The following is a 45,038-nucleotide window of genomic DNA, read 5'->3' as shown; positions in this document are numbered from 1 at the left end:
GTGGTTCTCAAACCAGGGAAACGGGCCTGCCCACCCCTTGCAACGCCAGCCGCTGGGCCAGCCGCCTGAGGTGCGCGGCCCACCCCGGCTACGCCGGGGTGGGGGTGCCGGGGGAATTACACCACTGCCGGGGACGCCAGCTTTTCGTTAAAAGCATGACCACATTCTATTAGGGTAATACCGGTGGCATTCTTAGCGATCTTGGCTAAAACTCGATAGAGTGGCTGGGGATGCGCTTTTGAGTGGAAGCTAAGCCTGCCGACAAAAGCAACAACAAAGTTCTCGGTAGGAATTCCTAATGCATGCCGTGCTCTTGCTCTGCGCTCGCTGCGACTGAGGTCCGGCGCATATGCTTGCCGAACATCGACGGTCAGGGGAATGACAGGCAGAAGGGGCCCTGGAGGCTTGGCGAGTTTTGGTTGATTGAATCGGCGCCGAAGCAGTTCCATACGCTCTTCCATGCATCGCTCAACGACTTTCCTGCCAGCACTGGAAGTGCAGACAAGTGCATCCCATGAATAGAGGGGACTGAGTACTAGATCCTCCAACGAATTCAGAGCATGACAGCTACAGAGAGTATGAATGACACCTGTGATCGAGAAAGACCTGGGATCATCCCATGGCCTGAGCTGACACCACTTTGAGAGGTCAGGAGCTGGAACGTGAAGGCTGCCCGCTTCCCGAGCAACCTTCATAGCCAGACCGCGCTGGATCCGCAGTTTTCCACCCGGCGCTAAATGATGAATCAGGGTTTGCTGAAGTGTCCGTGCTTCACCTTCACTCAGGGTGATTGCTGTCAGCAGTTCGCCATCTCTGAGATTGGCAGCCAGGGCTTGAGCGAAATGTCGTCCAGCCACCCTACGGCCCAATATTTGATGATTCTGAGTATCAAATGTGTCCCCAGGTAAAAATAACGCCGCCGGAAAGTGACTGCTCATGGTTCATTAATTCAAGTGTGCTATCTGTCTAGCCAATCGCAAGGAGCGCCCTGCTGAGTGGTATGACTCGTGGTTAATTTCGCGAAGGATAATGCAATCTCGACCCTTGCAGGAGGAATCCTCAAAGGAGCCCTGATTGCTGATCTAGCGGCGTTTCCGCGTGGAAAACGTGGAGGCAGATTTTTCGGCTCATACCAGCCAATTCTTCCCCATTGTACCCTCGACGAAAAGGGCGCCAACCCACTGCAGCACAATCGCTATCGACCCACTCAGGAGTCCCTGTTCGCTAAAGGCATGCTTAGGCATTTTGTGATTGATGCGTCATATAAAAGGAAGTTGTGACAAGTTTCTCGGGATCTCGAAGGCTATAGCCTATTGAATTCGCGCGATATTCAAGCAGGTCGGCAATAAGGCGGCCGCCCATATCCACCCCCCACGCTGAGAAGTACTTCTTGTTGACATCTGGCTGAACATCATAACTGATCTCAATTGAATCAAGAGCCAGAAAACTGCATACTCTATTGATTTCATGCTGAGGATATGCGACAAAGTCCTCGTACCTTAAGATGTATACATCGTTCAGATGTGGCAAATCCGCCAGAAAGAGCTCATAGCCTCTAAGCGTATGCTCGATTAGCGAGGAAATCCCAGCGCCTGTCATTCTCTGAGTAGCATATGCGACAGCAATTGGATGGCGAAAAATTACCAGAAATAGGCAACCTGGGAATAGCTTCTGGAGAAATCGGGTGCGGATGAGGTTCGGAGGACTTTTCTCGATGTAGAACATTCGCGTGCTGTCATAGTACTTTGCCCATGACTTGAAAATATCCCTAGCTGATTGCGAGGTGGCCAATGGGTGGTCTTCATTCATATAGGATGCGTCATTAAAGATATACCTTCCTGGACCTCCATATGTTTTTGCTGGTTCGTAGACTGACTGCAAGTGTTGTCCTTCATTCTCAGGCACTCCAGTGCCTGAGAAACCGCTGACCTCTGGATGTTCGCTGAGAATCCTATGCAGGAGAGATGTGCCACTCCTATGATGTCCTGCAAGGAAAATAAACTTTTTGCCTGTCATGAAATGATCTCTTGCTTGTCGAAGCAATCTCAACCTAAGTCCAGTTTGATTTAGCAGCGGGATCCTTCAGCAGCCGTTTGACACCTAAGATGGGACACAAGTACCAGTCATGATTGTGATAGCCATGAATAGGATCAAGTTCCAATCTGGTCTATGTTAGACGAAGCCATGGAACGCCGCCATGCCCTGTCGGATGCACAACGTGGTGGGACTACACACCTAGATCTTCTCAAGTACCTCCTGGTAGAGCCGCTCTGTACGAATCGCCAACATCTCCCATGTAAATTGTCCAAGCACACGCTCCTTCAAGCCCAAGGGACGATCAGAGTCTCGCCCTGCCTGCAACGCTGAGATAACAGCTGTCCTGATGGAATCAGGATCGGCCGGATCGCAATACCAGGCATCGCGTTGGAGGTACTCCAGCTCATGGCCGAACGTACTACCCACGACTGGGGTACCGCTGCATGCGGCTTCAAGGCTGACAAGGCCACAGGTCTCCATCCAGCTGGGCAGCACATGGACCCCAGCAGCTGCATAGGCAGAAGCCAGCATCTCCTGGGGAATATGATCGATGATGGTCAGACGATCACCAGATATTTCCCTACAGAGCTGAGCATAGCTTGGCCAGTTAGCTGAACTACCAATCAAAACGATCTGAAGATCTGTCTGGCGCAATGCCCAACAGAGCATTGCCTGGTTTTTCCCTGGCTCAATACGGCCAGCTTGCAGCACAAAAGACTTACGTAGATCAAAATACTCAAGAAAGCGATTCGGGTCGGGAGACAAAAACATAGACGGGTCAACCCCGATATGGGCAACATCGAAAAGATTCCCGGTCCAGAAGAGATCGGTACGCACAGCCTGCAGCTCCAGCCAGCTGTTAGGAAGAAGTGCATTGGCGTTTGTCAATAACTGACCAACAGCAGCTAGCCTTTCAGCCTTGGAATAGCCATGTCCATCATAGTGAACAATGGATTCATCCCAATTAACTTTCAACGTCCTCTGCTTCATCATGAGGAGATGTGATACCACAGACTTGGAGCCCTCACGAACCGCCTTGGTCAACACACCATGCACGCCACGACTACCCCAAACGGCCCGCGCGATGGACAGCCAGATTGGAGAGACAACTACGGGAATTCCTGCTCTAGTGCAGGCTTGCATCTGAGCAGCAAATGATGACTGAAATCGGCAATTGAAAATATGAACAAGATCAAAACCCGCTACATCTGGCGCATCGGAATTCAACTCCTCAACCTGATGGCCCCTCAGCCTGAGCTGGCGTGCGGTTTCCGCGATCTGAACACCATCTCCGCCACCCCACTGGGCGGCAGCCCCATGATTCAGCAACAGAATTCGCATATGTGGCAATAAACATGGGTCACTGATTCAGATCAGACCCAAAGCGGAAGGCGGTAGCGAAGTTTTTTCAGGAGGAGTCCAGCCAGAACGACGGCAGAAAGGTTAAAAATGAGCACCATGATCTCCGTTTTCAACTGCAAATGCCCTTCTATCAGGGCATCTCGCACCGGAGCCAATGCCAGATAAAAAGGGTTAAAAGCAGCAAGAAATTGGAGTCTTCCCAAGCCTTCCCGTTTGTAAAGAATCGGCGAAACCAGAAAAAGCAGTTGCAGAATGATCGGCATCAGCTGGGAAAAATCCTTGAAACGTGCACCAAGAACTGCCATTAATACAATCACCCAGAAGGAAAAGAGCGCAAGGTTGAACAAGGGGAGCCAAAGGATGCTTACAGCGTTCAAGAGCAAGGTAGGCTGGACAAACGAAAAAGCCAATAAAACTACAATAAAAGCCTGGGCAAAGGTTTGAAGCTGAAAAGCCCACTCTTCCAAGCAATAGAAAATGCTTGGCATCGCGTTGCTCAACAACTGCTCCCTGCGCAGAATGAACAGTCCGCTGCCAGCCAATGAAGCCTGACTGATCAGCCCCCAAATCGTGATGCCAAACCCAAGATAAATTATATATACTAACGGATCGGGAACCTTCAGCACGGTACTATAAACAACACCAAGAACAGCCACGCTCAGAAGATTACTCAGACCCATCCAGAAGCTGCCCAAGGTGGTGCGGCTGAATCGTGCCAACGTCCTCAACCAAGCGCTGTACCACCAAGCCCGAGCTGTCCGGTAGCCATAGGACAACCCCTGGCCTTGCGCCGGCTTGGCTTCTCTCAGCTTCATGACCCCAGCCGATTCAATCGCCATCGTTCAAGCCACTCCCTGGCTGTAGACCTCAATAGCCTGATCCAAGCGTCCATCGAACACCAGGCATCCGTGCTTGAGCACAAGTCCGCGGGTGCAGAACTGCGAGAGCAATTCGTTGGAGTGCGACGCCAGGATCAACGTGCCCACCTCCCCCAGAAATCGCTTGAGCTGGTGTCGGGCCCTGGAGAGGAACCATTGATCGCCTGCACCGATCCCCTCATCGAGGGCCAGGGCCTCATGGCGAAAGGAGGTCAGCAGCCCGAACTGAAGCCGGGTGCGCATTCCCTCGCTATAGGTACGGATCGGGAGATGAATGAAATCAGCCAGCTCAGTGAACTCCGTTAGTTCACTGAGGAAGGGATTGAAGCCCTCGATCGTGTTGCAGTTGAGTAAATAGTGAGCTCGCGCCGCATGGCGGCCACTGAGATCGGAGTCGACCCAGAAGCCCTTGTTGATCAGCGGCACCACCTGTCCATAGCGGCGGATCTTGCCCCGTGTAGGCCGGTACACATCGGATAGAAGCCGCAGCAACGTAGATTTACCAGCCCCATTATGGCCCAACAGAGCAACACGCTCCCCTTTCTGAATGGTGAAGGAAAGATCGTTAAGAGCCGTGACAGCCACAGAACCACCTTTGCTGCGGTTCAGCAGACCGCCGGTCAGCCCTCCCACCAGAGCTGATTTCAACGAACGGCTGCCAACCCCTTCCACAGGGATATCAAGGCTGACGCCTTCCAGTTCAACCAGGGGCTGATGGAGGGAGTTGAAAGACTCGCTCATGCTCGTGGGCCATCCTCGACACCTGCAAGCATCAGCCTCAACCCGCAGCGACTGGCGGCAGTGTCGCCATCAGGCTGCCCATCTCCAGGGCCTGAAGGGCATAGCTCCAGCCCAGGTTGCTCTTGATGCCGGCCCGCTCCAGCGCCTGCTGCATGGTGTCGGTGGTGAGCACGCCGAAGATCACCGGCACACCCGTGTCGCGTGACACAGCCGCCACCCCCTTGCTCACCTCAGCGCAGACGTAGTCGAAGTGGGGGGTGTCGCCCTTGATCACCGCACCCAGGGTGATCAGCACCTGATAGCGGCCCGAGGCCGCCATACGCTGGGCCACCAGGGGAATCTCAAAACTGCCGGGCACCCAGGCCAGGTCCAGCTGCTCGCTGCTGGGGCTGGTATCGATGCCGTGGCGGGAGAGGGCATCGAGGCAGGCACTGAGCAGCTTGGCGGTGACCAGATCGTTGAAACGACCCACCACGATGCCGATGCGCAAGCCGCTGATGTCGGTGAAGCGGCCTTCAAAAACGGTCAATGGACTCAGGCCACGAAGTAGCTCATGCCCCAGTTGAGCAGCACCAGGGCCACCCAGGCCGCTCCACCCAGCAGGATCAGCCGGTTGGAGCGGCCGCTGTCGTCGGTGCTGGCGTAGAGCACCGGGACCGCCACCACAAGGGCAAACGACATCACCACCAGGGCCAGAACGGTGAGGGTGTTGAGGATCTGCATGGTTGGGAGGGCGGGGTGCGCGGTCCCTGGCGCGCGGGCCGGGGCAGGCAGTGGCTGGATTCTCCCATGGGGCTTCCGGGGTTGCCCGGCCCACGGCGGGCATCCTTCACAAGTTGTGGGCACCACCCGGCCCTCCTACGATCACGCCAGCCCTGAGCAAGCCGTGGCCACGCCGCTGGAAGAACAGCTCTCGCTGGTGGCTGACCTGGGCCTGGAGGCCAACCCCGCCCCAAAAGCCCCTGCCCCGCCAGCCTCCTCAGACTCAGGCGCACTGGCTGGCGAAAGCGACAACGAGCTGATGGCGGAGGCCGCCGCCCGCCCCCGGCGGCGCCAGGCCAGGGCGAGTGAGTTCAAAGCTGTGAGTCCCGAGCCGGCCGCGGGGTCCGTGGAGTCGGCCGAGCCCGGGGATGCCGCCGAGACGCTGCCCCCCTGGCACCACCACGGCCTGGTGGATCCCGAGGCCCTGCCGCCGGTGCTGCGCCACTACGTGGAGCTCAAGGCGGCCCACCCCGAGCGGGTGTTGCTCTACCGCCTCGGCGATTTCTACGAGTGCTTCTTCGAGGACGCCATCCGGGTGTCGCGTCTGCTGGAGCTCACCCTCACCGGCAAGGAGGGGGGTAAACGGATCGGGCGGGTGCCGATGGCCGGCATCCCCCACCACGCCGCCGAGCGCTACTGCGGCGAACTGGTGCGCCGCGGCCTCGCCGTGGCCCTCTGCGACCAGCTGGAGAGCACCCCAGCCCCGGGCGCCCTGCTCCGGCGGGGGATCACCCGCGTGCTCACCCCCGGCACCGTGCTGGAGGAGGGAATGCTGGCGGCGCGCCGCAACAACTGGCTGGCGGCCGTGGTGCTGGAGCAGGGCCAGTGGGGGCTGGCGGTGGCCGATGTGAGCACCGGCGAATTCCAGCTGATGCAGCGCCAGGGCAGCGATCAGCTGCACCAGGACCTGCTGCAGCTGCAGCCGGCCGAGCTGCTCTGGCCCACTGCGGAGTCCGGCGAGCCGGCCTGGGCACCGGAGTCGATCCACCGCACGCCGCTGCCGCTCACCCCCTTCACCCTGCCGGAGGCGCGTCGGACCCTGCTGGAGCGCTTCGGCCTGGCCAGCCTCGAGGGTCTGGGCCTGGGCGAGGCGCCCCTGGCCCTGAGGGCCGCCGGCGGTCTGGTGCGCTACCTCGATGACACCCAGCCAGCCACGGACGACCATGCTGCCGCCACCCCTGGCCGCATCCCCCTGGATCGGCCCACCCTTCAGCAGCGCGGCGATCAGCTGGTGCTCGACGCCCAGACCCGCCGCAACCTGGAGATCACCCAGACCCAGCGGGATGGCCAGTTTCAGGGGTCGCTGCTCTGGGCCCTGGATCGCACCATGACCGCCATGGGCGCCCGGGCGCTGCGCCGCTGGCTGGAGGCCCCCCTGATGGACCTGGCGGCGATCGAGCGGCGCCAGGAGGGCATCGCTGTGCTGGTGCAGCAACGGCCCCTGCGCCTGGCCCTGCGCCGGCTGCTGCGGCCCATGGGCGATCTGGAGCGCCTCTCGGGCCGGGCCGGGGCCGGCAGCGCCTCCGCCCGCGACCTGGTGTCCCTCGCCGATGGGCTGGAGCGTCTGCCCCGCCTCGCCGCCCTGCTGGAGCCTGCGGCCGCGACCGTCTTCGCTCCCCTGCAGCAGGCCGAACCAGAGCTGGCACAGCTGGCGGCCCTGGTGCGCCACACCCTGGTGGAGGCACCACCGCTCAGCCTCAGCGAGGGGGGCCTGATCCATGACGGCGTCGACGGCCGCCTCGATGGGCTGCGCAACCGGCTCGACGATCAGGACCAGTGGCTGGCGGCCCAGGAGCAGGAGGAGCGCCGCCGCAGCGGCATCCCCACCCTGCGGCTGCAGTTCCACCGCAGCTTCGGCTACTTCCTGTCGGTGAGCCGGGCGCGGGCCGAGCGGGTGCCCGAGCACTGGATCCGGCGCCAGACCCTGGCCAACGAGGAGCGCTTCGTCACCCCCGAGCTCAAGGCGCGCGAAGGCCGCATCCTGCAGCTGCGGGCCCGGGCGGCCCAGCGGGAATATGAGCTGTTCAGCCAGCTGCGTCAGCAGGTGGGGGAGCTGGCCGGACCGATCCGCCAGGCCGCCCGGCGCGTGGCCGGCCTCGATGCCCTGGCCTCACTGGCAGAGGTGGCCGCCTGCCATGGCTACTGCCGGCCGCAACTGGACCACAGCCGCTGCCTGCAGGTGGAGGCGGGACGGCACCCCGTGGTGGAGCAACTGCTGGTGGAGGAGTCGTTCAGCGCCAACGATCTGCACCTGGGGGAGCAGGGACGCCCCGACCTGGTGGTACTCACCGGGCCGAACGCCAGCGGCAAGAGCTGCTACCTGCGCCAGAACGGGTTGCTGCAGCTGATGGCGCAGATCGGCAGCTGGATCCCGGCCCGATCAGCCCGCCTCGGCCTGGCCGATCGCATCTTCACCCGGGTGGGGGCCGTCGATGATCTGGCCAGCGGGCAGTCCACCTTCATGGTGGAGATGGCCGAAACCGCCAACATCCTGCACCACGCCACCGACCGCTCCCTGGTGCTGCTCGATGAGATCGGCCGCGGCACCGCCACCTTCGATGGCCTCTCGATCGCCTGGGCGGTGGCGGAGCACCTGGCAGCCGGGCTGCGGGCCCGGGCGGTGTTCGCCACCCACTACCACGAGCTCAACGAACTGGCCTCGCTGCTGCCGGGCGTCGCCAACTATCAGGTGCTGGTGGAGGAAACGGGCGACCGCCTGCTCTTTCTGCACCAGGTGCGTCCGGGCGGCGCCAGCCGCAGTTACGGCATCGAGGCGGCCCGGCTGGCGGGCGTGCCCCCCCAGGTGGTGCAGCGGGCCCGCCAGGTGCTGGGGAGGATCGAGGCCAACAGCCATGTGGCCGTGGGGCTTCAGGCCGCGGCCTGATCCAGCCAGGCCCGGCGCAGCAGGGCGTTGCAGCAGGCCCCCACCAGGCCCGCACCACCCCTGCTCCCCTGGAGCCGGATCTGGGGCAGATCGCTGGCAGCCAGCCGCCGCTTGCTCTCCGCCACCCCCACGAAGCCCACCGGCATACCGATCACCAGGGCCGGCCGCAGCGGGCCGCCGGCCTGATCGAGCAGGCGCTCCAGGGCGGTGGGGGCACTGCCGATCAGCACCACCGCACCGGGGCAGGCCGCCAGGGCCGCCGCCATGCCCTCGGCCGTGCGGGTGCCGCCGGGCGGCGCCACATCCGGGGCCCACTCCAGGATGCTGCGCACCGGGTTGGCGAAGGTGCGCCCGGCCATGGGCGACACGGCCGCGGCCGCCATGGCCGTGTCGGTGAGGATCACCGCGCCGGAGGCCAGGGCCTCCTGTCCCAGCACGCAGGCGCCGGCGCTGAACCGGAGATCAGCGGCGATGGTGAGGTCGCCACTGCTGTGCACCAGGCGCTCCAGCACCTCCTGCTCGGCGGGATCCAGGCCGGTGGGTCCGAGCCACTGGCGGATGCGCCGCACACTTTCAGTGAAGATCGGATGATCCAGATCCACGCCGGGCCCCATGCCGATCCATCTCTACTGGGGAGACGACGAGGCCGCCAGGACCCGGGCGATCGAGCAGCTGATCAGCAAGGAGGTGGACCCGGCCTGGCACAGCATCAACCTCAGCCGCCTCGACGGCTCCGATGCCGCCCAGGCGGCGCAGGCCCTGAGTGAGGCCCGCACCCCGCCCTTCGGCAGCGGTGCCCGGCTGGTGCTGCTGCAACGCAGCCCCTTCACCAGCAGCTGCCCCGCCGAGCTGGCCCAGCAGCTGGAGGCCTGCCTGGAGCTGATTCCCGACAGCTGCCACCTGGTGCTGGTGAGCAGCGGCAAACCCGATGCCCGGCTGCGCACCACCAAGGCCCTGCGGCAGCGGGCCCTGGAGACGAGCTTTCAACTCCCCTCCGCCTGGGATGGGGCCGGCCAGGTGGCGCTGGTGACCCGCACGGCAGGGGAGCTGGGGGTGACCCTGGCGCCCGGGGCCGCCGAAGCCCTGGCAGAAGCGATCGGCAGCGACAGTGCCCGGCTGAGCAGCGAGCTGGAGAAGCTGGCCCTCTACAGCGGCCAGGCACCGGTCGAGGCGGCGGCCGTGGCGGCCCTGGTGGGCGGACACAGCACCACCAGCCTGGCGGTGGGCGATGCCCTGCTGGAGGGGAATGCCGGCGCGGCGATCGCCTTGGTCGACGAACTGCTGCAGGCGGGCGAGCCGGCCCTGCGGCTGGTGGCCTCCCTCACCAGCCAGATCCGCGGCTGGCTGTGGGTCTGCCTGCTGGAGAGCCGCGGCGAGCAGGACGTGGCCGTGATCGCCAAGGCCGCCGGCATCGGCAATCCCAAACGCATCTACGTGATGCGCCGGCAGATCCGCGGACGAACCCCGGCCCGTCTGCTGACCCTGCTGGCCAGGGTGCTGGAGGTGGAGGCCGCCCTGAAACGGGGCGCCGAGGCCGGTGAGGCCTTCCGCGACGGGATGCTGCTGGCCACCGCCCGATAATCGCGGCATCACACCGCGCCTGCCGATCGGAATGGCCCTGCTGGTTCAGAAATTCGGAGGAACCTCCGTCGGCAGTGTGGAGCGGATCCAGGCGGTGGCACAGCGGATCGCCGCCAGCCGCGAGCAGGGGCACGACCTGGTGATCGTGGTTTCGGCGATGGGCCACACCACCGATGAGCTCACGTCCCTGGCACGGGCACTCTGCCCTGAGCCCCCCCAGCGGGAGATGGACATGCTGCTGGCCACGGGCGAGCAGGTGTCGATCGCGTTGCTGGCGATGGCCCTGCACAGCCTCGGGGTGCCGGCTGTGTCGATGACGGGCCCCCAGGTGGGCATCGTGACCGAATCGGCCCACGGCCGCGCCCGCATCCTCGAGGTGCGCACCGAGCGCCTGCGCCGCCGCCTGGAGGATGGCCAGGTGGTGGTGGTGGCGGGCTTCCAGGGCACCAGCAGCGGCAGTGGCGGCACCCCCGAGATCACCACCCTCGGCCGCGGCGGCTCCGACACCTCCGCCGTGGCCCTGGCCGCCGCCCTCGCGGCCGACGCCTGCGAGATCTACACCGATGTGCCCGGGGTGCTCACCACCGACCCGCGCAAGGTGAGCGAGGCCCAGTTGATGGAGGAGGTGAGCTGCAACGAGATGCTGGAGCTGGCCAGCCTCGGCGCGGCGGTGCTGCATCCCCGCGCCGTCGAGATCGCCCGCAACTACGGCGTTCCCCTGGTGGTGCGCTCCAGCTGGAGCGAGGCCCCGGGCACCCGGCTCACCAGTGGTGAACCCCGGCCGATCGGCAGCGAGGGGCTGGAGCTCGGCCGCCCGGTGGACGGAGCGGATCTGGAGAACGGGCAGGCGGTGCTGGCCCTCACCCGCGTGCCCGACCACCCGGGGGTGGCCGCCCTGCTGTTCGAGGCCCTCTCCGCGGCGAAGCTGAATGTGGATCTGATCGTGCAGGCCACCCATGTCGGCGCCAGCAACGACATCGCCTTCACCCTCGCGGAGAGCCAGCTGGAGGGCGCTCGAGAGGTCTGCCGGGGCCTGCTCCAGGAGCTGGGGGTGGAGGAGAGCGCCCTGAGCACCCAGGCGGGGCTGGCCAAGCTCAGCATTTCCGGGGCCGGGATCATGGGGCGGCCCGGCATCGCCGCGCGCCTGTTCGACACCCTCGCCCGCTACGGCATCAACCTGCGCATGATCGCCACCAGCGAGGTGAAGGTGAGCTGCCTGGTGGAGGGCAGCCAGGGAGCACGGGCCCTGCGCGCCGCCGCCGAGGTGTTCGAACTGCAGGAGCACCAGCTGCGCCAGAACCCGCTCCCCTGCGACGTCAATGATCCGGCGGTGCGTGGGGTGGCCCTCGACCGCGACCAGGCCCAGGTGGTGGTCCGCCAGGTGCCCGATCGCCCCGGCACCGCCGCCGCCGTCTGCCGTGCCCTGGCCGATGCCGGCATCAGCCTCGACACCATCGTCCAGTCGGAGCGCACCCACGGCTCGGGCCCCCAGCTCAGCCGTGACATGAGCTTCACCCTGCGTCGCGAGGACCTCACCCGAGCCCGCGGCGCCCTGCAAGCGGTGCTGGCCCCCTGGGCGGAGGCACGCTTCGAAGAAGGCCTGGCCATCGCCCGGGTGAGCGCCGTCGGCGCCGGCATGCCCTGCACCCCGGGCACCGCCGCCCGCATGTTCCGGGCCCTGGCGGAGGCCGGTGTGAACATCGAGATGATCGCCACCAGCGAGATCCGCACCAGCTGTGTGGTGGCGGAAGCCGATGGAGTCAGGGCCCTGCAGGCAGTGCACGCCTGCTTCCAGCTGGGCGGCAGCACCGCCGGGGCGGTGGAGGCCATGGCCTAGTGCACTGGCTGCGTCACCGCCGCTGGCTGGCCCTCGCCGCGGGCCTCGACGCCCTCGGGATCTGCCTGCTGGCGGCCTGGATCGACCGGGAGCGCAATGGCTACCTGGACAATCAGCTGGGCCTGCTGGCCATGCTGGTGGTGATCTATCTCAGCCTCAGCTGGCTGTTCGGGTCGTTCACCCTGCTCAAGACCAGGCGCCTGCGCTGGAGCCAGCTTGTGGTGCGGCTGGCGATCACCAGTGCGGCCACCACGGCCGCCGGCGCCGTGGTGGGCTGGCTGCTGCGCGCCCCGCCGGAGGTGACGCTGCTGCACCGCGGCAGCCTGTTGCCGCTCTTCGCTCTGGCGGCGCTCTGGAGCGGTGGCGTGCGGCTGCTGCTGCGCCAGCTGGCCCACTCCACCCGACAGGATCCGTGGGAAATCGTCAGCCTTCCCGGCGAGCAGGAGGAGATCCGCCGTGAATGGGAGCGGATCGGGGCCGTGCGGGCTCCCGCCATCCATGCCCTGGGCCTCAGCCCTGGCCTGAACCCACTGGAGAGCAGCTCAACGGAGAACGAGAGCAGCGGCCTCGCCCTCAGCCAGGGAGTGCTCAACCTCCCAGGTGGACTCGAGTCCTGCGCCCGCGCCCTGGAGGAAGGCCGCCCCGTCACCTCCCTGGCGCTGGCGGCCGAGCAGGAGTTGCAGCGGATTCCGCCCCGTTGGGTGGTGGATCAGTGGCTGCTGTTCTCCGATCGCTCCGTGCAGCGCATTGGGAGCTTCGAGCGACAGCTCAAGCGCTATGCCGACGTGATGGTGAGTCTTCTGCTGCTGCTGCTGTGTTCACCGCTGCTGGCCATCACCGCCGCGTTGATCCGCCTGGGCGATGGCGGACCGGTGCTCTACCGGCAACGGCGCACAGGGCTGCAGGGCAAGCGCTTCGAGGTGATCAAACTGCGCACGATGGTCCCCGATGCGGAGGAAAAGGGGGAGGCGATCTGGTCGGGGCCGAACGACGGGCGGATCACCCCGGTGGGCCAGTGGCTGCGGCGCACCCGGCTCGATGAGCTGCCCCAGCTGATCAACGTGCTGCGGGGTGAGATGAGCCTGATCGGCCCGCGGCCGGAGCGGCCCGAGCTGGAGACGGACCTGGAGCAACGCATCCCCAACTACCGGCTGCGCCACTGGATCAGGCCGGGCCTGAGCGGCTGGGCCCAGGTGAACATGCCCTACACCTCCACGGTGGAGGATGCCGAACTGAAGCTGAGCTACGACCTCTTCTACCTGCGCAACAGCAGTGTCTGGCTGGATCTGCTCATCCTGTTCAAGACGATCAAGATCGTGCTCAAGGCCGCCGGGCGCTGAGCGTCAGCTACGGCCCACCAGTTTCTGGCGCAGCTTCTTGATGCGATCACGCAGATTGGCGGCCTCCTCGAAGTCCAGCTTCTTGGCCGCGGCCTTCATCTTGTCTTCCAGCTCCTGGATCAGCTCCGGCAGGGCATCGAGGGGCACCATCGCGAAGGAAGCAGGTTCGGCCTCGGGCTGCGGCGCATCCTCCTGGGCACGCCTGGAAACCTCCAGAAAGCTGAGAATGGCATTGCCGGCCCGCTTGCCGGCCGGGCTGGGGGTGATGCCGTGGCTCTCGTTGTAGGTCTGCTGGATCCCCCGGCGCCGCTCGGTTTCGGAGATGGCACGGGCCATCGAATCTGTGAGGTTGTCGGCATAGAGCAGGGCCACCCCCTCAACATGGCGGGCCGCCCGGCCAATGGTCTGAATCAAGGAGCGCTCGGCCCGCAGGAATCCCTCCTTGTCGGCATCGAGAATCGCCACCAGGGACACTTCCGGCAGATCCAGGCCTTCCCGCAGCAGATTCACCCCCACGAGGGCATCGAACTCCCCGTTGCGCAGATCCTGGATGATCTCGATCCGCTCGATCGAATGGATTTCCGAGTGCAGATAGCGCACGCGCACGCCATTCTCCGCCAGGTAATCGGTGAGGTCTTCGGCCATCCGCTTGGTGAGGGTGGTGATCAGGGTGCGCTCATCCCGCTCCGCCCGCAGCCGGATTTCTCCGAGCAGATCATCCACCTGGCCCTCCGTGGGCCGCACCTCCACCACCGGATCAAGCACGCCCGTGGGTCGGATCACCTGCTCGACCACATGGCCGTGGCTCTGCTCCAGCTCCCAGGCCCCAGGCGTGGCTGACACGAAGATGGTCTGACGGGCCTTCGACCAGAACTCCTCGGCCTTGAGCGGGCGGTTGTCGGCGGCGCTGGGCAGCCGGAAGCCATGCTCCACCAGCACCTGCTTGCGGGCCTGATCGCCGTTGTACATGGCGTGGAGCTGGGAGTTGGTGACGTGGCTCTCATCCACCACCAGCAGCCAGTCGTCCGGGAAATAGTCGATCAGGCACTCAGGCGGTGTGCCGGCCTGGCGTCCCGCCAGGTGCCGGGCGTAGTTCTCGACCCCGTTGCAGTACCCCACCTGCTGCAGCATCTCCAGGTCGTAGGTGGTGCGCTGCTCCAGCCGCTGGGCCTCCAGCAGCCTGCCCTGGCCATGGAGGTGCTCCAGGCGCTGGTGCAGCTCCTCGCGGATGGCCGTGATCGCCGCCTCGAGCCGGTCCTTGGGGGTAACGAAGTGCTTGGCGGGATAGATACTTATTTTTTCCAGGCTCTGCAGGATTTCACCTGTGAGGGGATCAACGTAGCGAATTGCCTCCACCTCATCACCGAACAGCTCGATGCGCACCAGGCGGTCTTCGTAGGCCGGACCGATCTCCAGCACATCCCCCTTGACCCGGAAGCGCCCGCGCGCGATCTCGATGTCGTTGCGGGAATACTGGTTGTTGACCAGCTCGCGCAGGGACCTGCGCAGGTTCAGCGTGTCTCCCACCTGAAAGGGCACCGCGGCCTTGAGGTATTCCGATGGAATTCCCAGGCCGTAGATGCAGCTGATCGAGGCCACCACGATCACATCCGGACGCTCGAACAGGGAGCGGGTGGCGGAGTGGCGCAGCATGTCGATCTCTTCATTGATCGACGCCGTCTTGGCGATGTAGGTATCGGAAACCGGAACATACGCTTCCGGCTGGTAGTAGTCGTAGTAGGAGATGAAGTATTCAACGGCATTGTTCGGGAAGAACTCCCGCAGCTCATTGCAGAGCTGCGCCGCCAGGGTCTTGTTGTGGGCCAGCACCAGGGCCGGACGGCCGGTGCGGGCGATCACATTGGCAATGGTGAAGGTCTTGCCGGTGCCGGTGGCCCCCAGCAGGGTCTGGTAACGATCACCGCGATCGACCCCTTGCACCAGAGCTTCGATGGCCGTGGGTTGATCGCCCTTCGGCTCATAGGGAGCCTGGAGCTCGTAGCGCGCCATGGCCGCAGGATCCAGGTGCACCCTGGACAAAGACAGCCACAATCCTAGGAATCAGCCACAGGCTGCGCCTGTCGAGATCGCGGCATTGGGCTCCGGCCGGGAATCCTCACCCCACGCCGACCGACGCCGACAGAGCGGCCGCTGCTCTGGTGAAGCTCACATCCAGGCCCAGCCAGCCCAGGATCAAGGTGCTGAGCACGCTGTAGACGATGGCGCCGAGGGCTGCACTCAGCAACCCGTTCTTCAGCCGGAAGCCCTGAATCAGCCAGGCCGCCAGAGCGAACAGAATGATCGTGATCACCCAGTTGTAGACCGCTGTGATCGGGGTGACCATGCCGCCGAGGCTGGTGATGGCCCAGGGCAAGGCCAGCACCAGCTTCAGCGGCCAGAGCAGCAGGGTGCCCAGCAGCCCGATCACCAGGGCGGAGAGAAGCGCCGTGCCGAAGCCACTGAACTCAACACCGAGGGGCAAGGCCCCCACGATCAGCAGGACCACAGCCCGGATGGGCCATTGCAGGAGCCAGATGAACGGGCCCATCACGGAAGAAGCGGCAACCGTTCAAAGTTAGTCAGAGCCGCCACCATGGCCAAGACGGGTGCCCCGAACTGTCACAGCCGTGGCGGCAGGGGCCAGGGCTTCGCGCAGGCCACGCACCACCGCCACCATGGCAAGCTCGTCGTCGAGGCGATTCACGGCGGAACCCACCCCCACGCCATGGGCACCGGCGGCGATGGCCATGGGCAGCGTGACCGCCGAGAGCCCGGAGGCGCAGAGCACCGGCAGCTCCACGGCCCGGCTGATGGCATGGGCTGCCGCCAGGGTGGGCGCCGCCTTCTCGATCAGGCCGAGGGTCCCCGCACTGAACGGGCGGGCGGCGGTGCCCCCTTCGGTCTGGATCAGGTCGGCACCGGCGGCGGCCAGATCAATAGCCAGCTGCTCCTGCTGATCGAGCGGCAGGAGATGGGGCACCGTGACCGAGAGCACCACCTCCGGCAGCAGCTCACGGGTGCGGCGGGTGAGGGCGAGCACGTCGTGGGCGGAGAAGATCCGCCCTTCGGCATAGAAGGCATCGAAATTGCCGATCTCGGCCATCGCGGCCCCGGCGGCGATGGCCTCGGGGAACAGCTCCGGATCGACTGCCGAAACACAGATCGGCAGGCCAGAGACGGCCGCCGCCAGGCGCACGATCTGCGGATCGCAGGCCACATCGAGCAGGTCGGCGCCACCGGCTCCGGCGGCACGGCAGATCCTCTCCACGCTGGCCGCCTCGAAGTTGCGCAGACCGGCGATCACCTTGAGCAACCGCCGGGATTGCAGCGCCGCTTGCAGGGGGGTGGGCAGGCTGGTGAGGCGCGACATCGGCGGGCAGGGCAGATGAAGGCGATTCTCCCATGGGGTCCCCTGCAGCACCGGTTGCACCGGCAGCTGCTGGCCGATCCCAAGCTGCTCCCACCGGGGAGGCGGCTGCTGCTGGCCGTCTCCGGTGGTCAGGACTCGATGGCCCTGGTGGCCCTGCTGCTGGAGCTGCGGCGTCTGCATGGCTGGGAGCTGCACCTCTGGCACGGCAACCATGGCTGGCGGGAGGAGGCGGGCGCCCAGGCCGCTGCCCTGGCGAGCTGGGCGGAGGCCCGGGGCCTGCCGATGCTGGTGGAGCGGGCCCCGGCAGGGTCAGCCGACCTGACCAGGGGCGCGGAAGCAACCGCTCGCCGCTGGCGCTACGAGCGGCTGAGTCGCCAGGCCCGCCGTCTGGGCAGCCTCCATGTGCTGACCGGCCACACCGGCAGTGACCGGGCCGAGACCCTGCTGTTCAACCTGGCAAGGGGGTGTGGCCTGCGGGGCCTGAGCAGCCTGCGCGCGCGGCGGCCCCTCCACGGCCCGATCGAGCTGGTGCGGCCCCTGCTGCGCTTCTCCCGGGCCGAGACCGCGGCCTTCTGTGAGCAGCACCAGCTACCCCTCTGGCTGGATCCCGGCAATGCCGACCCCCGCTTCAGCCGCAATCGCCTGCGCCAGGAGGTGCTGCCGGTGCTCGAGGACCTCCACCCCGGAGCCTGGCGGCGCATGGGCGCCCTGGCGGAGCGGCTGGAATCGACCCAGCAGCGCAGCGAGGAGCTGGCGCTGCTGGCCTTGGCGGCCCTGGAGGCACCCTTGCCAGCCGCCAGCGCAGACTCACCAGAGCAGGGGCCAGGCCTGCGGCGCCAGGGGCTGAGCCAGCTCTCGCCCGGCACCCAGGAGCTGTTGCTCGATCTCTGGCTGGAGCGCAACGCCGGAGTGCGCCTGGGGTCAGCGGGCCTTGGGGCCCTGCGGCAGCGGTTGCCTCTGGCCCGGGGGCCTGGCAGCCTGAACCTGCCCGGAGGCAGGAGCCTCCTCTGGGACCGGCAGACCCTGCGCCTGCACCGGACCCTGAGCGCACCCAACCCCTGCCAGCCATGAAACCCAGCGGCTTCGATCAGGCCTACAAGAGCGTGGAGCTGGCCTACAGCCAGGGACGCTTTGAGGAAGCCCTCCAGCAGGGGCAGGAGCTGCTTCAGCAGGCACAGCTCAAAGCAGAGGATCCCCACAGCCTGCGGCTGAAGCTGCTGCTGGGACACATCCATTTCTACGGCTTGCGCCAGCCGCGGGAAGCAGGAGACCTCTACCGCCAGGTGCTGGCCACCGCCAGCGGGGAGAGCACCTACAGCGATCTGGCCGCCGAGGGACTGGCCCTCTGCGAGCCGAGTGGGCCGGCCACCGGCCAGGGCATGGCGCCCCCGTCGCTGGCTCCGGCTCCGCCAGACGCAGGCCTGGAGGCAGAGCTCGGCCAGGATGACGACACCTCAAGCCAGTCCGTGGAGCCGGTCCGGGTGGAGGTGCTGAGCGAACCCCCAGGCACCGGGGCCACCACCGCCAGCGAGCAGATCCGCTTCAGCCCAGAGGAGGAAGCGGAGCTGGCCAAGGGTCTGCTGCGGGTGGTGCTGCGCTGAGGGCAGGGCAGCCCCCAGCCCGTAGCGCTCAGTTGGAAGCGGTGGAACGCCGACGGCGCACGCGGTTGGCGGGCATCTCGGGTTCCTCCCGCTTGGCCGCCGCGGCCTCAACGACAGGTGCCAGCGTGGGGGTCTTGACGACGGCGGGTGCGGTGGCCGTGGAGGCAGCAGCGCCGGCGGGCTGAACGCGCTGGGGAGCCGGGGCGTGGTTGCGGATCACCGGTTCGCGGCTTGAGCCTTCGCGGCTTCCCCCATCGCGGCCACCGTGGCGACCACCACGGGGGGCCGGACGGCTGTCGGGCTCGGCATCGGCACGCCCCTTGTAGGCCGGGGTGCCGGCTGGAGCGGGCTGCACCAGGCAGATGATCAGAGGCTCCACCTGCAGCTCCCGGCGCAGGCGCCGTTGCAGGCCGACCTCGATCTCCCGCTGCACGCCCACCCAGTCGACATCGGGGGCCGTGCCACCGGTGTTGCGGGCCAGCTGCTTCCAGCGGTTCTCGAGCACCCAGCCGATCTCCCTCTCAGCCCAGATCGAGAGCCGGCGCGCATCGGCCGTGGTGACCACACCGCGCAGGTTGACCCGTGGCGGAGCACCCATCACCCCGTCGGTGCTGATCACGGTCAGGAGGGTGATCACGCCGTCTTCGGCCAGCTGCTGCCGCTCCTTCAGCACCCGGGTGTCGACGATGCCGTTGCGGGAGGCATCGAGCAGCTCGATGCCGGCCTTGACGGGATCCCCCTTGTGGATGGAGCTGGGGGTGAGCTCCACCACATCCCCGTTGTCGATGATCAGCATGTTGTCGGCGGGGATCCCCATCGACTGGGCCGTGCGCGAGTGGCACACGAGCATGCGGTGCTCACCGTGCACCGGCACGAAGAACTTCGGCCTGGTGAGGGCCAGCATCAGCTTGTGGTCTTCCTGGCAGCCATGGCCCGACACGTGGATGCCTTCGCCCTTGCCATAGACCACCTTGGCCCCCATCATCATCAGCCGGTCAATGGTGTTGACCACCGAAATGGTGTTCCCGGGGATCGGGCTGGCGGAGAAGATGATCGTGTCGGTGGGTTTGACCTGCACCTGAGGATGTTCACCGCGGGAGATGCGGCTGAGCGCGGCCAGGGGTTCGCCCTGGCTGCCGGTCATCAGCAGCAGGGTTTCGCGGTCAGGGAGGTCGCGGATCTGCTTGATCGGCACGAACAGCTCATCGGGGCAGCGGATGTAGCCGAGCTCCCGGGCCTTGGCGATCACGTTGAGCATGGAGCGGCCCAGCAGGCCCACCTTGCGGCCATGCTTCATGGCCAGCTCCAGGATCATCGAAACCCGGTGCACGGAACTGGCGAAGGTGGTCACAATCACGCGGCCATCGGAATTGGCGAAATGGCGATCGAGGTTGGGGTACACCGCCCGCTCCGGCGGGGTGAAGCCAGGCACTTCGGCATTGGTGGAATCACTGAACAGGCAGAGCACGCCCTGCTCGCCGTAGTGGGCCATCCGCTGGATGTCGAAGTATTCACCATCCACAGGCGTGTGATCGAACTTGAAGTCGCCGGTGAAAATCACCACTCCCACTGGGGTGGTGATCGCCAGGCTGAAGCTGTCGGCAATGGAGTGGGTGTTGCGGATGAACTCCACCTGAAAATGCTGGCCCACCTTGACCACATCCCGTGGGCTCACCGTCTGGATCACGGTGCGGTCGGTGACGGCAGCCTCCTCCATCTTTCCCTGCAGCATCGACATGGCCAGCCTGGGGCCATAGATCACCGGGATGTTGAAGTTCTTGAGGTGGTGGGGAATGCCGCCGATGTGATCTTCATGACCGTGGGTCACGATCATGCCGCGGATGCGCTTCTGGTTTTCACGCAGGTAGCTGGTGTCGGGCAGCACCACGTTGACGCCGTGCATGCCATCACTGGGGAATGCCAGTCCGGCATCCACCAGCATCAGCTCATCGCCGTATTGGAACACGCAGGTGTTCTTGCCGATCTCATGAAGACCTCCGAGGGGAATCACCCGCAGGGTGGGCTGGTTCGTGGCGGTGGCGTTCTTGTTGTTGCTTGAGCTCATGGGGTGTGGAACGAGGGATTGAAGGAAAGTCGTACGGAATCTGGTGTTGCTGTTGCGAGAACTCCAGGCCGCACAGCGCTGGAGCCGAGCCATGGCGTCAGGTGGGACGCAGGGCAGCCAGGGCGGTGGTCAATCGGGCACGGACGTCGCTGTCGGCGGAGACCAGCGGGAGACGGGGGGACCCCACGGGCCAGCCCTCCAGTTCAAGGGCGGCTTTGACGGGAATCGGATTGGTGGTGGAGAACAGAGCCCGGCAGAGGGGCAGCAGGCGTTCGTGCAGGCTGAGGGCCGTGGCCAGCTCGCCGGCCAGAAAGGCGGAGATCATGCGCTGGATCTGGGGCCCCACCAGATGGCTGGCCACACTCACCACGCCGACGGCGCCCACGGCCAGCATCGGCAGGGTGAGGGCATCGTCGCCGCTGTAGATCGCCAGACGGTCGCCGCAGAGCAGCCGCAACTGGCTGACTTCTGCGGTGCTGCCGCTGGCGGCCTTGTAGCTCACCACATTGGGGAGATCGAGCAGGCGGGCCGTGGTACTGGGCTCGAGGCTGCAGCCGGTGCGGCCGGGGATGTTGTAAAGCATCACCGGGAGGCGGGGGGCCGCCTGGGCGATCGCCCGGAAATGGGCTTCCAGCCCCTCCTGGGGTGGCTTGTTATAGTAAGGGACCACCACCAGGGCGCCGTCGGCGCCTTCCTCGGCCGCCCGCCCGATCGCCTCGATGGCCTCAGAGGTGCTGTTGCTGCCCGCTCCGGCCAGCACCGTGGCTCGCCCCGACACCGCGGTTTTCACCGCATCAAACAGATCGTGCTGCTCCTGCCAGCTCAGGGTGGGGGATTCGCCGGTGGTGCCGCAGAGCACAAGCCCGTCGGAGCCGTGATCCACCAGGTGCTGCGCCAGACGGGCCGCCAGATCGAGATCGACCGCTCCATCCGCACTGAACGGGGTGACCATCGCGGTGAGCACCCGGCCGAAGGGCGGTTGCCGTTGGCCCATGGCGCTCAAACCGCACCTCCCACAGCGGCTTCAGAGGGAGCCCCGGCAGGCTGGGCAGCAGCCTCACGCCAGGCTGGATCCAGCAGCAACTCGGCGATCTGAACAGCATTGAGCGCCGCTCCCTTGCGGATCTGATCGCCGCAGAGCCAGAGCTCGAGGGCGTTGGGTTCGCTGAGGTCCTGGCGGATGCGTCCCACCGCCACCGGGTCACGGCCGGCGACATCGGTGGGCATCGGGAAACGGTTGGCGTCGAAATCCTCCAGCAGCTCCACCCCCGGGGCCGCCGCCAGCAGAGCCCGGGCCTCCGCGACGGGGAAGGGGTGCTCGAACTCGATGTTCACGGCCTCGGAGTGGGCCCGCAGCACCGGCACCCGCACGCAGGTGGCCGACAGCCGCAGCTCCGGCAGACCCATGATCTTGCGGGTTTCGTGCAGCATCTTGAGCTCCTCCTCGCAGTAGCCGCTGGGCTGGAGCGGTGAGTTGTGCAGAAAGAGATTGAAGGCCAGGGAATGGGGCAGCACCTCGCTCACCGGCTCCCCCCCATCGAGCACGGTGCGGCTGAGTTCACGCAGTTCCTCCATCGCCCGGGCACCGGCACCACTGGCCGACTGGTAGGTGCTCACCACCACCCGCCGGATCGCACGACGGGACTGCAGAGGCGCCAGGGCCAGGGTCAGCAGGATCGTGGTGCAGTTGGGGTTGGCGATGATTCCCCGGTGGCCCTGGGCCGCCTCGGGATTCACCTCGGGGACCACCAGCGGCACCTCGGGATCGAGGCGGAAGGCACTGGAGTTGTCGATCACGACGGCGCCGGCTTCCACCGCCACCGGAGCCCAGCGCCGGGAAATCGAGCCGCCGGCGGAGGCCAGCACCACATCCACTCCCTGGAAAGAGGCAGCGTCGACCGCCTCGATGCTGTGCTCACGGCCCTGCCAGATCAGCCCTCGTCCGGCGGAGCGGGGGGACGCCAGAAGCCGCAGCTCACCGACCGGGAAGCGGCGTTCGTGCAGAAGCGCCAGCAACTCCTGGCCCACAGCACCCGTGGCTCCGAGCACGGCCACGGTCAGGGGCCGCCTGGGCAGAGGTTGAGCGGTGGCAGTGGTTGACAACGGCAACAGGGGGTGAAAACGCTGGTCCTTGTGGCTGGGCCTGGACCCGATCAAGGGGGCACCCGGGGTGGGTCAAGGCAGACGCCATTGGCGCGGATGGGGATGGCTCCGGTGAACCGGGATGAGCCATCAGAAGGGGCTGAAGGAAGGTTGGAAGAGTTGCGGGGGAACGGGAAAGACTTGAGGAGCCTGGGCCAGCGTCACGCTCCGTGAGGAGGAGGGAGCTGAGCACGGTGGACCGAAGGCTCGAAGCGGAACCGAATGGTCCAGGGGATATCAACGACCGCATGTCGTCTCTCACACAATACGCTGCCCGCGCCTCCTCCGGGGCACTGGCGATGCCCTTGGAGGGCACGGAGGAGGCCCAGGAGCATGAGTTCTTAGGATCGCGGGCTGCATCGTCGCGGTCCCGGCCGTTTCTCCATGAGCTCCGCTTTGAAGGTCAAGACCAGCCCCCGTCCCGGCAGCAGGCTGGCGCTGGAGGTGGCCGTCCCCGGCGGCCGCTCCCAGGCCAGCTACGAGGCCGCCGTGGCGAAGCTGAGCCGCAGCGTGCGGCTGCCCGGATTCCGCCAGGGCAAGGTGCCCCGTCCGGTGTTGCTGCAGCAGATCGGCCCGCTGCGGATTCGCGCCACCGCCCTCGAAGACCTGGTGGACAGTGTCTGGCGGGACGCCCTGGAGCAGGAAAAGATCGAAGCCCTGAGCAGCCCGGAGCTGAGCGAAGGCTTCGAGGCCCTGCTGGAGCGCTTCAGCCCCGGTGAGGACCTCACCCTCACCCTTGAGCTGGACGTGCAACCAACCCCCAGCCTCAAGGCCACCAAAGGGCTCAAGGCCGAGGCCGAGCTGATCAGCTACGACCCCGCACGGGTCGACGAGATGCTCGAGCAATCGCGCCGCCAGCTGGCCACCCTGGTGCCCGTGGAGGACAGGCCCGCGGCCAGCGGCGATCTGGCGGTGGTGGCGTTCAGCGGAACCTTCGTCGACACCGATGAGGCGATCGAGGGCGGCAGCTCCGACGCGATGGAGGTGGAACTGGAGGAAAGCCGGATGATCCCCGGCTTCGTGGCGGGCATCCTCGGCATGGCCGTGGGTGAGGAGCGACAGGTGAGCTGCCGTTTCCCAGACGACTACCCCCAGGAGGCGGCCCAGGGACGGGAGGCCAGCTTCACCATCACCCTCAAGGAGCTCAAGGCGCGCGAGCTGCCCGCCCTCGACGACGCCTTTGCCAAGGAGGCCAGCGACAAGGAAACCCTCGCGGAGCTCAGAACCGATCTGGAGACCCGCCTGCGGGAGGACACCGAGCAGCGGGCTCGCCGCAGCCGCCACGATGCCCTGCTCGCTTCGCTGGTGGAGCAGCTGGAGGTGGATCTGCCCGAGACCCTGATCCAGCAGGAGATCCGCTCCCTGATCGAGCAGACCGCCTCACAGATCGCCCAGCAGGGGATGGATGTGAAGAAGCTGTTCACCCCCGACCTGGTGCGCAACCTGATGGACAGCTCCAGGCCCGAGGCCGAGCAGCGGCTGCGGCGCAGCTTCGCCCTCAAGGCCCTGGCCGAGGCGGAAGACATCCGGCCTGAGGCCGCAGCGATCGAGGCCAAGGTCAAGGAAGTGAGCCAGGGCCTGAGCGACACCAGTTCGATCGATCCGGTTCGCCTGCGCGAAGCCGTGGGCGAAGACCTGCTGCGGGAGACCCTGCTGGAGTGGCTCGAGGCCAACAGCACCGTCAGCGAGAAAGCGCCTGAAGCCGAGCCGGCCGCCGAGGCCGACGACCAGGCCTGAGGCCGCCATAGATTGAACGCCTGCACCGTTTCCCCTGCCCCGGCCGCGTGATCGAAGCCCTTCGCTCCCACCCGATCCAGAACACCTGGCAGGCCTCACCCGGCGTGCTGCCAACGGTGGTGGAGCAGTCCGGGCGAGGCGAGCGGGCGTTCGACATCTATTCCCGCCTGCTGCGGGAGCGGATCATCTTCCTCGGCACCGGCATCGACGATCAGGTGGCCGACTCCCTGGTGGCCCAGCTGCTGTTCCTGGAGGCCGAGGACCCCGAAAAGGACATTCAGATCTACATCAATTCCCCCGGGGGGTCCGTCACCTCGGGCCTGGCCATCTACGACACCATGCAGCAGGTGGCCCCCGACGTGGTGACCATCTGCTACGGCCTGGCAGCCAGCATGGGGGCCTTCCTGCTCTCAGGCGGCACCAAGGGCAAGCGGATGGCCCTGCCCAGCGCCCGGATCATGATCCACCAGCCCCTGGGGGGCGCCCAGGGACAGGCGGTGGACATCGAAATCCAGGCCAAGGAGATCCTCTTTCTCAAGGACACCCTCAACGGTCTGATGGCCGAGCACACCGGTCAGCCCCTCGAGAAGATTGCGGAAGACACCGACCGCGACTACTTTTTGTCTCCGCCCGAGGCCCTGAGCTACGGCTTGATCGATCGTGTCGTTGATGACACCACTCCGGTTTGATCCTTAAGGTCTGCTGACGAACCTCCGGTTCCGGCCGATCCTGGAAGGCCGGACCATGCCCTACCCCCTGACCAGGACGCCCCAGCCCGATGGCCAAGTTCGACGCCCATCTCAAGTGCTCGTTCTGCGGCAAGTCTCAGGAGCAGGTGCGCAAACTGATCGCCGGCCCAGGCGTCTACATCTGCGATGAGTGCATCGATCTCTGCAATGAGATCCTCGACGAAGAGCTGGTCGAAAGCCACGGCAGTGCAAGGGCCCACGGCGACCCGGCCCGCAAGCCGGCCGTCAAGAAGAGCAGCAAACCGGCCCCCACCCTGGCGAGCATCCCCAGGCCCCAGCAGATCAAGGCCTTCCTCGACCAGCAGGTGGTGGGTCAGGACGAGGCCAAGAAGGTGCTCTCGGTGGCGGTCTACAACCACTACAAGCGGCTGGCCTGGCAAGGCGACGGCAAAGGTGAGGCTGACCACTCCGCCACCCGCCTGCACAAGTCGAACATCCTGCTGATCGGCCCCACTGGCTGCGGCAAGACCCTATTGGCGCAAACGCTGGCTGAACTGCTCGACGTGCCCTTCGCGGTGGCTGACGCCACCACCCTCACCGAGGCGGGCTATGTGGGTGAGGACGTGGAGAACATCCTGCTGCGTCTGCTGCAGAAGGCCGATCTCGATGTGGAGCAGGCCCAGCGCGGCATCATCTACATCGACGAGATCGACAAGATCGCCCGCAAGAGCGAGAACCCCTCGATCACCCGCGACGTGTCCGGTGAAGGGGTGCAGCAGGCCCTGCTCAAGATGCTCGAGGGCACCGTCGCCAACGTGCCGCCCCAGGGGGGGCGCAAGCATCCCTATCAAGACTGCATTCAGATCGACACCAGTCAGATCCTGTTCATCTGCGGCGGTGCCTTCGTCGGCCTCGACGACGTGGTGCAGCGGCGGCTGGGCCGCAACTCGATCGGCTTCATCCCGGCGGACGGCCGCGGCCGCGGCCATCGCGAACTCAAGGCCAGCCAGGTGCTGCGCCACCTCGAACCCGACGACCTGGTGCGCTACGGGCTGATCCCGGAATTCACCGGCCGACTGCCGGTCAGCGCCGTGCTGGAGCCCCTCGACGTGCACTCCCTGGAGTCGATCCTCACAGAACCGCGGGATGCCCTGATCAAGCAGTTCCAGACGCTGATGAGCATGGACAGCGTGCGCCTGGAATTCGAACCCGGCGCCATCGAGGCGATCGCCCTAGAAGCCCATCGGCGCCGCACCGGTGCCCGAGCCCTGCGCGGCATCGTTGAGGAGCTGATGCTGGATCTGATGTACGACCTGCCCTCCGACAGCGAGGTCACCACTTACACGATCACCCGTGAGCTGGTGGAGCAGCGCAGCAAGGCCAAGGTGCTCCCTTATCCCAGCGTGGTCAACCAGCAGGAATCGGCCTGACCTGAGCGGCAATCCACCCCTGACCGACCTTGCCCGGCATGAGGTCCCGGCGGCAGGGTGAATCGGTTGCACCTTTCCTCGATCACAGCCCATGGCAGCCGCCGACCATCTGGAGGTGCCCCGGCAGCACGGGCTGTTCAACCACCACGGCATCGACCTGGGCGATGGCACCGTGGCCCATTACCTCGAGGGACGCGAGATCCTGCGCTCTCCCCTCGACGCGTTCAGCCGCGGCGAGACCGTGGAGCCCGTGGCCTATGACCCGGCCGAGATCTCCCCGCCGGGGGTGACCCTGCGCCGGGCCATGGGACGGCTGGGGGAGCAGCGTTACAACCTGATCTTCAACAACTGCGAACACTTCGCGATCTGGTGCAAGACCGGTCGTCACCGCAGCGCCCAGGTGGAGGGCTGGCTCCACACCGGCAGCCTGGGCGCTCTGATGCTTGGTCAGCTCGTGCCGGCGGCCCTGATCACCGGCGTGCGCCTGCTGCTCCGGAAGGGCCTCAGCCTGGATGGCGCGCAGCTGGAGAAGGGCCGGGTGCTGGCGCAGCAGAGCCTGGAGCAACTCGATGGCCTGCGCCTGAAGCTGCAGCAGAAACTGGAGACGGAACTGGCCCGGGCCGAAGCGCGCTGGGGGGAGGGCAGAGACGGCGCTTCCGAGCAGTTCGTGACCCTGCGCCTGGCGGCCCAGAACCTGGCCGATCAGCTGGAGGAGGTGGAGGAGATGGAGGACCGCCTGGAGCGGCTGCTGGCCCCGAAACCCTCTGAGTAGCCTCATGGCCCAGGCCGTCCGGGGAGCACCCGCCATGACCCAGGCCCGTGCCTACCTGCCCCTGCCCCAGAAATACAGGCCCCAGCGCTTCGACCAGCTGGTGGGGCAGGAAGCGATCGCCTCCACCCTCAGCAGTGCCCTGCGCCAGAACCGGATCGCACCGGCGTACCTGTTCAGCGGACCCCGGGGCACGGGCAAGACCTCCAGCGCCCGGATCCTGGCGCGGTCGCTCAATTGCCTGGAAGCGGCAGGACCCACTCCCGAACCCTGTGGGGTCTGTGAGCTCTGCCGTTCGATCACCGCCGGCAACGCCCTGGATGTGATCGAGATCGATGCCGCCTCCAACACCGGTGTCGACAACATCCGTGAACTGATCGAGCGCTCCCGCTTCGCGCCGGTGCAGGCCCGCTGGAAGGTCTACGTGATCGATGAGTGCCACATGCTCTCGACCGCCGCCTTCAACGCCCTGCTCAAGACCCTGGAGGAACCCCCGCCGCGGGTGGTGTTCGTGCTGGCCACCACCGATCCCCAGCGGGTGCTGCCCACGATCCTCTCCCGCTGCCAGCGCTTCGATTTCCGCCGGATTCCCCTGGAGGCCCTCGAGGGCCACCTGCGCTTCATCGCCGGCGCAGAGGAGATCGGCATCACCCCGGAGGCCCTGCACGTGGTGGCGTTGCGGGCCCAGGGGGGCCTGCGGGACGCCGAGAGCCTGCTCGACCAGCTCAGCCTGCTGAGCGCGCCGATCGAGGCTGCGGCGGTGTGGGAACTGCTCGGCGCCGTGCCAGAGCAGGAGCTTCTGGACCTGGTGGTCGCCATGGGAGCAGGTGATCCCGTGGGAATCCTCGAGACCTGCCGCCGCCTGCTCGATCGGGGCCGGGAGCCGGGAGCCCTGCTGCAGGGTCTGGCCAGTCTGCTGCGGGATCTGGTGCTGGCCGGGGTGGCCCCGGACCGGCTGGAACTCACCGCGGTCAGTGCCCAGCTGCAGCCTCTGTTGCCCGAGCAGGCCCGCCGCATCGGCAAGGCGAGGCTGCTCAGCTGGCAGGCGCAGCTCAAGGGCAGCGAACAGCAACTGCGCCAGAGCGCCCAGCCCAGGCTCTGGCTGGAGGTGCTGCTGCTGGGGCTGATCGCCGAGGCCGCCACGTCCCACCACAGTCCCCCAGCAGCGCCAGCAGCGCCAGCAGCGAAGCCTGCAGCACCGCCCCAGGCCCAGCCAGCCGCTCCAGCGGCCGCTCCCCCTGCCGCTCCGCCAGCCCCTGCGGCTGGCCCGGAGAGTCAGGATCTCGGGGAGCTCTGGCAGCAGATCCTCTCCAGCCTGGAGCTGCCCTCCACCCGGATGCTGCTCTCCCAGCAGGCCTCTCTGCTGCGCCTTGATGGTCAACGGGCCGTGGTGCGGGTCAGCGGCAAGTGGATCGCCATGGTGCAGAGCCGGCTTCCCCTGCTGGAGTCCGCCCTGCTCCAGGCCCTGGGCAGCCCCCGCCAGGTGCTGCTGGAAGCATCCGAGCAGCCCGGCAGCAGTCCTGTGGCGGCCGCGGTCGTGTCCCCACCCTTGGTGCCGGTGCCGGTGGTGCCTGTGGTCCAGGTGGAGCCGGTGGTGCCAGCCCCACCAGTCCCGACTCCACCGCCAGGACCGCCCCCGGCACCTGAGCCAGCCCGGCCCGGCGAGCCCGGTGAGCGATCAGAGCGGCAACCGCTCGACGATCAGGCCCGCCGTCTGGCCGACTTCTTCAACGGCGAAGTGGTCCGCCTGGAGGAATGAACCAGGCCGGGTCAGGAGGCCTGGGTGGAAGGATCCGCCAGCGGGTCAGTGCCGGCAACGAGGTCATCACCCTCGCCTTCACTGCCGCTCTCACCGCCCAGGTGCTGGGTCTTGGCCCAGACCAGGCGCTTGGGCAACAGGGCCATGCGCAGGGTGACCCAGGGGATGACCACGAACCAGTGCATCAGATAGGCGATGCCCAGCGCAGCCGCCAGGGGATTCATCGCCGGTAGAGCAGGGCCATCGCTGGGTCGGCGGCAGCCGGCCACGATCGCTGCGCCGGAAAGCCCGAGGACCACGAGCGACAACGGCCAGACCGTGGGGGGCGTGCGGGTGATCAGCGCCGTGAGCAGGTCAACCACCGAGACCATCGGCAGCACGTACTGGAGCAGGAAGTAGCTGGTGAGATCCAGTTTCTGGGAGGAGTTCAGGCGCTTGGAGAGCAGCCCTGGCCAATAGTCGAAGAAGCGCTGCAGGCCCCCTTCCGCCCAGCGCTGACGTTGCCTCCAGAGGGCGGGGAGGGTGAGCACCGCCTCCTCCTCCACGGGGGGATCCCAGAGGATGCCCACGGGCTCGCCGGCCAGCAGCAGCCGAAAACTGAGATCAAGGTCATCGGTGACGGTCTCCTCGTTGAACCCCCCGGCCCGGGTGATCGCCTCCCGGCGCAGCAGCTGACCATTGCCCCGCAATTCCGCCACGCCACCGCTGGCCAGCCGGCCCTCCTGAACCACCGAATCCAGGGCCATTTCCATGGCCTGGGCGCGGGTGAGCAGGTTGCAGCCCGCATTCACCACAGCCTTGCGCAGCTGCATGGCCGACCAGCCGCCCTGCTCCGCCTGCGGGATCAGCCGCTCGAGCAGATCCTCCTGAAGGCCGGCGTCAGCGTCGAGCACCAGCATCCAGCGGCCCTCGAGGCGCCCGAGCACGGCATTGAGGGCGCCGGACTTGCCACCGCCGGCGTGGCGGGGCCGTCGCAGCACCTGCAGCATCGGTGTGCTGGCCTCCAGGGCCTTGAGCACCTCAGGGGTGCGGTCCTCGCTGCCGTCGTCCACCACCCAGAGGCGGACAACCCCATGGCGGTAGCGCAGACGGCTGACCCGCTCCACCAGACGACCGATCACGGCCTGCTCATCACGGGCCGCCACCACCACATCCACCGCCGGCCAGGGCCCAGGCCAGGAGCCTTCGCCGACCAACGTCTCAGGAATGGCGCAGTCTGCTGAAGACCGGGGCCGGCTGCGACGCCAGAGCTGTCCCAGCACGGTGCGCACCACGTAGGCGCCGAGCAGGAGGGTGAGGCTGGTGGCGGGCAGAAGATTGCGGGGCGGCTCCAGCCAGTGGGGTGCGACCCCGGCCCAGCCGCAGAGCACGACGAACAGGGCGGCTTTGCCGCGACGGCCGTCGGAGCTGGAACCGGTGGGTGTCATGGCAACTCCGTCATGGCAACCGCGCCGGCCTGGCTGGTCCGCATCGCTGCGAACTCTAAAGGCCCCCACTGAGGACTTCCAGGGGGACCAGCTCGGTGCCCGGGTAATAGTGCGCCAGAATCCGCTGCTGGCTCCAGCCGCGCCCCCCCAGATCGATGGCCCCCTGCTGGGAGAGGCCTGCGCCATGGCCGAAGCCACCCCCGCTGAAACTCCAGCGGCCCGGCCCGTCGGGCCTGACCACAAAGAGGGTGCTCGGGAGTTGGCGGAAGGTGCGGCGGATCGCGTCGAGGCGCAGCACCCGCTGCCCTGTGCTGCCCACCACCGCAAGGGCGAGCACCCGGCCGCTGGGGCCGCGCTCGAGGACCTTCAGTGCGCTGGGCTGCCCCACACCCCCGGGCCCTTTCTCAAGGGCCTGGCGGATCCGGGTGGCGTTCAGCTGGCGGCTCCAGCGAAAGAGGGGATGGCCGGCGCCGTAGGCGGTTCTGCCATCGCGCAGCAGCTCAGGCAGGCTGGCGGCGGGCAGCGGCAGGGCAAACCGCTTGGCAAAGGCCGGAGGGCCATCGGGGCGGGCCTGCAGGTAGGGCAGGGGCGCGCCGCTCCAGGCCTCCTCGAATCCGGCGGCGATGCCACCGTTGCTGGCGTGATAAACGGCGTGGATCGGCTGGCCCTGCCAGCTCAGCACCTGCCCCCGGGTGGCTTGCACGGCTCGGCGCACGGCGCCACCGGCCAGGCGCGGATCGGCGTACACCTGGCACTGGGTGTCGGAGCAGAGGTGGTAGCCATCGACGTCGTAGCGATGGCTGTTGCGCAGGGCCCAGGTGCGGGCGAGAACGGCCTGGGCGGCAAGGGCCGCCGCGGGAGAGCCCGCACCGATCTCATGGGGAACCACTCCCAGCAGGTAGCGCTCCAGGGGCACCTGCTCGATCAGGCTCCAGCCGCCGTAGGCATTGGGCTGCAAGCGGAACGGCCCCTGGAACACCCCCTTGCCCCAGCGCAACCCCGCCGGGGCCTTGAGGCGCAGGGGGCCCTGCAGCGCGATGACGCTGCCATCAGCGCCGGTGGCCTCCAGCTCCAGGCGGGTTGTCACCTCCCGCCGCCAGGTCCTGACCTGAAAGCCTTCGGGGGGAGCTGTCCCGGCAGGAGCCCACACCTCCCACTCCGCCGGATGGGCGATCACGGGCTCCACACCGAGCCGGCGCCAGGCCTGGGCTGCCTGATCAGCCGTTTCAAAACTGGAGAAGGGGCCCAGGACGCTGCGCTCGATCAGCAGGGGTTCCTGCAGGGGCCGCTCCCGCCAGCGCAGGCTGAGGGTGGAGCCCTGCAGCGTTCTGCCGCTCGCATCCTGCAGCTCCAGGCGACCGGAGGCCGCCTTCAGCTGCAGGGGAGGGGCCTTGGCCGCGGCCACGCCGGGGGCCGGGCCGAGCCGGGAGCCCAGGGCGACCCAGAGCACCGGCCGGGTGAGCTCGATCGCCGGGCGGGGCGGGGTGGGCCAGTGCAGGGCGACAGCCGGCATGGCGCGGCAGCCCGGGGCCAGCAGGAGAGAGCCGCCGAACCCCAGGGCGAGCGGCGTCAGGCGCGGCAGCGACCGCGGGAAGGACGGGGCGAGGAAACGCATGGCAAAACCGTACGGCCGGGGGGAAGATCCTGAAGGAGTTGGCGGAAGGGGCATCAACGTCGTACTTTGGTTGTTTGTGAACGGGCGTCAGACATGCCGAAGCTCAAGACCCGCAAAGCAGCTGCCAAGCGGTTCAAGATGACCGGCAGTGGCAAGTTCATGCGTCGCCGCGCCTTCCACAACCACCTGCTCGATCACAAGAGCCCCAAGCGCAAGCGCTACCTCGGCACCATGGCGGTGGTCGATGAGCGCGATGCCGACAACGTGAGCCTCATGCTCCCCTACGCAGGCTGAGGCCCGGCGAAAGCCAGCTGCTCCTGAATTTCAACCGTCCAACCGAGAGTTCTCCATGGCCCGCGTCAAGAGGGGCAATGTCGCCCGTAAACGCCGCAACAAGATCCTCCGTCTCGCCCGCGGCTTCCAGGGCAGCAACGGCAGCCTCTTCCGCACCGCCAACCAGCGGGTGATGAAGGCCCTCTGCAATGCCTACCGCGACCGTCGCCGGCGCAAGCGCGATTTCCGCCGCCTCTGGATCGCCCGGATCAACGCGGCCGCTCGCCTCAACGGTCTCAGCTACAGCCGGCTGATCGGTGGTCTCAAGCGCTCCGACGTTCTTCTCAACCGCAAGATGCTGGCCCAGCTGGCCCTGGCTGATCCCGGCAGCTTCAGCGACGTGGTGGGCGCCGCCCGCTCCTGATCTGACCCACGCCGCACCCACTCCGCGCTGACCCCCCTGCAGGCCCGATGGACCTTCTCCTTCCACAGGCCTATCTGATCGGCCTGATCGTTCTGCTGGGTGGTGCCGCCGTCGTCATCGGGCTGCAGGTCTGGCGCGTGCGGGCCGATGAAGTTCGTCTTGCCAAGCTGGAGAACCAGGTCAAGGAGGAGTCGAAGGACGCCGCCACGCTCTACGAGCTGGCCTCGGTGCAGTTGCGCAAACGCCTCTACGACCAGGCCGTCGACTCCCTCAAGCTGGCTCTGAAGCGCTCGGATGGCGAACCCGGTGAAGCGCGGGCGCTGATGCAGAACGCCCTGGGCTTCGCTCTGGCTGCTCAAGGCAACCATGCCGCGGCCATCCGTCACTACAAGCTGGCCCTGCAGGCCAAGGCGGATTACCCCGTGGCCCTCAACAACCTGGGCTATGCCCTCGAGAGGCAGGCTCTCCACGAAGAGGCACGCCAGGCCTACAACCAGGCTCTGGCCCTCGATCCCTCCAACAAGACCACCAGCAAGCGCCTGAAGCTGCTGGATCGCCGCTTCCCCGCTGATTCAGCCGAGCCTGGAGCCAAGGGGATGGCCCCGTCCGCCGGACGTTCGAGCACGGCCGCCAACGCCAGTTCCGCCAAGAAGGAGTCAGGGCCGAAGAAAGCCGCCTGAGGCGGCCTGGGCCCCAGACACCAGCGGCTCACCAGAGACCACGAATCGGAGCTCCTGTGGCAGGAGCTTCTGCAGGGGAGGCTGCCTCCTCAACCACAGGCCGGAGGTCGAAGCGACCGCCGGGATTGGTCAGGCGCGGCGCGACCCAGCCCGCCAGCTCCAGCCCCTGCACCCCGCTGATCTCCCCACCCGACTCCATCCCGCCGACTTCGCAATCGCAGAGCATCAGCAGATCGAGCTGGTCGGATTTGGCGTTGAGGTTGCCCTGCACCCCCACCGTGGTCTCACCCACCTGCATCTCGCCGCGCAGGTCGACCATCTGGCCCATCGGGGTGGCTTCGACCAGGCGCAGCAGCACCGGCTGGGGGGCGCCTCCACTGAAGGAGCGGTAGACGCCCGACCAGACCCTGGGCAGCTCACGGGCCAGTTCGACGGCCCGGCCCTTGGGATCGAAGGTTTCGACCGGCCCCAGCTCGGTCTCGAACACCTCAATCGATGACGACGGCGGCGCTCCGAAGGGCACGACGCTGCCCACCGGCAGGGGATTCATGGCCAGCTGGGGGTCGGCGGCAGCCAGCAGCAACGGCAGGAGCAGCGGCATCGCGAGTGTTCCGGGAGCACGTCCACGCAGGCTAAGGGTGTGAAGCCCTGCCGGCCGGGCTGGAACAGCCGCTGCGGCCACCGTTCGCGGTAGTTTCGCGGCCTGGCTGAGGCCTCGACCACATCCGAATGGACAGCGACCCCCTGGTGATCGCAGGACGGCCCTTCCGCAGCCGCCTGATGACCGGCACCGGCAAGTATCCGAGCCTGGCGGCGATGACCGACAGCCTGGCGGCCAGCTCCTGCGAGATCGTCACCGTGGCGGTGCGCCGGGTGCAGTCCCAGGCCGCCGGGCATCAGGGGCTGATCGAGGCGATCGACTGGAGCCGCCACTGGATGCTCCCCAACACCGCCGGATGCGCCACCGCCGAAGAGGCGGTGCGGGTGGCACGGCTCGGCCGGGAACTGGCGCGTCTGGCCGGGCAGGAGGACAACACCTTCGTGAAGCTGGAGGTGATCCCCGACAGCCGGCATCTGCTGCCTGATCCGATCGGCACCCTGCAGGCCGCGGAAACCCTGGTGAAGGAAGGCTTCGCCGTGCTCCCCTACATCAACGCCGATCCGATGCTGGCCCGGCGGCTGGAGGAGGCCGGTTGCGCCACGGTGATGCCGCTGGGCTCCCCGATCGGCTCCGGCCAGGGAATCCGCAACGCCGCCAACATCGCGCTGATCATTGAAAACTCCGGGGTGCCGGTGGTGGTGGATGCCGGCATCGGCGTGCCCAGCGAGGCAGCCCAGGCGATGGAGATGGGAGCGGACGCCCTGTTGATCAACAGCGCCATCGCCATGGCTGGCGATCCGGCGGCGATGGCGATGGCGATGGCCATGGCCACCGAGGCGGGTCGCACCGCCTACCTGGCGGGGCGGCTGCCGGTCCGCTCCGAGGCCAGCGCCAGTTCGCCGCAGCAGGGTCGCGTCGGCTCCCCGGCTCAGCCCCCGGTCCCGTAACAGTCCTTCTCAGGGCAGGGGCAAGGCCGGCGACCCCCGGTAATTTGCGGCATTCTTTGCGCCCAAGCCATGTCGGTCACCGAGGAAGACGGCGGCAAACTCAACGCCTTCGCCAGGGAGCCCCGCATGGAAGTGATCGAGACGGGCACTGGGCGCAGCCGATCCACCACCCTGCTGCTGGTCGGCGGTGTGGTTCTGGTGCTGCTGATGGTGGCGGTGGCGGCGGGCATCAGCTGAGCTCCCTGATCCCATCCCTTCGCCAGGGGGTGGCGGAACGCCTGTAGTAGCTTGCCCCGAGGAGCATCGGCTCGTTCAGCAGGAGTTCAGACGTGAAGGTTCTCGTTCTCGGCGGCGACGGCTTCTGCGGCTGGCCCTGCTGCGTGAATCTGGCCGAGGCCGGGCACGACGTGGTCATGGTCGACAACCTCAGCCGCCGCAAGATCGACGTGGATCTGGGGGTGGAATCCCTGACTCCGATCGCCACCGTCAGCGATCGCCTGCGGGCCTGGGAGGAAACAGGTGGCCGGGCCATCCGCTTCGTGCACCTCGACATCGCCCAGGACTACCAGCTGCTGCTGGAGCTGCTGCGCAGCGAGCGCCCGGAAGCCGTGGTCCATTTCGCCGAGCAGCGGGCAGCGCCCTACTCGATGAAATCGAGCACCACCAAGCGCTACACGGTCGACAACAACGTCAACGGCACCCACAACCTGCTCTGCGCGATCGTGGAGAGCGGCCTCGACATCCACATCGTGCACCTGGGCACCATGGGGGTCTACGGCTACGGCTCCCACCGTGGCGCCACGATTCCCGAGGGCTACCTGACGGTGGAAGTGCCCCAGGCCGACGGCAGCCGCTTCCGGGAGAAGATCCTGCATCCCACCGATCCGGGCAGCGTCTACCACATGACCAAGACGCTGGATCAGCTTCTTTTTTACTACTACAACAAGAACGACGGCATCCGCGTCACCGACCTGCACCAGGGCATCGTCTGGGGCACCAACACCGATCTCACCGACCGGGATCCGCGCCTGGTCAACCGCTTCGACTACGACGGCGATTACGGCACGGTGCTCAACCGTTTCCTGATGCAGGCCGCCATCGGCTATCCGCTCACGGTGCACGGCACGGGCGGCCAGACCCGCGCCTTCATCCACATCCGCGATTCGGTCAAGTGCGTGGAGCTGGCGATCGACCACCCACCCAGCTCCGGCGAAAAGGTGCGCATCTACAACCAGATGACCGAAAGCCACAAGGTCAAGGACCTGGCCGAGAAGGTGGCGGCGGTCACCGGCGCCCAGGTCAGCCACCTGCCCAACCCGCGCAAGGAGGCGATCGAGAATGATCTGATCGTCGACAACCGCTGCCTGATCGAGCTCGGACTCAAGCCCACCACCCTGGAAGACGGTCTGCTCAGTGAAGTGGTCGACGTGGCCCGGCGCTGGGCTGACCGCTGCGACCGCTCCCGCATCCCCTGCGTGTCCACCTGGACCACCACCCAGGCCGCGGCCCTCAAGGCCACGGTCTGAGCCGAGGATCATGCCCCACCAGCGGCTCCCGTGAAGATCGCTCTGTTCACCGAAACCTTCCTCCCCAAGGTCGACGGCATCGTCACGCGTCTCACCAAGACCGTGGAGCACCTGGTGGGCGCCGGGGATGAGGTGCTGCTGTTCTGCCCCGAAGGGGCCCCGGCCATCTACATGGGCGCCCGGGTGATCGGCGTGCCGGCCATGCCCCTGCCGCTCTACCCGGAGCTGAAGCTCGCCCTGCCCCGTCCGGCCGTCGCCGAGGCCCTGGAAGCGTTCCAGCCGGATGTGGTGCACGTGGTCAACCCGGCGGTGCTGGGCCTGGGGGGCATCTGGATGGCGCGAACCCGCCAGATCCCCCTGGTGGCGAGCTATCACACCCACCTGCCCAAATACCTCGAGCACTACGGCATGGGAGTGCTGGAGCCCTTGCTGTGGGAGCTGCTCAAGGCCGCCCACAACCAGGCGGTGCTCAATCTCTGCACCTCCTCGGCAATGGTGGAGGAACTGAGCCAGCGGGGCATCCAGCACACCGCCCTCTGGCAACGGGGCGTCGACACCGAGATGTTCCGCCCCGAGCTGCGCTCGGACCGCATGCGGCGCCGCCTGATGGGCCACCATCCCGACAGCGACAGCCTGCTGCTTTACGTGGGTCGGCTCTCGGCTGAGAAACAGATCGAGCGGATCCGTCCCGTACTCGATGCCCTGCCCCAGGCCCGGCTGGCTCTGGTCGGCGACGGCCCCCACCGGGCGCAGCTGGAGAAGGTCTTCGAAGGAACCGCCACCACCTTCGTGGGCTACCTGGGTGGCGAGGAACTGGCCAGCGCCTTTGCCAGCGCCGATGCCTTCCTGTTCCCCTCCAGCACCGAAACCCTGGGGCTGGTGCTGCTGGAAGCGATGGCGGCAGGCTGCCCCGTGGTGGGTGCCAACCGGGGCGGGATCCCCGACATCGTCACCGATGGGGTCAACGGCTGCCTCTACGACCCCGACGACGACTCCTCCCTCACCGCCGCCACCCTGCGGTTGCTGGCCAGCCCCAAGCGACGCGAGGAACTGAGGCTGGCGGCCCGCCACGAGGCCGAGCGCTGGGGCTGGGCCGGCGCCACAGCCCAGCTTCGCCGCTTCTACCGCGATGTGGCCGGAGCCGATCTTCAGCTGGCGGCCTGAGCCGGCCTGAACCAGGTGGCCAGCAGGGCCTTCACCATCGGCACAGCGACGGTGCCGCCGTAGCCACCACTGTTCTCGCCGAAGGCAATGATCACCAGATCGGGGTTGCCGGCCGGCGCATAGCCGCCGAACCAGGCGTGATCCGGCCGGGGCGGGTCTTCGGCGGTGCCGGTCTTGCCGGCCACAGCAGGCAGCCTCGGATCGTTGAGCGTGGTGGCCGTGCCGTTGGTGACCACCTCCCGCAGGCCCTGGCGCAGCACCTTGATGGTGGTGGGCTTGAGACCGATCCAGGTCCGGGGGGCGTCCTGCTCCACCAGGTGGGGCGTGACCAGCCAGCCGCCATTGGCCACGGCCGCGTAGAGCCGCGCCATCTGCAGCGGGGTCACCGCAACGGCTCCCTGGCCGATCGAGGAGGTGATCGTGTCGACCGAGGTCCAGGGCTCCCCAAGCACCTTCTTCTTCCAGGCCTTGTCCCCCAGCAGCCCGGGACTCTCCTCATCGCTGAGCTCAATGCCGGTGAGGCTGCCGTAGCCCAGGCGGCGAGCCGCCTTGAACAACTCCTCGGAGCCCACCTTCAGCCCCAGGCGGTAGAAGAAGCTGTTGCTGCTCACCGCCAGGGCCATGGGGAAGCCGATGCTGCCGTAGCTGCCGTGGTCGGCGTAGCACTGGCCGTCGTAGCAGAAGGAGTTGGACGTGGGGATGGTGGAGCCCGGACCGTAGCGCCCCGATTCCAGCCCGGCGATCGCGCTGATCAGCTTGAAGGTGCTGGCTGGGGGAAAGGCCCGCATCGCCCGGTTGAGCATGGGGGCCTGCGGGCGGTTGAGCTCGTTCCACTGGGCTGTGGTCGGTCCGGTGGAGAAGATGTTGGGATCGAAGCTGGGGCGACTGGCCATGGCCCGGATGGCGCCGGTGCGGGGATCCATGGCCACGATCGCCCCCTTGGCCACCCCATCGAGGGCCTTCTCGGCGGTGCGCTGCAGCTCGAGATCCAGGGTGAGGCGCAGATCCTTGCCGGCACGGGCCTGCTTGTCGCCGAGCACCCGCTGCACCTGGCCGGCGGCATTCACCTCCAGCTGCTGACCGCCCCACTCGCCCCGCAGATGGGATTCGTACACCCGCTCCAGGCCGGTGCGGCCGATGCGGTCCTGCACCCGGTAGCCCTTGTCACCCAGGCGGTCGTATTCCTCCTCGGTGATGCCGCTGGTGTACCCGAGCACATGGGCCGCCAGCCGGCCACCGGGATAGGAGCGCAGGTAATCGACGTCGACCTCGGCGCCATCGAGAGCCGAAGCCTGTTCACGGAAGCGGAGCACCTGGACACTGCTGAGGGAGTCCGCCAGCTCGATCCGATACCCCGCATCACCCTGGAGTCCCTGCCTGTAGTTCTGCTCGAGCCGCTCGGAAGGCAGCCCCAGCAGCGCCGAGAGCCTGTCACGCAGGGCTGGCCAGCGGTCCTGGGACACCAGCCGCGGCTGCAGGTAGAGGTTGTAGGTGAGGCGGCTGGTGGCCAGCACCTCCCCATGGCGATCGAGCAGGCGGCCACGAACAGGGTGACGGGGCACCAGCCGGATGCGGTTCTGGTCGGCCCGCAGGCGGTTCTCGGGACCCTGGGCCAGCTGCAGCCAGGCCAGGCGTGCCCCCATCGCCGAGGCCGCCAGCAGCACCACGGCCAGCAACCAGGCGGGCTGATGGCTCATTCCCGACTGCCGCGACGTGCCGGGCAGGAATCCGCTGGCCATCGCCTCAGTCCCCGAGACGACGCTCGAGTTGCTCCAGCCGCTCGGACATGCGCGCCAGCGCCTCCTGCAGGGCCTGGAGCTCCTCCGGGCCAGCGGGATCAGCGGGGGGGTCGGGCGGAATGTCGCGCACCTCCACCCTGACCACAGGGTTGCCGAGCCCTGGTTGCACCTGATCGAGGCTCTCGCGCACGGCCCTGGCGGCCGCATCTCCCTCCTGACGCAGCTGCGAAAGGGGATCACCTGAGGCGGTGAAGGCCTCCACCACCTGGCGGGGACCACCGCGGCGGGCGCGATCGACCACAGCGATCCCGACAGGAAGGAGGTCTTCCATCAGGGTGAGCCGCAGGGCGTCAAAAGGATCGGCAGCCATGGCAGGACTCCTGAAGCGAAGGCCGCTGGCGAGCACCACCGGACTGTTCCCCCAGTCTGGCGTCCAGCAGGCCGGAGGATGGCTCAGGGGGTGCGCTGAATGCCGGGTTCGAGAATCACCGCACGGCAGAACTCCCGGGAGCCCACCCACCAGCCGCCCACCACGGCCAGGGCCAGGGCTGCGGTGAAGGGCAGCAGGGCCTGGCGGGTGATGTCGAGACCGAACCACTCGCCCCACCCCCTGAGGGCCCGTTCGCGATCGAAGCGGCGGCGCTCACGCAGCTCCTGCCTCTGGCGACGCTGCAGGGACTTCTGCACCCAGCGCTCGAAGGCCCGCTTCTTGGTGACTGCCATCTTGCGCTCCACCTCCAGCAGGTGGCCGGCGCTGAGATCGGGATGGAAGGTGCTGATCAGCTCCAGGCTCTTGATGAACATCTCCACGGCGCCGTCCTTGATCTGGCGCTCGGTGTCACTGATCTCCCCCCAGTGCACTTCCGGGTAGAACCGGCCACGGTTGGCCAGGATCTGCTCCTCCTGGAGCTGGCCGGGCTCCCGCAGCCAGCGATCGGTGTTGGCATCGAATCGACGCCAGTAGAGGAAGGGATTGAGGAAGATGGTTTTCCCCGCCAGCTGAATGCTGTCCTGCTGCAGACGGCGCTGCACCTGGGGATCCTGCTGGGTGACGGCGGTCAAGGGAAAAAGGCCGGGAGCCGATGGTATCGAACGCCGACCGGCGGGGCCAGCTCCAAGGCCACGTTCATCCCGTGGCCTGGCCCTGACCTATTGACCTATTCCCACTCGATCGTTCCGGGGGGTTTGCTGGTGATGTCGAGCACCACCCGGTTCACCCCGTGAACCTCATTGACGATCCGGTTGGAGATGCGCTCCAGCAGGTCGTAGGGCAGGCGGGACCAATCGGCGGTCATGCCGTCTTCGCTGGAGACACAACGCAGCACGATCGGATAGGCATAGGTGCGCTTGTCCCCCATCACGCCGACGCTGCGCACCGGCAGCAGAACGGCGAAGGCCTGCCAGATCTCGTGGTAGAGACCCGCCTCCTGCACCTCCTGGCGCACGATCAGATCGGCGTCGCGCAGGATGTTCAGCTTCTCCGCGGTCACATCTCCAAGGATGCGGATCGCCAGACCAGGCCCGGGAAAAGGGTGGCGGCGCACGATCTCCTCAGGCAGACCGAGGCTGCGTCCCACCTTGCGCACTTCGTCCTTGAACAGGCGCCGCAGGGGCTCCACCAGCTTGAACTGCAGATCCTTGGGCAGGCCGCCTACGTTGTGGTGGCTCTTGATCTTCACCGCCACCCGCTCACCGGTCTTGGGATCGACGTTGGTACCAGCGGATTCGATCACATCGGGGTAGAGGGTGCCCTGGGCGAGGTAATCGAAGGGACCGAGCCGCTTGCTTTCCTCCTCGAACACGCGAATGAATTCAGCGCCGATGATCTTGCGCTTCTGTTCGGGATCCGTGATGCCATCAAGCTTGGTGAGAAAGCGATCCCGGGCATTGATGTATTCAACCCGAATGTGAAACTGAGCGGCAAAGAACTCGGTGAGGAACTCAGGTTCACCCTTGCGCATGAACCCCTGATCGATGAACATGCAGGTGAGCTGATCACCGATCGCCCGGTGCAGCAGGAACGCCAGGGTCGAGGAATCGACCCCTCCAGAGAGCGCCAGCAGCACCCGCCTGTCCCCCACCCGCTCACGCACATCAGCGAGTGCCTCATCGATGAAGGCTGCCGTGGTCCAGTCGGGTTCGCAGCCGCAGATGTGATAAACAAAATTGCGGATCATGGCCATCCCGCCGTGGGAATGCACCACTTCGGGGTGGAACTGCACTCCATACAGACGCCGCTCGTGGTCGGCCACAGCCGCTTCCGGGGTGTTGTCGGTATGCGCCAGCCGGCTGAAGCCAGGCGGCAGGGCCTGAACCGAATCGCCGTGGCTCATCCACATCGTGGAGCCATGCTCCACGTTCGTGAGCAGATCGATCGGGTCATCCACATACAGGGGAGCCTTGCCGTATTCACCCCTGCCCGACGCCTCCACCTGGCCGCCGAGCTGCTGCACCATCAGCTGCATGCCGTAGCAGACCCCCAGCACCGGAATCCCCAGACTCCAGAGGGCGGGATCGCAGCGAGGCGCCCCCTGGTCGTAGACGGAGCTGGGGCCGCCGCTGAGGATGATTCCCTTCGGGGCCAGACGTCTGATCTCCTCGATGCTGGTGGCGTAGCCCAGCACCAGGGAATACACCTCGGTCTCCCGCACCCGACGGGCAATCAGCTCGGAATACTGGGAGCCGAAATCAAGGATCACGATCGCCGGCAGACGAGAGCTCTCGGGTTGCTCGGTCGAAGGGGACGGGTGGGACATAACGACCGAATGACGGCCTGCCAGGCCTTTTGGGCTCACCCTAGGCCGTGCCGGAAAGCCTCCAGCAGCTCCCGCCCGCAGGGACCGGCCACCCGCAACTGCCGTTGTCGATCGAACAGGGCAGCCCCGATCCGCATCGGGAAACGGCCATAGCGGGCGAGGTAGGCCTGGCTGCGGACCTCGATCGCCAGGGCCAGCCGAGCTTCGATGCGGGCGGAGAGGGGCGCATCGAGCTCCCGCAAGCCGGCCAGGGCCGCCTCCACCGTGGGCGCCGCGAACAGCCGCTCCAGGGGCGGGCCAGCCAGCCCCTCGAGGGCGGCCAGGGCCGTGAGCACCTCGGCGCGACCATCGGCCAGGTGGTGGTGGGTGTGGAAGATCCCGCCCGCCAGTTTGATCAGCTTGCCGTGGTACCCGAACAGCAGCAGCCGCTCGACGCCGGCTTCGGCCGCCGCCACGATCAGGGGCCCGAGCCAGTTGCCGGCCTTGAGCAGCAGGTGGGCAGGCAGACCGAGCCGGGGAGCCAGATCGAGACCGTTCTCGCCGATCACCAGCACCAGATCGGCCGGACTGGGCGAGTGCGGCCACTGGCGCAAGGCCTCGAGGCATTCCTGGAGGCGATCCGGGGAGGCGCTGCGCTGCACCACGGCCTGGGTGCCGATCAGGGCCAGGCCCTCCACCACCCCGAAGGCTTCGTTGCTGGTGCGGCCGGCCAGCTCCCGGCCCCTGGGGAAGACCAGCTGGAGCTGCAGTCCACGGCCGGCTGGCACCAGGGGCAGAAGGTTGACCTCCAGCAGGCGGCGGGCATAGGCGGAAAGGCACAGCGTCCGGGTGGCGGCCAGGACCCCCAGTCCCTCCCCCGCCTCCAGACGCAGCCGCTGCGGTGGCTCCGCTCCCTGCGGAGGATCCCACCAGCTCGCCCGCACCCACACCAGCAAACCCCGGGTGAGATCGAGGCCGTCGCCGGGATCGCAGCGGGCCATGCCCAGGGCCTGGCCGTCGCCGAGGGAGGAGGCCCCCTCCACCGGCACCAGCTCGACTCCGGGCGGCTCCAGCAGCTCCAGCGGCTGAACCTCCCTGGAGACCCCGGAAGAAGCTCCGGCGGCTGGGATCCCTTCGGCCTCCAGCAGCACCTCCAGGCCCGCTCGGGCCGCGGCCGCCACCCAGACCGGCAGGGTGAACGGCGTTGCGGTGGTCATGGGCAGAGCCTGGGGGGCTGAGTTGAACGGGGGGTAAGCACCGGAGCTGTGAGGTGGGGGGACCTTGGTTTTTTAAGGTGGCGGATTGGGCCGCCGCGCCCGTCCCCCCAGCGCACCCCATGCAGGACAAGCTCACCCTGATGATCCCCGGCCCGACGCCGGTGCCGGAAACCGTCCTGCTGGCCATGAGTCGCCACCCGATCGGCCATCGCAGCGGCGAATTCCAGGCGATCGTGAAACGCACCACCGCGCAGCTCAAGTGGCTGCATCAGACCGACGGGGATGTGCTGGCCCTCACCGGCAGCGGCACCGCCGCCATGGAGGCCGGGATCATCAACGTGCTGAGCCGGGGTGACAAGGTCCTCTGCGGGGACAACGGCAAGTTCGGTGAACGCTGGGTGAAGGTGGCACGGGCCTATGGCCTGGAGGTGGAGGTGATCCGCGCCGACTGGGGCCAGCCCCTCGATCCGGAGGCCTTCCGCCTGGCCCTGGAGGCCGACAGCGAAAAGCGGATCCGGGCAGTGATCCTGACCCATTCGGAAACCTCCACCGGGGTGATCAACGACCTGGAGACGATCGCGCGTCACGTGCATGCCCATGGCCAGGCCCTGGTGGTGGCTGACTGCGTCACCAGCCTGGGGGCCTGCCCGGTGCCGGTGGATGCCTGGGGCCTCGATGTGGTGGGCTCCGGCTCCCAGAAGGGTTACATGATGCCGCCGGGCCTGGCCTTTGTGGCGATGAGCGAGCGGGCCTGGGAGGCGCACAAGCGCTCGGATCTGCCCAAGTTCTATCTCGATCTGGGCAAGTACCGGAAATCGGCCGCCGCCGACAGCAACCCCTTCACCCCCCCGGTGACTCTCTATTACGCCCTGGAAGCCGCCCTGGGAATGATGCAGCAGGAAGGGCTGGAGGCGATTTTCGCGCGCCATGCCCGGCTGCAGCGGGCCACCCAGGCGGCCATGGTTGCCATCGGTCTGCCGCTCTACGCCGCGGAAGGCCACGGCAGCCCGGCGATCACAGCAGTGGCTCCCGAGGGTCTCGACGCCGAGGTGCTGCGCAAGAAGGTGAAGGAGCGCTACGACATCCTGCTAGCGGGAGGCCAGGATCACCTCAAGGGCAAGGTGTTCCGCATCGGTCACCTGGGCTTTGTCTGCGATCGCGAAGTGCTGACCGCTGTTGCGGCCATCGAGGCGACCCTGCAGGAGCTGGGGGCGGCCCGTCAGCCGGTGGGAGCCGGTCTGGCCGCTGCAGCCCGGGAACTGGCCGCCTGAGGGGCCTGCTGGGAAACCGAAGACCAGTTGTCCAGGGCTGGCAACCCACCCTGGACCGCTCGCCCTGCGATGGTTGGCCCTTTGCTAAGATGAAAAAATGCGGGTGTAATTCAGTGGTAGAATGTCAGCTTCCCAAGCTGAACGTCGCCGGTTCGAGTCCGGTCACCCGCTTCTCAAGCTGCAGCAATCACCCTCAGAACTACCTGATCAAGGTGTGGATTGGTGATTGCAACAATGTCAGGATCGCGGCTTGATCACCTGGAGAATCTGGGGACCGACGCTTCCGGCCCGACGCTCACAGTCCAGAGCCTTGAGAAGCGCCTGTGCGGCTTCGGTGAGATCACCCCGCTGGGCAGCAGCCCGGGCCCGGGATTCGTGCACGGCCGCATCCCGGAGATACTGGCTTCGTTGCTCAGATCCCTGTGACATGGCGAT

42 protein-coding genes and 1 tRNA gene are annotated in these 45,038 nt (G+C 66.8%); 21 read left to right on the top strand and 22 right to left on the bottom strand.

Going from position 1 to position 45,038, the window contains the following annotated elements; all coding sequences use genetic code 11:
- Positions 1–116 precede the first annotated feature (116 nt).
- From KQ297_RS06845 to psbZ, 7 genes are all read right to left on the bottom strand, one after another.
- Positions 117–938, bottom strand: a complete 822-nt coding sequence (locus tag KQ297_RS06845) for a hypothetical protein (protein WP_259738758.1) — start codon at positions 936–938, stop codon at positions 117–119.
- Between the two features lie 298 nt (positions 939–1,236).
- The gene (locus KQ297_RS06840) at positions 1,237–2,016 is read right to left on the bottom strand and encodes a sulfotransferase (protein ID WP_259738757.1); all 780 of its coding nucleotides are present in this window, start codon (positions 2,014–2,016) and stop codon (positions 1,237–1,239) included.
- Positions 2,017–2,235: 219 nt separating this feature from the next.
- The gene (locus KQ297_RS06835; protein ID WP_259738756.1) at positions 2,236–3,378 is read right to left on the bottom strand and encodes a glycosyltransferase family 4 protein; all 1,143 of its coding nucleotides are present in this window, start codon (positions 3,376–3,378) and stop codon (positions 2,236–2,238) included.
- Positions 3,379–3,410: 32 nt separating this feature from the next.
- On the bottom strand, positions 3,411–4,238 hold the full coding sequence (locus tag KQ297_RS06830) for an ABC transporter permease (protein ID WP_259738755.1): 828 nt from the start codon (positions 4,236–4,238) through the stop codon (positions 3,411–3,413).
- A gap of 3 nt (positions 4,239–4,241) precedes the next feature.
- On the bottom strand, positions 4,242–5,018 hold the full coding sequence (locus KQ297_RS06825; protein ID WP_259738754.1) for an ABC transporter ATP-binding protein: 777 nt from the start codon (positions 5,016–5,018) through the stop codon (positions 4,242–4,244).
- Positions 5,019–5,055: 37 nt separating this feature from the next.
- Positions 5,056–5,547 (bottom strand): 6,7-dimethyl-8-ribityllumazine synthase, encoded by a 492-nt coding sequence (ribH, locus tag KQ297_RS06820; protein WP_259738753.1) that lies wholly within the window; start codon positions 5,545–5,547, stop codon positions 5,056–5,058.
- 5 nt (positions 5,548–5,552) lie between these two features.
- Complete coding sequence (gene psbZ / locus KQ297_RS06815) at positions 5,553–5,741, bottom strand: photosystem II reaction center protein PsbZ (RefSeq protein ID WP_006172797.1); 189 nt, start codon at positions 5,739–5,741, stop codon at positions 5,553–5,555.
- A 163-nt stretch (positions 5,742–5,904) separates the two neighbouring features.
- Between psbZ and mutS the strand changes: the two genes are divergently transcribed.
- The gene (gene mutS, locus KQ297_RS06810) at positions 5,905–8,664 is read left to right on the top strand and encodes a DNA mismatch repair protein MutS (protein WP_259738752.1); all 2,760 of its coding nucleotides are present in this window, start codon (positions 5,905–5,907) and stop codon (positions 8,662–8,664) included.
- On the opposite strand, the gene KQ297_RS06805 is transcribed toward mutS, so the two are convergent.
- Positions 8,649–9,278 (bottom strand): precorrin-8X methylmutase, encoded by a 630-nt coding sequence (locus KQ297_RS06805; protein WP_259738751.1) that lies wholly within the window; start codon positions 9,276–9,278, stop codon positions 8,649–8,651. The two genes, mutS and KQ297_RS06805, sit on opposite strands and share 16 nt — an antisense overlap.
- Between KQ297_RS06805 and holA the strand changes: the two genes are divergently transcribed.
- Genes holA through KQ297_RS06790 form a run of 3 tightly spaced genes read left to right on the top strand, consistent with a single transcriptional unit; the run spans position 9,277 to position 13,422 of the window.
- Positions 9,277–10,245, top strand: coding sequence for a DNA polymerase III subunit delta (gene holA, locus KQ297_RS06800; protein ID WP_259738750.1), 969 nt, complete (start codon positions 9,277–9,279; stop codon positions 10,243–10,245). The two genes, KQ297_RS06805 and holA, sit on opposite strands and share 2 nt — an antisense overlap.
- Positions 10,246–10,276: 31 nt before the next feature.
- A complete protein-coding gene (locus tag KQ297_RS06795) occupies positions 10,277–12,082 on the top strand; it encodes an aspartate kinase (protein WP_259738749.1) in 1,806 nt (601 codons plus the stop codon).
- Positions 12,082–13,422, top strand: a complete 1,341-nt coding sequence (locus KQ297_RS06790; RefSeq protein WP_259738748.1) for a sugar transferase — start codon at positions 12,082–12,084, stop codon at positions 13,420–13,422. Before KQ297_RS06795 ends, KQ297_RS06790 begins: the two co-directional genes overlap by 1 nt.
- Positions 13,423–13,425: 3 nt before the next feature.
- Here the strand turns inward: KQ297_RS06790 and uvrB are convergent, their stop codons facing one another.
- From uvrB to KQ297_RS06775, 3 genes are all read right to left on the bottom strand, one after another.
- Positions 13,426–15,432: an excinuclease ABC subunit UvrB gene (gene uvrB / locus KQ297_RS06785; protein ID WP_259738759.1), complete on the bottom strand. Its 2,007-nt coding sequence runs from the start codon at positions 15,430–15,432 to the stop codon at positions 13,426–13,428.
- A gap of 106 nt (positions 15,433–15,538) precedes the next feature.
- A complete protein-coding gene (locus KQ297_RS06780; protein WP_185464734.1) occupies positions 15,539–15,970 on the bottom strand; it encodes a phage holin family protein in 432 nt (143 codons plus the stop codon).
- A 27-nt stretch (positions 15,971–15,997) separates the two neighbouring features.
- Positions 15,998–16,792, bottom strand: a complete 795-nt coding sequence (locus KQ297_RS06775; protein WP_259738747.1) for a DUF561 domain-containing protein — start codon at positions 16,790–16,792, stop codon at positions 15,998–16,000.
- A 15-nt stretch (positions 16,793–16,807) separates the two neighbouring features.
- On the opposite strand from KQ297_RS06775, the gene tilS reads away from it, so the two are divergent.
- Positions 16,808–17,863: a tRNA lysidine(34) synthetase TilS gene (gene tilS / locus KQ297_RS06770; protein ID WP_259738746.1), complete on the top strand. Its 1,056-nt coding sequence runs from the start codon at positions 16,808–16,810 to the stop codon at positions 17,861–17,863.
- Positions 17,860–18,393: a hypothetical protein gene (locus KQ297_RS06765; protein WP_259738745.1), complete on the top strand. Its 534-nt coding sequence runs from the start codon at positions 17,860–17,862 to the stop codon at positions 18,391–18,393. The genes tilS and KQ297_RS06765 overlap by 4 nt, the downstream gene beginning before the upstream one ends.
- Before the next feature lie 28 nt (positions 18,394–18,421).
- Here the strand turns inward: KQ297_RS06765 and KQ297_RS06760 are convergent, their stop codons facing one another.
- The 3 genes from KQ297_RS06760 to KQ297_RS06750 all read right to left on the bottom strand — a co-directional run bounded on the left by KQ297_RS06760 (position 18,422) and on the right by KQ297_RS06750 (position 22,561).
- Positions 18,422–20,458 carry a ribonuclease J gene (locus KQ297_RS06760; RefSeq protein WP_259738744.1) on the bottom strand — a complete coding sequence of 679 codons (2,037 nt, stop codon included), beginning with the start codon at positions 20,456–20,458 and terminating at the stop codon, positions 18,422–18,424.
- Positions 20,459–20,555: 97 nt separating this feature from the next.
- Positions 20,556–21,452, bottom strand: a complete 897-nt coding sequence (gene dapA / locus KQ297_RS06755) for a 4-hydroxy-tetrahydrodipicolinate synthase (protein ID WP_399251378.1) — start codon at positions 21,450–21,452, stop codon at positions 20,556–20,558.
- 5 nt (positions 21,453–21,457) lie between these two features.
- Entirely contained in the window at positions 21,458–22,561 is a 1,104-nt protein-coding gene (locus KQ297_RS06750; RefSeq protein ID WP_259738742.1) for an aspartate-semialdehyde dehydrogenase, read from the bottom strand.
- 423 nt (positions 22,562–22,984) lie between these two features.
- Between KQ297_RS06750 and tig the strand changes: the two genes are divergently transcribed.
- The 5 genes from tig (at position 22,985) to KQ297_RS06725 (ending at position 28,984) form a co-directional block, all read left to right on the top strand.
- Complete coding sequence (gene tig, locus KQ297_RS06745; protein ID WP_259738741.1) at positions 22,985–24,337, top strand: trigger factor; 1,353 nt, start codon at positions 22,985–22,987, stop codon at positions 24,335–24,337.
- Positions 24,338–24,384: 47 nt separating this feature from the next.
- Entirely contained in the window at positions 24,385–25,026 is a 642-nt protein-coding gene (gene clpP / locus KQ297_RS06740) for an ATP-dependent Clp endopeptidase proteolytic subunit ClpP (RefSeq protein ID WP_185464741.1), read from the top strand.
- An 89-nt stretch (positions 25,027–25,115) separates the two neighbouring features.
- Complete coding sequence (gene clpX, locus KQ297_RS06735) at positions 25,116–26,456, top strand: ATP-dependent protease ATP-binding subunit ClpX (RefSeq protein WP_259738740.1); 1,341 nt, start codon at positions 25,116–25,118, stop codon at positions 26,454–26,456.
- Between the two features lie 91 nt (positions 26,457–26,547).
- Positions 26,548–27,228: a lecithin retinol acyltransferase family protein gene (locus KQ297_RS06730; RefSeq protein WP_259738739.1), complete on the top strand. Its 681-nt coding sequence runs from the start codon at positions 26,548–26,550 to the stop codon at positions 27,226–27,228.
- 34 nt (positions 27,229–27,262) lie between these two features.
- Entirely contained in the window at positions 27,263–28,984 is a 1,722-nt protein-coding gene (locus KQ297_RS06725; RefSeq protein WP_259738738.1) for a DNA polymerase III subunit gamma/tau, read from the top strand.
- A gap of 11 nt (positions 28,985–28,995) precedes the next feature.
- On the opposite strand, the gene KQ297_RS06720 is transcribed toward KQ297_RS06725, so the two are convergent.
- Both KQ297_RS06720 and KQ297_RS06715 read right to left on the bottom strand, forming a co-directional pair.
- A complete protein-coding gene (locus KQ297_RS06720) occupies positions 28,996–30,411 on the bottom strand; it encodes a glycosyltransferase family 2 protein (protein ID WP_259738737.1) in 1,416 nt (471 codons plus the stop codon).
- Between the two features lie 55 nt (positions 30,412–30,466).
- Positions 30,467–32,026: a SpoIID/LytB domain-containing protein gene (locus tag KQ297_RS06715; RefSeq protein WP_259738736.1), complete on the bottom strand. Its 1,560-nt coding sequence runs from the start codon at positions 32,024–32,026 to the stop codon at positions 30,467–30,469.
- A gap of 93 nt (positions 32,027–32,119) precedes the next feature.
- Between KQ297_RS06715 and rpmI the strand changes: the two genes are divergently transcribed.
- The 3 genes from rpmI to KQ297_RS06700 are packed head-to-tail and all read left to right on the top strand — an operon-like array spanning position 32,120 to position 33,403.
- Positions 32,120–32,320, top strand: a complete 201-nt coding sequence (rpmI, locus tag KQ297_RS06710) for a 50S ribosomal protein L35 (protein ID WP_185464746.1) — start codon at positions 32,120–32,122, stop codon at positions 32,318–32,320.
- A 55-nt stretch (positions 32,321–32,375) separates the two neighbouring features.
- Positions 32,376–32,723, top strand: a complete 348-nt coding sequence (gene rplT / locus KQ297_RS06705; protein ID WP_185464747.1) for a 50S ribosomal protein L20 — start codon at positions 32,376–32,378, stop codon at positions 32,721–32,723.
- A 47-nt stretch (positions 32,724–32,770) separates the two neighbouring features.
- Positions 32,771–33,403 (top strand): tetratricopeptide repeat protein, encoded by a 633-nt coding sequence (locus tag KQ297_RS06700; protein WP_259738735.1) that lies wholly within the window; start codon positions 32,771–32,773, stop codon positions 33,401–33,403.
- 28 nt (positions 33,404–33,431) lie between these two features.
- Here KQ297_RS06700 and KQ297_RS06695 read toward each other — a convergent pair whose 3' ends face one another.
- Positions 33,432–34,004, bottom strand: coding sequence for a hypothetical protein (locus KQ297_RS06695; RefSeq protein ID WP_259738734.1), 573 nt, complete (start codon positions 34,002–34,004; stop codon positions 33,432–33,434).
- Between the two features lie 128 nt (positions 34,005–34,132).
- Here KQ297_RS06695 and KQ297_RS06690 point away from each other — a divergent pair, with 128 nt between their 5' ends.
- The 4 genes from KQ297_RS06690 to KQ297_RS06675 all read left to right on the top strand — a co-directional run bounded on the left by KQ297_RS06690 (position 34,133) and on the right by KQ297_RS06675 (position 37,641).
- Entirely contained in the window at positions 34,133–34,951 is an 819-nt protein-coding gene (locus KQ297_RS06690; RefSeq protein WP_259738733.1) for a thiazole synthase, read from the top strand.
- 69 nt (positions 34,952–35,020) lie between these two features.
- Entirely contained in the window at positions 35,021–35,188 is a 168-nt protein-coding gene (gene psb34, locus KQ297_RS06685; RefSeq protein ID WP_185464751.1) for a photosystem II assembly protein Psb34, read from the top strand.
- 92 nt (positions 35,189–35,280) lie between these two features.
- The gene (locus KQ297_RS06680; protein WP_259738732.1) at positions 35,281–36,477 is read left to right on the top strand and encodes an NAD-dependent epimerase/dehydratase family protein; all 1,197 of its coding nucleotides are present in this window, start codon (positions 35,281–35,283) and stop codon (positions 36,475–36,477) included.
- 30 nt (positions 36,478–36,507) lie between these two features.
- Positions 36,508–37,641, top strand: a complete 1,134-nt coding sequence (locus tag KQ297_RS06675; protein WP_259738731.1) for a glycosyltransferase family 1 protein — start codon at positions 36,508–36,510, stop codon at positions 37,639–37,641.
- Here the strand turns inward: KQ297_RS06675 and mrdA are convergent.
- From mrdA to cbiD, 5 genes are all read right to left on the bottom strand, one after another.
- A complete protein-coding gene (mrdA, locus tag KQ297_RS06670) occupies positions 37,626–39,380 on the bottom strand; it encodes a penicillin-binding protein 2 (protein WP_259738730.1) in 1,755 nt (584 codons plus the stop codon). The two genes, KQ297_RS06675 and mrdA, sit on opposite strands and share 16 nt — an antisense overlap.
- 4 nt (positions 39,381–39,384) lie before the next feature.
- Positions 39,385–39,750, bottom strand: a complete 366-nt coding sequence (locus KQ297_RS06665; protein ID WP_259738729.1) for a hypothetical protein — start codon at positions 39,748–39,750, stop codon at positions 39,385–39,387.
- An 83-nt stretch (positions 39,751–39,833) separates the two neighbouring features.
- Entirely contained in the window at positions 39,834–40,442 is a 609-nt protein-coding gene (locus KQ297_RS06660; protein ID WP_259738728.1) for a hypothetical protein, read from the bottom strand.
- Between the two features lie 95 nt (positions 40,443–40,537).
- A complete protein-coding gene (guaA, locus tag KQ297_RS06655; protein WP_259738727.1) occupies positions 40,538–42,136 on the bottom strand; it encodes a glutamine-hydrolyzing GMP synthase in 1,599 nt (532 codons plus the stop codon).
- Between the two features lie 35 nt (positions 42,137–42,171).
- On the bottom strand, positions 42,172–43,332 hold the full coding sequence (gene cbiD, locus KQ297_RS06650; RefSeq protein ID WP_259738726.1) for a cobalt-precorrin-5B (C(1))-methyltransferase CbiD: 1,161 nt from the start codon (positions 43,330–43,332) through the stop codon (positions 42,172–42,174).
- Positions 43,333–43,451: 119 nt separating this feature from the next.
- On the opposite strand from cbiD, the gene KQ297_RS06645 reads away from it, so the two are divergent.
- From KQ297_RS06645 to KQ297_RS06635, 3 genes are all read left to right on the top strand, one after another.
- On the top strand, positions 43,452–44,603 hold the full coding sequence (locus tag KQ297_RS06645) for an alanine--glyoxylate aminotransferase family protein (protein WP_259738725.1): 1,152 nt from the start codon (positions 43,452–43,454) through the stop codon (positions 44,601–44,603).
- 99 nt (positions 44,604–44,702) lie between these two features.
- Positions 44,703–44,774: transfer RNA gene (locus KQ297_RS06640), tRNA-Gly, on the top strand.
- A 63-nt stretch (positions 44,775–44,837) separates the two neighbouring features.
- Positions 44,838–45,029 carry a hypothetical protein gene (locus KQ297_RS06635; protein ID WP_259738724.1) on the top strand — a complete coding sequence of 64 codons (192 nt, stop codon included), beginning with the start codon at positions 44,838–44,840 and terminating at the stop codon, positions 45,027–45,029.
- Positions 45,030–45,038: the final 9 nt, after the last annotated feature.

The organism is Synechococcus sp. CS-205 (assembly GCF_025128255.1).
Taxonomy (GTDB): domain Bacteria; phylum Cyanobacteriota; class Cyanobacteriia; order PCC-6307; family Cyanobiaceae; genus Regnicoccus_A.
This window is presented reverse-complemented; position numbering and strand designations above follow the sequence as displayed.

Bases quoted from the DNA above. Each gene is read 5' to 3' on its own strand.
- KQ297_RS06715 (WP_259738736.1), bottom strand. From the start codon at position 32,026: ATGCGTTTCCTCGCCCCGTCCTTCCCGCGGTCGCTGCCGCGCCTGACG.
- KQ297_RS06645 (WP_259738725.1), top strand. From the start codon at position 43,452: ATGCAGGACAAGCTCACCCTGATGATCCCCGGCCCGACGCCGGTGCCG.
- KQ297_RS06835 (WP_259738756.1), bottom strand. From the start codon at position 3,378: ATGCGAATTCTGTTGCTGAATCATGGGGCTGCCGCCCAGTGGGGTGGC.
- KQ297_RS06825 (WP_259738754.1), bottom strand. From the start codon at position 5,018: ATGAGCGAGTCTTTCAACTCCCTCCATCAGCCCCTGGTTGAACTGGAA.
- guaA (WP_259738727.1), bottom strand. From the start codon at position 42,136: ATGTCCCACCCGTCCCCTTCGACCGAGCAACCCGAGAGCTCTCGTCTG.
- KQ297_RS06690 (WP_259738733.1), top strand. From the start codon at position 34,133: ATGGACAGCGACCCCCTGGTGATCGCAGGACGGCCCTTCCGCAGCCGC.
- holA (WP_259738750.1), top strand. From the start codon at position 9,277: ATGCCGATCCATCTCTACTGGGGAGACGACGAGGCCGCCAGGACCCGG.
- KQ297_RS06775 (WP_259738747.1), bottom strand. From the start codon at position 16,792: ATGTCGCGCCTCACCAGCCTGCCCACCCCCCTGCAAGCGGCGCTGCAA.
- KQ297_RS06845 (WP_259738758.1), bottom strand. From the start codon at position 938: ATGAGCAGTCACTTTCCGGCGGCGTTATTTTTACCTGGGGACACATTT.
- psbZ (WP_006172797.1), bottom strand. From the start codon at position 5,741: ATGCAGATCCTCAACACCCTCACCGTTCTGGCCCTGGTGGTGATGTCG.
- tilS (WP_259738746.1), top strand. From the start codon at position 16,808: ATGAAGGCGATTCTCCCATGGGGTCCCCTGCAGCACCGGTTGCACCGG.
- KQ297_RS06780 (WP_185464734.1), bottom strand. From the start codon at position 15,970: ATGGGCCCGTTCATCTGGCTCCTGCAATGGCCCATCCGGGCTGTGGTC.
- KQ297_RS06805 (WP_259738751.1), bottom strand. From the start codon at position 9,278: ATGGGGCCCGGCGTGGATCTGGATCATCCGATCTTCACTGAAAGTGTG.
- KQ297_RS06760 (WP_259738744.1), bottom strand. From the start codon at position 20,458: ATGAGCTCAAGCAACAACAAGAACGCCACCGCCACGAACCAGCCCACC.
- mrdA (WP_259738730.1), bottom strand. From the start codon at position 39,380: ATGGCCAGCGGATTCCTGCCCGGCACGTCGCGGCAGTCGGGAATGAGC.
- KQ297_RS06725 (WP_259738738.1), top strand. From the start codon at position 27,263: ATGACCCAGGCCCGTGCCTACCTGCCCCTGCCCCAGAAATACAGGCCC.
- KQ297_RS06730 (WP_259738739.1), top strand. From the start codon at position 26,548: ATGGCAGCCGCCGACCATCTGGAGGTGCCCCGGCAGCACGGGCTGTTC.
- psb34 (WP_185464751.1), top strand. From the start codon at position 35,021: ATGTCGGTCACCGAGGAAGACGGCGGCAAACTCAACGCCTTCGCCAGG.
- KQ297_RS06765 (WP_259738745.1), top strand. From the start codon at position 17,860: ATGAAACCCAGCGGCTTCGATCAGGCCTACAAGAGCGTGGAGCTGGCC.
- KQ297_RS06665 (WP_259738729.1), bottom strand. From the start codon at position 39,750: ATGGCTGCCGATCCTTTTGACGCCCTGCGGCTCACCCTGATGGAAGAC.
- KQ297_RS06695 (WP_259738734.1), bottom strand. From the start codon at position 34,004: ATGCCGCTGCTCCTGCCGTTGCTGCTGGCTGCCGCCGACCCCCAGCTG.
- uvrB (WP_259738759.1), bottom strand. From the start codon at position 15,432: ATGGCGCGCTACGAGCTCCAGGCTCCCTATGAGCCGAAGGGCGATCAA.
- rpmI (WP_185464746.1), top strand. From the start codon at position 32,120: ATGCCGAAGCTCAAGACCCGCAAAGCAGCTGCCAAGCGGTTCAAGATG.
- KQ297_RS06700 (WP_259738735.1), top strand. From the start codon at position 32,771: ATGGACCTTCTCCTTCCACAGGCCTATCTGATCGGCCTGATCGTTCTG.
- cbiD (WP_259738726.1), bottom strand. From the start codon at position 43,332: ATGACCACCGCAACGCCGTTCACCCTGCCGGTCTGGGTGGCGGCCGCG.
- clpX (WP_259738740.1), top strand. From the start codon at position 25,116: ATGGCCAAGTTCGACGCCCATCTCAAGTGCTCGTTCTGCGGCAAGTCT.
- dapA (WP_399251378.1), bottom strand. From the start codon at position 21,452: ATGGGCCAACGGCAACCGCCCTTCGGCCGGGTGCTCACCGCGATGGTC.
- KQ297_RS06720 (WP_259738737.1), bottom strand. From the start codon at position 30,411: ATGACACCCACCGGTTCCAGCTCCGACGGCCGTCGCGGCAAAGCCGCC.
- KQ297_RS06830 (WP_259738755.1), bottom strand. From the start codon at position 4,238: ATGGCGATTGAATCGGCTGGGGTCATGAAGCTGAGAGAAGCCAAGCCG.
- KQ297_RS06840 (WP_259738757.1), bottom strand. From the start codon at position 2,016: ATGACAGGCAAAAAGTTTATTTTCCTTGCAGGACATCATAGGAGTGGC.
- tig (WP_259738741.1), top strand. From the start codon at position 22,985: ATGAGCTCCGCTTTGAAGGTCAAGACCAGCCCCCGTCCCGGCAGCAGG.
- rplT (WP_185464747.1), top strand. From the start codon at position 32,376: ATGGCCCGCGTCAAGAGGGGCAATGTCGCCCGTAAACGCCGCAACAAG.
- KQ297_RS06635 (WP_259738724.1), top strand. From the start codon at position 44,838: ATGTCAGGATCGCGGCTTGATCACCTGGAGAATCTGGGGACCGACGCT.
- KQ297_RS06795 (WP_259738749.1), top strand. From the start codon at position 10,277: ATGGCCCTGCTGGTTCAGAAATTCGGAGGAACCTCCGTCGGCAGTGTG.